Genomic DNA, 57,671 nt, shown 5'->3' with positions numbered 1-57,671 from the left:
TTTAGTAGGACCTAAGCATAAAATTGAAGCGGTTGCGCAAGAATGTGAGGTAAATTTAGCTAATTACCAGCTTGTTGATGTAGAACATAGCCATGAGGCGGCCGCAAAAGCTGTAGAAATGGCCAGTAAAGGAGAAGTATATTCTTTAATGAAAGGGTCGCTACATACTGATGAAATAATGTCCGTAGTAGTAAGAGAATTACGGACAGAAAGGCGGATGAGCCATGCTTTTCTTATGTCAGTAGCAACGTTTTATAAGCCATTTATTATTACTGACGCTGCGATTAATATCCATCCCAGCTTAGAAGAAAAGAAAGATATCATCCAAAATGCTGTTGATCTCATGCAAGCTTTGCAGCTGCATGAAGAAGAGATTAAAGTTGCTGTATTATCTGCTGTTGAAACAGTGACTTCTGCTATCCCAGCCACTTTAGATGCTGCTGCTTTATCGAAGATGGCAGATAGAGGCCAAATTAAGAATGCTATAGTTGATGGTCCCCTGGCATTTGATAATGCTATATCATTGTATGCTGCTGAAGCAAAAGGCATTGCCTCAAGAGTATCAGGCAATGCCGATATTTTGATGGTCCCAGACCTGGAATCAGGTAATATGTTAGCTAAGCAATTAAAGTATTTAGGTAATGCGCTTATGGCGGGTATAGTGCTTGGAGCGCGCGTACCAGTAATCTTAACGAGTCGTGCAGATCCTATGGATATGCGGGTAATTTCTTGTGTACTGGCTTCTTTCCTTTATAATTTTAAAACTAAAATACTTAAGTAGCAAGGGTTTATGCAAGAAGTAATATTAACAGTTAATGCTGGTTCATCGACTTTAAAAATTGCTATATTTGCTGTTCATGGCAAAATAATTGGTGATTTTCTTTATAAAATTTTATTAGAAGTATTAGATAATAAATTATTATTTCATGTAAATAATGGAGAGAACTCGTATCAAGTGGATACCAAACCGGTAGAAAATGATATAATGAGTTTAATGATTAATAGCTTTGAGAGCTGGTGGGATGAACGAAAAGAAGATTTGAATTTGCGTGCTATAGGACACCGGATTGTCCACGGGGGAGTGATGTTTACTAAGCCAGTAGTAGTGGATCAGCAAGTGATTGACCAACTAATTAGTCTAATACCGTTAGATCCCTTGCATTTACCATATAACCTTCAAGCATTAAATTTATTTCAAGAAAAATATGCCACACAAAAACATATAGTCTGTTTTGATACTGCTTTTCATACTTCCCAATCGCGTTTAGCTAAGTCCTTTGGCTCGCCTAAAGAGTTTTATGAGGAAGGAGTATATCGCTATGGATTTCATGGCTTATCTTACCAATGGATAACTCAAAATTTTAGTAAGCTAATAGGACAAAAATTGCCGCAGCGTACTATAATAGGGCATTTAGGCAACGGTGCTAGTATGTGCGCGCTCTATGAGGGTCAAAGTATCGCCACTAGTATGGGGTTTAGTGTGATAGAAGGTTTAATGATGGGAACGCGCTGTGGCTCTATTGATCCTGGGGTGATATTATATCTTTAAAATAATAAAAAAATGTCTCCTAAGCAAATAGAAACATTATTATATCGTCAATCAGGATTATTTGGTGTTTCAGGAGAAAGTGCAGATATACGGACCCTATTATCAATTAATGATCCAGATGCGAAATTTGCTATAGATCTGTTTATTTATAGAATACAATTAGAAATTGGCAAATTGTGTGCTGCACTGAAAGGTTTAGATTGTTTAATTTTGACTGCTGGGATTGGAGAAAATTCAGCAATAATTCGTCATTTAATTATGACAGAATTAGAGTGGCTTGGAGTAAAAATAGATGAGCAAAAAAATCGCGAAAATCAGTATGGTATTAGTAGAGAAGATAGTAAAGTTCAAGTATTTATTATTCCTACTAATGAAGAAGGGGTAATCGCGCAAGATGTTGTGGAGGTGTTATATGCTAACTAATATATACTCTAGGAATTGCAAGAATTGAGCTCTATCGTGTCTAAAGTTCTCGAGGGTGCTGCTCACGTACTTATATGTACTGCTTGCGCTCTGAGGGCTTTGGCTACTGCCTAGTGCTTCTTAAAGTTGATTCTATCGCACTCAACTCTTCGGGGACGAGTAGTATATGAAACGATCAGTTTAGAAGAGCGCTACTATCAGATTCAGAATCTGAATCATCAATGGATTATATATTAATATTTTAGGTTTTGTAAGGAGACAAAATTTTTTGTGACCTTGTTGCGATCAAGTCTTATAGTTGGTTTTTTTACTCTATTGTCTAGAATATTTGGTCTTGGCAGAGAATTATTTATTGCTTCATTATTTGGGGTGGGCAGTATAGCTGACAGTGTGAATGTAGCGTTTAAATTGCCTAATTTATTCAGGAGACTTTTTGGAGAAGGCGCATTATCGGTAGTGTTCGTTCCTATTTTTAACTCTAAACTTTTGGAGGCGCCTGCGGCAGCACGCTATTTTACTGGCACAATTTTTACTATATTGTTATTTACCTTAACCATAATAGTAATATTAATGCAGCTATTCATGCCTTCATTAATGTTGATTATTGCGCCGGGGTTTTATGAAGATTTAGAAAAATTTAATTTAACAGTTACTTTATGCCGTATTACTGTGCCATATCTGATTTTTATCTCAATCACTGCTTTGTTAGGAGGGATTTTAAATTCACTAAAAAGGTTTGCAGCTTTTGCCTTTTCACCAATTATTCTCAGTTTATCTGTTATATTAATTACCGTATTATTGGAGAAACATGTAGAAGCGCCGATATCAGTTAGTATATCGTTATTAGTAGCAGGAATATTACAAGTGATATTTATGTTTTATTGTGTTATTAAAGTAGGGCTATCTTTTTCATTAATATTTGCTCCGTTTGATAAAGATGTGAAAAAATTTTTATATAATATGGGGCCGGCAACTGTTAGTTCTGGAGTTCAGCAACTGAACATATTCATATCGCAATCAATAGCTAGTTTTATTGAAGGCGCTATTTCAATATTATCGTACGCCGATAGAATATATCAGTTTCCCTTATCAATAATAGGGGTCACTTTTGGTACGATATTATTACCAGAATTATCCCAATCCTACCACCAAAATAATATAGCAAGGATCACTAAGATTCAAAATAATGCTATTAAAATAGGATTGTTGTTATCTTTACCGGCTACCTTCGGTATTATGGTATTATCGCAACCTATTATTCATATAATATATGAGAGGGGCGCCTTTACTGGGTCAGATACAGTTAAGACCGCACAAGCTATTTCGGTTTTTGCTTTAGGGTTACCAGCATTTATTTTTACTAAAATTTTAATGCCTATTTTTTATGCTAACCAGAACACTAAAACTCCTTTAAAAACTACCGCATACTCTCTTCTGCTTAATACCATATTAAATATTATATTAATGATACCATTTGGGCATATCGGCATTGCCCTTGGCTCTTCTATAGCTGCTTGGTATAATGTCTATTTATTATATATATATACCAAGGAATATAGACATTTTTCTCTTGACACAAAGCTATGTTTTTTCGTGTTTAAAACCTTACTAGCTTGCATAATCATGATATTAGTCATTTTATTAATTAAATATTATTGTTTCATATATTATTTTTCTAACTCACTGGCGATTAAATCATTTATGTTAGCGGTCACTATATTATCGGGTATGGTAGTATATTTTGCAGTAATTTATTATTTTAAGCTTTATCCGTGATAATCAAATAATTTATAATTTAATACGGGCGCCATCTAATTATCAAGATTTCTTAAAGACTGTTGCAATATTGACAATGTTAATAGATCATCTAGGCTATTATTTCTTCACAGAATATCAAAGCATGCGATGTGTTGGGTGTTTTAGTATGCCGATTTTTTGTTTTTTTGTTGGTTATAATTTTGACAATATTCCAAGAACTCGTGTGTTAATAATAGGCCTGTGTCTCTATCTTTTTACAATTATATTATTTAAATCGCATAAAATAGTGTGAAAATATCGAAACTTTAAAAAAAAGATAAAACCTGTAAAGAGTAAGCTGATCTTTTGTTGACAATTAGTAAGAAAAAGTTTAGCATGGCACTTGAGTTTAATAATTAACTCTTTAATAGTAGTGAAAGCCTTGTAAATATTAATTATCTGGTTGAATTTCTACGAAGAGTTTCACGTTAAGTTCAGATAAATAAACTCTATACTAAAAGGTTTTTATGACTACTAAAGTAGGTAAGGTTAAATGGTATAATCCAACCAAAGGTTTTGGTTTTATTGAGCCAGATGATGGAGGAAATGATATTTTCGTCCATGTAACAGCTTTAGAACGTGCTGGGATCTCTACCTTAAATGAAGGGCAGCGTGTTGGTTTTGAACTAGAAGAAAGCAAGGGAAAAATTTCTGCTGTTAACCTGCAATTAATAAAATAATATTTATTTTACAACTGCAATCAACTACTCAAAATTTATGAGTGGTTATTAAACTAGTGAATTTTGGGTAGTATCATCTTTCTCATGCCCCAGTTATTATCTCTGTGGTTCAATATTTTACTATAAACAATTGTAATTTTTCATTTGTAGTGATGTAAGCAATATAGAACAACACGCAGAGGGCTAGTCTTAGGATATATATAAAAAAACACTTTGTTTACTAAGTGCATTCAATGCATATTAATATTAAAAAGTTTATTTATATACGTCCCTTCTTTAGTGTACTTAAATGGTCAGTTTACTTGTTATCTTGATTACTGAGGCGAATTAACTTTGAAAATCAGGAATAAGGACTAAGTACAGAAAATGTCTATAAGGCTGCATATAGCTTGGGAGCACTGTAAAATTGGCACTATTAGATTGAAATACTAATTTACAATATGTACTACTTTCACTTCTCTAGCCTTGCTATTTAATGTGTTGTTCTTGAAGTTGCTTCTATCGTCTACCAACTATTCCTTTATGCGCAGTGTACATGCTAAGTTCCTGATATTTTTAAATGTCCTCTATGGAGATAATAATAGTAATTAAAGTTGGTCTGCTATATTATATTTATCCTGTTATTTTGAACTATATTAGAAACATATTATGCATAGAAGAAAATTGGAATATAACAATAGCAATTTTTGTTAAATTGGGCTGGCTGCAGGTAATTCAGCAAAAAACCTAATAGATTTACTATAGAAATTTGTTTTTAATTTAAGATAACAATATTGGATTTATAATGAAAAATTTTAATTTACCCGACGAAATACTATTCTCATTAGAGAAAATGAAGATAACATCCCCAACCGACATTCAAAAAGAAGCGATACCAGTTGCTATGCAAGGTGAAGATATTTTAGCATCTAGTCAAACTGGATCTGGTAAAACCCTTGCCTATTTGTTGCCTATAGTTACTTCCTATCTTAATGCTAAAACTATGTCATTAGTTCTAGTGCCTACCAGAGAATTAGCTACCCAAGTGCGTGACACTCTTACTAAAGTAACTACTAAAATTAATCTTCCCACTGCAGTTCTAATAGGTGGGCAGCCTATGTATAAACAATTTGCGCAATTACGCGCTAATCCTAAAGTGATCATTGGAACGCCGGGGCGTATAATCGATCATTTGTTACGGGGTACTTTAAAATTAGATACTACTCAGCTTGTAGTACTTGATGAAATGGATAGAATGCTTGACATGGGAATGAAGGAACAATTAGAAGAGATTAATAAATATATATCGACAAAAAGACAGGTTCTGATGTTTTCTGCAACTATGCCCAAACATATTATTGAATTGTCTAAAAAATATGTAGTTAATCCTAAACGTATTACTATTGGTTCTACTACTAAAGCGGCAGCTCAAATTACTCAAGAAACTTTACGGGTTAATGATAAAGAAAAATTTACCGAATTAGTCAAGCAATTAAAGGATAGGAGTGGTTCTATAATTATTTTTGTTAAAACTAAACGTGGGGCTGAACAGCTTGCAAAAATGTTAAAAATTGAAGATCATAAGGCGGAAGCGATACATGGAGATTTATCCCAAGGTAGGCGCGAAAGAGTGATTTCGTCATTTCGTTCTTCTAGACATAGAATTATGGTAGCAACCGATGTTGCAGCTCGGGGATTAGATATTCCGCATACTCAGCATGTGATCAATTATGATTTACCTATGTGTCCCGAAGATTACTTGCATCGAATAGGTAGAACGGGCAGAGCGGGAGTAGCAGGCTCTGCTTTATCGTTTATCTCGCCTGAAGATAATATTAGGTGGAAAGCTATTGATCGCTTAATAAATCAAGGCGAAACAACCTTAAGAAAAGATATGATGGGAGATAAAAGACGTAAAAGGGTCTTTAACAGCCCTAAAGTTGGTGAGGGAAAAAGAGGTTATTTTTCTTATAACAATAATCGTAATAACGATAAAAAACCATATGATTCGCGTCGTCGGCCTAGCAAAGTATCGTAGAGAAGTAATTAAACAATATATACAATAATTTATTAATAATAACCTCTGCTGAGGTTATTATTATACTAGACTTCTTACATAATTTTATTTTGGCTGGTAATTTGTGTGTCGATCTGATACTGCCAATCTACACGTACATTTAAGTATCGCATAAAGCATTAAAGTGCTGAATATAGTTTGTAGTTATAAGAATGCATATCTATCATGCTTTCTGTACGCCATCTTGTCTATAACCTTACTAATTTATGCTATATGGTGTGGGTCAAGGTACCGTGTCTCCTGTAAATTCCCTAGCAAAAGCGAATTTTGCCAGAACTCTACTGTACTGAACGAATTTATAAAAAATGCATAAAAAAGCTTGATTTTTTGAGAGATTTTGATAGTGTCCGGTCTAGCTTGTATATAACTTAAGATTACCGTAACAGTACATGCCCGCGTGATGGAATGGTAGACATAACGGACTTAAAATCCGTGGGGCGCAAGCCCTTGCCAGTTCAAGTCTGGCCGCGGGTACCATTTCTCTAATTTTGATAAGTTACGTATATGTTTATTCAAACTGAACTTACCCCTAACCCAAACGCAATAAAATTTCTGCCAAACTTACCTATTAGTCCTAACCATTCATTTCATTTTAATAGTATAGAGGAAGCATTAGATAAAAGTAGTTTGGTAGTTGAGCTATTTGGAATTAATTATATCAAATCTATCTTTTTAGGGCAGGACTTTATTACTGTAACTAAAGAAGAAAAGGGCGAGTGGTTGACCTTAAAACCTGAGATATTAATGGTTATAATGGATTATTTGACCTCAGGATTAGCTGTTTTTGATAGGCAAAGTAATGAGGGAAAGGTAAGGAATGATGCAGAATTATCGGAAATTGAAAAACAAATTATAGAAATTATTGACTCGCGAGTACGTCCTTCTGTTGCTATGGATGGAGGGGACATAATATATCGAGGCTTTGAAGCGGGGATAGTGAAATTAGAATTGCGAGGTGCATGCTCCGGTTGTCCTAGTGCTACTATTACTTTAAAAAATGGAATTGAATCTATGTTAAAGCATTTTATTCCTGAGGTAGAAGCCGTGGAGGCGGTAGATTAGTTTGATAGATAGTTATAGGGGAGAAAAAATTGTTCTTATTTGCAGATGATTAAGTATCCTGTCCATTTTAGAAGGAAAATATGTCAAGATTAGCTATAGTTACTGGCAGTACAAGAGGAATAGGTAAAGCTATTTCGATCGCCCTAAGAAATAAAGGGTTCACTGTTGTAGCAAATTTTTGTAATAATCAGCAGTCAGCTAAAGAGTTAAGTGATAATTTTGCTATTACGGTTAAGCAATGGGATATAAAAGATTATACTGCGTGTTGTAAGGCGGTTGAGGAAATTGAAAAGGAATTTGGACGTTGTGTTAGTGTATTAGTAAATAATGCATGCATTACTAGAGACGTAATGTTACATAAAATGTTAGCGAAAGAATGGCAAGAAGTTATTGATATTAATTTAAGTTCGTGCTTTAACATGTGCAACGCCGTAATTAACCAAATGAGACAGCAGAATTACGGGCGAATTGTTAATATTAGTTCCATTAATGCTCTTATGGGGCAAGTGGGACAAACTAATTATTCTGCGTCTAAAGCTGGTATTATAGGTTTTACTAAAGCGTTAGCTAAAGAATCAGCTTTAAAAAATATCACGGTGAATTGTATAGCGCCTGGCTATATTATGACAGAGATGGTTAACAAAGTACCAGCGCCAGTTGTAGAGCAAATAATGCAGGCTATTCCAATGAAAAGGTTTGGTAAGCCAGAAGAAATAGCAAGAGCTGTAGAGTTTTTAGTAGATGAGGATGCGGGTTTTATTACTGGGGAAACCTTATCGATTAATGGTGGGCATAATATGTTGTAAATATTGATGGGAATCAAATATACTCAATGGATTTTTCTAGTGCAACCTAACCGGACACTAGAAATTTTCATCGAGTAGATACACGTTAGTAGACTATTTGTCACTTAGTATAGTAGCGTTTCGCAAGAAGTCTATCGTCTATTGTAACGAAGATAAATAAAAGACTATCGCTGCAGCGTTAGAGACGTTTAAGCTGTCTATCTGGTTAGAAATTGCAATCTTGGTGAGAGAATCACATGTTTTTTTTACCAAGCGTCTGATTCCTTTGTCTTCAGAGCCAAGCACTATTACTACTTTTCCGGTAAGTATTTTGGGGTGCAAGAATTGTGTTGCGTTGCTATCAAGGCCGACAATCCAAAAATTTTGTTTTTTTAAATATTCTAGCGCCCACCGTAGGTTAGTGACTTTAATAATTTGTACTAATTCTAGAACACCAGAAGCTGTTTTTGCTATAGTAGCATTTTCATTGGGGGTATTATCTGTTGGTAATATTATAGCCGTAATATTAAAAGAAGCAGCACTGCGAATAATTGCTCCGATATTTTGGGGGTCGGTTACTTGATCTAGCACTGCAATTTTACAATTAGGATCAGTCGTATTAATATCTACAATATTGTTTAAAAATATAGTTTTAACATAGGCAGCTATTCCTTGATGATTTTGATTTAACCCAAACAGGCGCGTGAAAGAATCCATTTTGGTAATTTCGCATGGGAATTTAGAGAGTAAATTGTTATTTGAGGAGAAAATTTCTTCGGTACATAAAATATTTTGAATATGACGTTTGGGGTTTTTAAGAGCTGCTAATACAGTATGTTTTCCATATATATAATAAAAATCTTTGGGATGTTTAGGGTTATTTGTCATCTTATTCAAACCTAGAATAATTAATTCTTGACACAAACTACTATTTATTATAGAAAGTTACAACTGATAAACGTTCTGGGTATGTAATATTTAAGTATTAGCCTATTTAGGATCTATAAGATAAATAAAAAGAACCGATATTAAAGAATGCTTGGGGATACAGTAGTGAAATTTGTTAGAATGAGAGTAGGGATTCTACTACAATCTACCGTTTTACTAAAACTGTTATATTTGAATGATGCTGGAGAGTGAATTAAAAATCAGGAGTTAAGAAGCTTTAGGAGAACTAAAAATACATAAGTACGTAAGTTCTGATGTTTTAAAAAACAATTCGTAGGATATCTCAAGAGTTTATTGTATTTTTCTTCATAGAACTTAAATTAACTCAGCAAAAATAAGCAAGGGATTTTATTAGCTGTTTGCGCTAGTTATGCTGTGCTTTACGTTTTATTGAACTATTTAATACTTGCGTAAATTCTTCGGAGGAATGGCCGAGTGGTCAATGGCAGCAGACTGTAAATCTGCCCGCGAAGCGTACGAAGGTTCGAATCCTTCTTCCTCCACCACATTGGTTAGGTGAAATACGCGGGTGTAGCTCAATGGTAGAGCCCCAGCCTTCCAAGCTGGTTGCGTGGGTTCGATTCCCATCACCCGCTCCAAGAGTGTAGTAATAGTTGTTGGAAATTGGGTAAACTTGTATTGTTAATTTTGTATTAAACCTTAAATTGTGGAGAAAATAAATTATGGGCAAGATAAAATTTGAGAGGATAAAACCTCATTGTAATATAGGCACTATAGGTCACGTAGATCACGGTAAGACCTCTTTAACAGCTGCTATCACTATAGTGCTGGCAGAAGAAGGAGGGGCAAAAGCTACTAAATATGATGAGATTGATGCAGCGCCTGAGGAAAAAGAAAGGGGTATTACCATTTCAACAGCTCATGTGGAATATCAAACTGCCAAAAGACATTATGCTCACGTAGATTGTCCGGGCCATGCCGATTATGTAAAAAATATGATTACTGGGGCGGCGCAAATGGATGGGGCTATATTAGTAGTATCTGCTGCGGACGGTCCGATGCCTCAAACTAGAGAGCATATTTTGCTTGCAAAACAAGTAGGTGTCCCTACTATGGTGGTGTTCTTGAATAAAGTCGATATGGTTGATGATCCAGATTTGCTGGAACTGGTCGAAATGGAAGTAAGAGAGTTGCTATCTCAGTATGGTTTTGATGGGGATGCAATACCAGTGGTTAAAGGGTCAGCTTTACAAGCTTTAGAAGGTAAGGCAGAGGGAAAGGCAGCTATTAAGTCTCTAATGGAGGCAGTTGATGAGTTTATCCCGCAGCCTACAAGGTACACGGATCGTCCTTTCTTAATGCCTATAGAAGATGTATTTTCTATTTCTGGTAGGGGTACAGTAGTGACTGGTAGAATTGAGAAGGGCATAATAAAAGTAGGAGAAGAGGTGGAAATTGTGGGTATAAAAGATACTCAAAAGACTACCTGTACTGGTGTAGAAATGTTTAAAAAGTTATTGGATCAAGGTGAAGCAGGCGATAATGTAGGGATATTATTACGTGGAACTAAGAGAGAAGAAGTATGCAGAGGGCAGGTGTTAGCTAAGCCTGGTAGTATAACTCCGCATACTGAGTGTGAAGCTGAAGTGTATGTATTAACTACAAAAGAAGGAGGACGGCATACGGCTTTTACCACTAATTATCGTCCTCAATTCTACTTTAGGACTACCGATGTTACGGGCGAAATTACTTTGTTAGAAGGTAAAGAAATGATTATGCCAGGTGATAATGCGAAATTAAAAGTGACATTGATTCATCCTGTAGCTATGGAAGAGGGGGTACGTTTCGCTATTCGTGAAGGAGGTCGAACTGTAGGGGCTGGAGTAGTAGTAAAGGTGTTAAAATAAGTGAAAACATTGTCTCTTTATCTAGACTGGATATTTATTGTTTAGAGAGAAGCTATGCTTGTTATTACTAGAATCTTTGTAGGTGTTTTTATTGGATACTTGCAAGGGGCTGTGAAGTAGGTTTTATAATCATAGCTGAACGAGTATCAGTAAAATATATGAGATGTAACATATAAAAAATAATTGGTTACTGAAGATTTTATAATAAAAGTATGTTATAGCCCTTTATATTAGGGCAATATGAACTCCTATGATAATAATAAAGTCATTTCGGAATATAGTGGTATATAAATCAATGATAATCTTTGATTGGAAAACGTGGTTTAATAGCCCTGCTGTTTATAAAAAGGTTAATTAATGAAGAATAATCAAAAAATTAAGATTCGTCTCAAGTCTTTTGACCATCGTGCTTTGGAATATGGTACTAAAGAAATAGTTAGTGCGGTGAAGAGAACAGGAGCTGATATTATTGGCCCGATCCCGCTGCCACGAACAATTGAACGATTTACTGTCAATAGGTCTCCGCATGTAAATAAAAAATCACGGGAACAATTTGAAATTAGAATACAAAAAAGGCTTGTAATAATAAGTTATCCGACTCCGCAGACTGTTGATGCTTTGAAAAAAGTTGATTTACCTGCGGGTGTGGATGTTGAGATTAAGTTAGAGAGTGTTGAGTAATGAGAACCGGGTTAATTGCTAAAAAAATTGGTATGACTTTGATCTTTAATGATCAAGGTGAAAAAATGGCGGTAACTTTTTTACAGGTTGAAAATTGTCAAGTAATTGGCCATAGAACAGATGAAAAAGAAGGTTACGATGCTTTGATTATTGGTGTTAAAGATCAAAAGCTTTCTAAAGTCACAAAGTCACTAAAGCAGGTCTTTGCTAATATTCAAGTCACGCCTAAAGTTAAAGTAAAAGAATTTAGAATTTCTAAAGATTGTTTTATTACAGTAGGGGCTGAATTATACGTAGATCATTTTGTCGCTGGGCAGTTCGTAGACGTTGTAGGTACTACTATAGGCAAGGGCTTTGCGGGTGGCATGAAAAGGCATAATTTTAGAGGACTAGAAGCCTCCCATGGGGTTTCAATATCTCACCGTTCTCATGGCTCTACTGGAGGCAGGCAAGATCCTGGTAAAGTGTTTAAGGGTAAGAAGATGGCTGGCCATATGGGGTGTGTCAGAGCAACTGTGCAGAACTTAAAAGTAGTGAATACTAATAAAGAACAAGGAATTATTGTAGTAAGTGGTAATATTCCAGGTTCGAAAGGGTCTTATGTCTACATTCAAGATGCTGTTAAGAAAACTGTCGTAGGATAGAATAAAATATATGAAAGCCGAGTTAATAAATCTTGCAAATCAAGCGGTTGGAGAAATTAATTTAGATGATTCAATCTTTGCATTAGAGTATATTAGAGAAGATATTATTAAGCTGGTTATTGATTGGCAACTGCTTAAAAATATGTCTGGTACTCATCAGACAAAGACTGTATCAGAGGTATCTGGTACTACAAAAAAACCTTTCAAACAGAAAGGAACAGGTAACGCCAGGCAAGGGTCCCTCAGATCCGCTCAAATGAGAGGAGGGGGAATTTCTCATGGACCTGTTGTAAGAAGTCATGCGATAAAGTTACCTAAGAAGGTAAGAAAGCTGGGTTTAAGATATGCATTGTCAGGGAAATTGGCTGCAGGAAAACTATTAGTTTTAGACAGCTTAAAATTAGAGCAGTCTAAAACTTCCCATCTGCGGAAGTTGTTAAATAATTTTAATGGTAAAAGTTATTTTATTGTGAGTGGGGATGATATTGATCCAAATTTTGCATTGGCAGTAAAAAATATTCCTAATGTTATAGCGGTACCCCAGATAGGAGCCAATGTATACGATATAATACGCCATGATTATATTTTATTATCTAAAGAGGCGGTAGAAGCCTTTGAGAAGAGGTTAAGGTGAATACATATAAATATTATGATTTAATTAGAGCGCCTATTGTAACTGAGAAGTCAACTATTTTATCTGAGAAAAATAAATTTACTTTTCATGTTTCACATAAGGCACAAAAAGCTACTATTAAGATAGCGATTGAAAAAATTTTCCAGGTTAAGGTGAAAAAAATTAATATCATGAATGTCAAAGGTAAGAATAAAAGGTTTAAGGGGGTTCAGGGTAAACAGATTGATAAAAAGAAAGCAATTATAACCTTGGAAAAAGGTTACCTTATTGATTTTACTGGAGGAGTTAAGTAAATGGCTTTAAAAACATTTAACCCAATTACACCATCTCTCAGGGAATTAGTGCAAGTTGATAAGTCGAATCTTTGGAAAGGTGATCCCCATAAAGGTCTAACTCAGGGGTTAAGTAAGACAGGTGGTAGGAATAACTTTGGTAGGATTACTTCTTGGCATAGAGGAGGAGGACATAAGAGACTTTACCGCATAATTGACTTTAAAAGAAACAAGCTAGATATGTTTGCTACTGTTGAAAGAATAGAGTATGACCCTAATAGGACCGCGTTTATTGCATTGATTAAGTTTGATGATGATGTTTATTCATATATTTTAGCCCCGCAAAAGCTTATAGTTGGAGATAGGGTAATATCAAGTAGCGAGGCTGATATAAAAATTGGCAATTGTTTGCCATTAAAATATATACCGGTTGGTACAACTTTGCATAATGTGGAAATGAAAGTGGGGAAAGGGGGGCAGTTAGCAAGATCTGCTGGTACCTCGGTTGAATTAGTAGGAAAAGATTCGGGTTATGCGCAAATTAAGCTCCGTTCTGGAGAATTTAGGCTAGTTCCATTAGAGTGTAGAGCAACAGTAGGGGTAGTATCAAATCCAGATAAAAAAAATACTAATTTAGGGAAAGCTGGAAGAAATAGGTGGTTAGGCTGGAGACCTCATGTTCGTGGTGTTGCAATGAATCCAGTAGATCACCCGCATGGAGGAGGTGAAGGAAAAACATCTGGTGGACGTCATCCTGTGACTCCTTGGGGTTTTCCAACTAAAGGTAAGAAAACGCGTAAGAATAAACTGACAACGAAATTTATTATTAAGAGAAGGAAATAATTAGGTTATTATGGCACGTTCAGTTTGGAAAGGTCCTTTTGTGGATGGTTATTTAATAAAAAAAGTACAAAAATTAATTGATTCTGGTAAAACAGAAATGATTAAGACTTGGTCTCGTAGATCAACTATTTTACCATTTTTTGTTGGTATAACATTTTCTGTATATAATGGTAATAAATTTATCCCGGTATCAGTAAGTGAGGAAATGGTGGGCAGGAAACTGGGAGAGTTCTCTCCAACTAGGACTTTTCATGGCCATGGAGCAGATAAAAAAGTTAAGAGAAAATAAATATGGTGAAGGTGAATCAAAATTCTGCTATAGCAATTACGAAATCTCTTAGAGTAAGCCCAAGAAAATTAAATTTAGTGGCTACTTCTATTAGAAATATGAAGGCATCTGAAGCCTTGATACAACTTACATTTTCCCCTAAAAGAATTGCTAATGAGGTTAAAAAATGTCTCCAATCTGCTATTGCTAATGCGGAAAACAACTTTGGTTTAGATATTGATACTCTACATGTGACTTCTGCAACTGTAGGGAAAGGGTTAGTAATGAAAAGAGTTATGCCTAGAGCTAAAGGAAGAGCAACCAGAATTAATAAATTTTTTAGTAACTTGTATATTACAGTTACAGAAATTGAGGGGAAATAAAATATGGGGCAAAAAGTTAATCCACATGGTTTTAGGGTAGGTCCAACATTAATAAAAAGTTGGGATTCAGTATTATATGCTGAGAAACAATATAAAATTCTTTTTATTCAGGATTTAGAAATTAGAGAGTTAATTAATAAAAATTATTCTCAAGCCCAAGTTAGTAGAGTATTAATAGAGAGGCCTTCTAACAAAAGTGTTATAATTAATATATTTGCTAAGAACCCTAAAATTATTATTGGGAAAAGTGGTAATGATATTGATAAATTAAAAAAAGATATTCAAAAAATTACTAGTTTAGAAGAAATATATATTAATATACATGAAATCAAAAAACCTAATATAGATGCTGCGATTATTGCTAAGACAATTGCTATGCAACTTAAAAAAAGAGTGTCTTTTAGAAAAGCTATGAAAACTGCTATCCAGGCTTGCTTAAAACAAGGGGCTTTAGGAATTAAAGTAGCCTGTTCTGGTCGTTTGGCTGGAGCTGAGATAGCAAGAACTGAATGGTATAGAGAAGGGAGGGTCCCACTACATACTTTAAGAGCCGATATTGATTATTCAAAAGCCGAAGTTATAACAACTTATGGTGTAATAGGTGTAAAAGTATGGGTCTATAAAGGTGATCATGTTGAAAATAGAAAAAAATATAATTAATTTTTGAAGAAAAATAATGTTAGCTCCGAAAAAACAAAAATTTAGAAAAGCTCATAAAGGGAGAGTTTCATCGAAAGCTAAAGCGGGTACATTGTTAGCTTTTGGCGCTTTTGGATTGAAGTCTTTAGATGGTTTAAGAGTAACTGCTAGACAGATAGAAGCGGCTCGTAAAGCAGCTATTCGTTGTATGAAAAGACAGGGGAAGTTATGGATTAAAATTTTCCCAGATTTGCCTGTATCTAAAAAGCCGGCAGAAGTGAGAATGGGAAAAGGCAAAGGCAGTCCTGAATTTTTTGCAGTTAGAGTATCTCCTGGAAGAATAATGTTTGAAATTGAAGGGGTTACAGATGAAGTAGCAAATAGGGCATTAGAGCTTGCTAGTGCAAAATTGCCCGTGAGAACAAGGGTAGTGAGGCGATATGAATAATTCTGATTTATCTGCAAAAGAACTAATACATCATACTACTGACGAGCTGATCAAAAAGAGAATTCAATATAAGAAAGAATTTTTTAACCTAAGATTTCAGAGTACATTAGGTGAATTAAAGAATACTAGTAGATTTGCTGTGGTAAAAAAAATTATAGCCCGCATTAATACCGAGTTAAATATACGCTTAAAAACGGGAGAATAGAGAAATGCCAAGAAGAGTATTACAAGGTGTTGTTGTAAGTTCAAAAGCTGATAAAACAATTAAAGTGAAAGTAGAACGTAGATTTAAACACCCTATATATAAAAAAATTGTCAAAGTCTCTAAAAAATATGCGGCACATGATCCAGAGAATGTCTATAAAGAGGGAGATAAAGTTAGTATAGTAGAAAGCCGGCCTATTTCTAAAACTAAGACTTGGGTAGTGGTACGCGAAGAATAAAATTTATCTTTAACTGATGTTGGGAAAATTATTTTATTGCTAATTAAATTTGTGGTGGAAATTTGTTATGATTCAGATGGAAAGTGTCTTAAATGTTGCAGATAATTCTGGAGCAAAAAAGGTGAGATGTATTAAGGTGCTTGGTGGTTCTCATCATATGATAGCAAATCTGGGAGATGTGATTGTAGTGTCTATAGTTGAAGCATTCCCAGGTAAAAAAGTTAAAAGTGGTGATGTGCATAAGGCTTTAATTGTTAGGACAAAGACAGGAGTGAGAAGAGCTGATGGTAGTACTATTAAATTTGATACTAATGCTGTAGTATTATTAGATAAGCAGGGGGAACCTATGGGCACTAGAGTGTTTGGAACAGTGACGAGAGAATTAAGAGCAAAAAAATTTGTGAAAATTATGTCGCTTGCAGAGGAGGTATTGTAAATGATAAAGCTGAAAGTCCGAAAAGGTGATACAGTTGTTGTGATTACAGGAAAAAATAAAGGTAAAAAAGGTACTATATTAAAAATTTTCCCAAAAGAAAATAAAGCTATTATATCTGGGATAAATATTGTGCGTAAACATACTAAAGCGACACAAGCAAGTGAGGGGGGAATTATAGCCAAAGAATTACCTATACATATATCTAATATAGCTTATATTGATCCTAAGACAGGATCTAGCACTAAAATTGGTTTTAGAATTTTAGAAAATGGTGTTAAAGTAAGAATAGCAAAAAAATCTGGGGAAATGATTGATAGGGAAGGTAAATAATGTTACTGAGATTTAAAGAATTATATACGCAAGAAATTTTACCAAGTTTACAAAAAAAATTCATTTATAGTAATAAACATCAGCTACCTAAAATTGAAAAAATAGTTATTAATATGGGTGTTGGCGAAGCAGTAGCGGATTCTAAAGTAATTAATAATGCGATCAATGATTTAACGCTTATTTCTGGCCAAAAGCCTTTAGTAATAAAAGCAAAAAAGTCGATTGCTACTTTTAAGTTACGTGAAGGAATGAAAGTAGGATGTAAAGTTACTTTGCGGAAAGATAGAATGTATGATTTTTTGGAAAGATTAGTAATTGTTGCTTTGCCACGGGTTAAAGAATTTCGAGGGTTTTCAAGTAAAAGTTTTGATGGTAGGGGCAATTTTACTTTTGGGATAAAAGAGCAAATAGTTTTTCCCGAAATTAATTATGATAAGATAGACGTGATTCGTGGCATGGATATAACTATTGTGACAAGTGCTAAAACTAATGAAGAAGGAAAATTTCTACTTTCAAACTTTAACTTACCTTTTTATAATTAATAATTTAGAAGAAAGAGAATGGCTAAAATCAGTTCTATACAAAAGAATAATCGTCGGAAACAAATGGCACAACGCTTATATAGTAAACGTGTTGGGTTAAAAGAAAAAATTTATGATAAAGCTCTATCTTTAGAAGAAAGATTTTTAATAGTAATGCTTTTAGCGAAATTACCTCGAAATTCTGCTCCAAGTAGAATCAGAAATAGGTGTGAAATTACAGGGCGGCCAAGGGGAGTATATAATAAATTTGGCTTATCAAGAAATAAATTAAGAGAGCTTGGAAGTAAAGGTTTAGTGCCTGGCTTAATAAAAGCAAGTTGGTAAAATAATGGGTTTATTTATATGTCAATGACAGATAGTATTGCAGATATGTTGACTAGAATTAGAAATGGTCAAAAAAGTAAGTTAATGAGTGTCACGCTACCTTGTTCAAAAACGAAATGCGCTATTTTAAGGGTGCTGGAAGGGGAAGGTTATATAAAAGGATATGGAGTCTTTCAGGATAAAAATATAAGTCAAGTAGAGATATATTTAAAATATTCTATTAAAGGAAACCCCGCTATAGGTAAAATTGATAGAGTATCTAAGCCAGGCAAGCGAGTTTATTCGTCAATAGGTAAGTTAAAGGGGTATTATAACAATATGGGTATTTATGTTCTGTCTACTTCTAGAGGGGTATTATCTGATAGAGAGGCTCAAGAACAGAATGTGGGCGGTGAAATAATTTGTAAAGTGTTTTAAGGTATAAAAATGTCACGAGTTGGAAAATTACCGGTCTCTATACCTTCAGGGGTACAAGTGGAGTTGGATGGTCTGCAAGTAAATGTTACTGGGCCACTGGGAGCGTTAACTAAAACTTTTTCTGGAAGTATAGCAATTTCATTGCAAGATAATTTACTTTTTGTTAAACCATTAACGAATAGTAAAAAAGCAAGAAGCATGTGGGGTACTGCAAACAGAGTTATAAGTAATATGGTAAACGGAGTTAAAACAGGATTTACAGTAGAGCTTGAAGTAAATGGCATAGGTTATAAAGCTTGGGTAAAGGGTCAATATTTAAACTTAATGCTTGCTAAAAGTCATAACACTAAAATTGAAATACCTACTAATATTAAAGTGAATGTTCCTAAGCCTAATTCTATTATTTTAGAAAGCGCAGATAAAGAACAATTAGGCCAGTTTAAGGCGATTATTAAGAGACAACGGGAACCTGAGCCATATAAAGGTAAAGGTATAAAAAGTAAAGGGCAATATGTTCAAAGAAAAGAAGGAAAGAAAAATTAATATTTAAGAGTAAAATATGCGTAGCGCAAAATTAAAGTTTGACACACGAAAGCTTAGGGTTAGAAGCAAAATATCTCAAGTGTCCAGCAGAATTAGATTGTCTATTTTTAAATCAGGGAAACATATATATGCTCAAATTATAGATGATACGCAATCTCTTACAGTGATTTCGGCATCTACTTTAGAAAAAGAGATTAGACAACTCAAAAAATCAAACTGTAATATTAGTACTGCTATAAAAGTAGGAGAATTAATAGGAGAAAGAGCAGTACTTAAAGGTATAGAAGAAGTTGTTTTTGATAAAGGGGGCTATAAGTATCACGGGGTTGTTAAGGCGTTAGCTGAGGCAGCAAGAAACAAAATAAAATTTTAAGTTTAGGTTTTAAAATGGCTAAAGCTACAAAAAATATAAATGAAGCATTCTCAGAAACACTAGTAGACGTTAATAGAGTGACTAAAGTAGTAAAGGGAGGAAGAAAATTTTCTTTTTCTGCTTGTATGGTTACTGGAGATAAAGCAGGTAAAGTTGGGTACGGTCATGGAAAAGCAAAAGAAGTAACTGAAGCTAGAGCTAAAGCTACCCAAGAAGCAAAAAAAAATATAATTAAAGTCCCTCTTTATCAAGGTAGGACAATCCATCATGATGTGATTGGTAAAAGTGGAGCGGCAAAAGTTATTTTAAGAAAAGCTAAAGCGGGTACTGGGGTAATTGCTGGAGGAGCAATGAGAGCGATTTTTGATTCTTTAGGGATCCATGATATTGTAGCTAAATCTTTAGGTTCTAATAATGTATACGCAATGATTTTAGCTACTTTTCATGCTTTATCTCAACTTTCATCCCCTAAAAATATCGCTGAAAGAAGAGGAAAAAAAATTAATGAAATATCTACGAAAGTTGTAAAAGCTAGTGATGCAGGATAACTTAATCATGATTGAATTTTTGCCTGTATAGTATAGGGTAAATATAAGGAGAACTCTTATTATATTTATCCTAGCAAAGTAAGGTAAGCACAATATATCAAGCCATAGATAGAAAATGATACTGCTAAAAATTTAAAAATGTAGTAAAATGAAACTAAACCATTAGCTATAAAAATGTTTTATTATAATAATAGTGTTATTTTATAATGAGTTTGTAATTAAATAACAGTAAAGATTTAGGCGTAGGGATTTATGGATACCACTCAGCAAGCACAAGAATTACATAATACAAAAATTAAAATTACTCAGATTGGTAGTAAGATAGGACGTCAATATACTCAAGAACAAACTTTAATTGGCTTAGGGTTAAATAAAATGCATAAATTTGTTATTTTAGATAATACTAATTCTATTAAAGGTATGATCAACAAGGTACGACACTTGTTAAAAGTAGAAAATATAAATTTGAGTTTAGAAAATGAAGTTAAATGAATTATCTAATAATTTCGGAGCTAAAAAAGCAAAAAAAAGAGTAGGACGAGGTATTGGGAGTGGCATGGGTAAAACCTGTGGCAGAGGAGTTAAAGGACAAAAATCCAGATCCGGAGTGGCAATTAAAGGATTTGAAGGAGGACAAATGCCTATTATTAAAAGGTTGCCTAAGCGTGGCTTTAATTGTCCTAATTCTACAAAATATCAAGCGATAAATATTATAGATGTAGAGCTTTTATTATCTGCAGGAATCTTGAAAAGTGATGAAATAATCACAAAATCAAAGTTACTGGAAGTAGGTTTGATAAAAAAATCCGCTGTATTAGTCAAATTACTGTCAGACAGGAGTAGTGAATTTAATAGCCCTATCTCATTTAAATTAGATGCTTATTCAATAAATGCAAAGAAAATAATTGAACAAGCTGGCGGCCAAATATTGTAATATATGACTTTAAACTCCACACAAAAATCTAACCAGGATTTGATTAGTAGAATCATTTTTACTATTTTAGCGCTTGTAGTCTGTAGGATAGGGTCTTTTATTCCTATTGCAGGTATAGATTCAATAGCATTGCATGCAGTGGTGCAACAGAATCAGTCCGGAATATTAGGGATGTTTAATATGCTATCTGGTGGTTCCTTGGGTAGGATGTCAATTTTTGCCTTAGCAATTATGCCTTATATCACTGCTTCCATTATTATTCAATTAATGTCAATCGCCTATAAGCCTTTAGAGACCTTAAAGAAGGAAGGAGAATCCGGTAAGAGAAAAATTAACCAGCTTTCTAGATATTTAACAGTGGTATTAGCCTCTTTTCAAGCATATGGAGTTGCGATAAGTTTAGAGCATGCTGTAACTAATGTAGGTCCGGTAGTAATTATCCCGGGGTTAATTTTTAAAGTTACTACTGTAATTACTTTAGTTGTAGGAACAATGTTTCTTATGTGGCTTGGAGAACAAATTTCTGGGCGTGGCATTGGTAATGGATCTTCCTTAATTATATTTATAGGGATAGTTTCTGGAGTGCCTAGTGCTATTATCAATATGTTTGAATTATCCCGGAATGGAGGGCTGTCTTCTTTAGTAGTGATAGCTATTTGTTTAGGGGTTACGGTCATTGTAATGGTGATAATTTTTTTTGAAAAGGCACAAAGGAAAATTCTAGTACAATATCCTAAAAGGCAGGTGGGTAATAAAATTTATGGAGGCGATGCAACACACATGCCTCTCAAGCTTAATACGGCTGGGGTAATTCCTCCAATATTTGCGAGCTCAATTTTGCTATTCCCTATTACAATTGCTAATTTTTCTAGTAATAATTCAGAAACTATGAATTGGATAACTTTCCATCTAGGACATGGTAAGCCTTTGTATATACTTTTATATATTACATTGATAATGTTTTTTAGTTTTTTTTATACGGCAATAATTTTTAATTCTGAGGAAACTGCAAATAACTTAAAAAAATATGGTGCTTATATTCCGGGAAAAAGGCCAGGGAAAAATACATCGGAATATTTTGATTATTTGCTTACTAGATTAACAGTAATAGGAGCGATTTACTTGAGCTTTATTTGTGTAGTACCAGAAATGATCATGAATCAGTATGCCGTCTCTTTTTCTTTAGGAGGGACAAGTTTTCTAATTGTTGTCAATGTAGTATTAGATACATTTACCCAAATTCAATCTCATTTATTTAGTAGCAGATATGAAGGGTTAATTAAAAAGATGAAGCTAAAAAATTAATATAGCTGGTGGTATACTTCGCCCCTTTCAAGAATTGTTTTGTCGTTTTATAAAGAATATCGCTATGCTCATGTACTAGTATGTGACTTTCGCGCGTTTATCTCTGGTACATAAAATCCAATTTTTGAGTGCAAATGAGTATATCATCTGCACAGTTTTAATTAATTATTAGAATAGTTTTTTAAGTTGGCTGAAAAATTTAAATTTAACTTAAGATTTTGATAACATAAAGATATGTATTATTTTATCTCAAAAACGAGCTTAAAGTGATTATAGCACTTATGGGGCCTCCTGGTTCAGGGAAAGGAACTCAAGGGAAGTTGTTAGCAGAAAAATTAAATTTACCACATATATCTATTGGAGATATATTTAGAGAACTGGTAGAACAAGGGGATAATGAAAGTCAGTTATTACAATTTTATATGTCTAGAGGTAAGTTAGTACCTTCAGAATTAGTGAATAATATAGTCCAAAAGTTTGTATCGCAAAAAAAATATGAGAAGGGATATATTATAGATGGATATCCCCGAAATGTAGCACAAGCGAAATATTTTAATAATTTGGTAAAACAAGAAGTTAAAATATTATTTTTTATAATAGAGGAACAAACAATTATAAAAAGAATTCTAGGGAGATTTAGCTGTGTAAATTGTGGTCAGATCTACAATAAATTTTTTATTAAGCTGAAAATTGAGAATGTTTGTGATGTTTGTGGGTCGAGTCAATTTATCCATAGAAAAGACGATGATGAAAGTACAATTAAACAAAGAATAGCAGAATATCAGATAGAGACCAATCCCTTGGTTGATTATTATAAAAATAATCAACAGTTATATAGTATTAATGCTAATAAAAACCGGGAAGATATAGAACTTGCTATAGACAAGTTGTTAAAAATAATTTGACTTTATAGTATATTTTTATATTATTTCGTTTTAGTAGTTATAGAAAATTTGGAGATTATTTGTGGCAAGGATAGCAAGTGTTAATATTCCCGTGAACAAGAGAGTAGTAATAAGTTTAACTTATATCTATGGACTTGGTTCTTCTGCTGCAGCAGCCATATGCCGGGAAGCGGGAATATCAGCAAGTAAAAGAGTAAAAGAGTTAACAGATCCAGAGCTGATTATTTTGCGGAACATGATTGAAAAAGAATATAAGGTTGAAGGTGACTTACGAAGGGAAGTGAACCTTAATATTAAAAGAAAAAAGGATATTAGATGTTATCAAGGGCTTAGACATATAAGAAAGTTGCCAGTCCGTGGTCAAAATACTCATTCTAATGCGCGTACAAGAAAGGGAAAAGCAGTGGCAATTGCTGGTAAGAAAAAAGTTACAAAGTAATATGGTATAATAATGAGTCAGGTTAGCAGTAAAATTAAGAAAAAGAAGAAAAATATTACTCTTGGAGTTGTACATATCAAAACAACTTTTAATAATACCATTGTCACTTTTACAGATGTACAAGGGAATGCTATAGCTTTCTCTACTGCAGGTACTAATGGCTTTAAAGGTGCTAGGAAAGCTACCCCTTATGCTGCTCAAGTCACTGTAGATAAAGCATCAGAGCTAGCAAAAGAGCATGGTATGAAAACTGTGTCAATTAGAGTGCAAGGGGCCGGTGCTCAAAGAGAATCTGCTATGAGAGCAGTTTTTAGCCAAAATTTTATAGTGACATTAATTCTCGATGTATCACCAGTCCCACATAATGGCGTTAGAGCGCCAAAAAGAAGAAGAGTATAGAAGTTCAATAGGTAAGAAATGTTATCGTTAAATAAAAACTGGAACTCCCTAATTAAGCCTTCCAAAATAGTGTATGAAAACCCAGCTGGAAATAATTATATGGCAAAAGTAATTGTCGAGCCTTTGGAAAGAGGTTTTGGGTTGACAGTAGGGAATGCCATGAGAAGAATTTTACTCTCCTCTCTTCAAGGTGCTGCTATAACCTCAATTAAAATACCAGGAGTTGTGCATGAATTTTCTGCTATACCTGGAGTAAAAGAAGATTTAGTTGATGTAGTATTAAATCTTAAGTCTGTAGTGATTAAAATGCATACTGCAGGGAAGAGAACAGTAAGGTTAAATGCTACTGGTCCATGTATAGTAACTGCCAGCATGATAACAGCAAGTCATGAGGTAGAGATATTATCATCAGACCATGTGATTTGTACTTTGGCCAAAGGGGCGCAGCTTGAAATGGAGTTAGGGTGTGAAACAGGCAAAGGATATGTACCAGCTGTGCCCACTGAGGATACTAGCTCTGCAATAGAAGTAATACCAATAGATGCTTTATTTAGTCCGGTAAAACAAGTAACTTATAAGATAGAAAATACCCGGGTAGGACAGGTTACGGATTATGATAAATTAATTATGACTGTTGAAACTAATGGAAGTATTTCTCCGGAGATGTCTATCGCACTTGCGGCTAGAATTTTGCAAGATCAATTACAGCTCTTTATTACATTTGAAGAACAAGTAGAAGATAAACAAGATAAGTTAGAGGAATTATCGTTTAATCCCGCAATGTTAAAAAAGGTTGCTGAACTAGAACTGTCGGTTAGGTCTCAAAATTGTTTGCAAAATGCTAATATAATTTATATAGGTGATTTGGTTATTAAAACGGAAGCAGAAATGCTAAAAACGCCAAATTTTGGTAGAAAATCGCTAAATGAGATTAAAGATATATTAGTAGGATTTGGGTTAAAATTTGGTATGGATATATCAGGATGGCCGCCAGAAAATATACAAGAGCTATCTAAGCGTTATGAAGACCCATATTAATTAAGGTAGAAACATGCGACATAAAATTAAGGGAAGAAAGCTTAATAGAACAAGTAGTCATAGAAAGGCTATGTTTGCTAATATGGCGGTAGCGCTTGTAATGAATGAGCAAATTAAAACCACATTACCTAAAGCAAAGGAATTTAGACCTTACATTGAAAGGTTAATTACTAAAGCAAAAAAGTCTGATTTAGCTACGAGGAGAGGAATTCTTTCTCAGATCAAAGATCACGTTGCTACTGAGAAGTTACTAAACGTTTTAGGAAAGAGATATAATGCACGACCTGGAGGGTATACTCGAATAATAAAAGCAGGGTTTCGTTATGGTGATATGGCTGCTGTTGCCTATATTGAATTTGTTGAGAGAGATGTAAATAGTAAAGGGTGTATGGCGCCTAAAAAGACTGATAAACAACATGAAGAATAAAATTATGAATTTATTATAGGGCAATAACTTATATGGCTAATCATTCGGCGGCAAGAAAGGCAATTAGGCAAACAATCAAAAAGACTTTGGTTAATAAAAGTAGAGCGAGTAAAATTAAGACATATATTAAGAAAGTGTTACAAGAAATTGTTAAAGGTTCTGAAGAAACCGCAAAATCTGCTTTGATAATTGCTCAATCTGAAATTATGAAAGGAGTAACTAAAAAAATTGTTAAATTAAATACTGCTTCACGGACTATTAGTAGATTAGCTCAGAAGATAAAAAATATGTAGCATAAACTGCTTATCCTAAAATTAATAATAACAATTTATTATTAACCAAAGTGATTGATTTTTATGTCGCTTTTGATAAGGTTGTTCTTAACAGGTAAGAGTGGAGATGATATTAGATCAGTAGGATACAAACACGGTAATATACAAAAAAGCATAATAGCACACTTAGAGATACATATAGTGTCAGCCTTAATGATTTATGCTATACGCTTCAGTATGTGAGTACTCAAAATCCCGATACAATAAAAAAACAACTCTTGACAGTCCAAGAGTATGCTCAGGTCGCTCTCCATAAATAAGAAAGAGTTTCTTGTTCTGACCAACCCATACATATAATGATACAATATTATCATCAATTCCCACTTCATAATCAAATATCAACTCCTCTTCTCCTCTTCTCCTATTTTGTTTATATCTTCTTGGCATTGCCTAAGTACAGTTGACATATTGAGAATATATTGCTAAGCTCTATACTAGAAAAGCAATAAGAAATAGTAATGTCAGGAGCATGGAAGGAATGTAAGCAATGTCAATCTGAAGAGAGAGTGAAGAAATAGACTTCTTTCGAAACTCTACTTGAGAGGGTAATTTGTACGCCGAATCTAGGCTCAAATCCTCACATACATTTAAGTATAGCTTAGATCAGTAGGATACAAACAAGGTAACATACCAAAAGCATAATAGATATGCGCACTTGGAGATACATATAGTGTCAGCACCTTAACGATTTATGCCATACGCTGCGGTTTGAAGCGAGGAGCCTTCTGCAAATTCCCTACCAGAAGCGAGCTCTAAAAGAAGTCTAATGGTTTACAAGATAGAGTACAAAGATAAAAATATAAAGCTTGTATAGCTTAGATCGTTAGATCTAAGCTATATTTACTATTAGTTAGCATTTAGGTTTGAGCTCTATAATATCAAATATGTATGTACCGAATGATTATGAGGTTTATAGTAAGTATAAAATAAGTGCAAAGCATATAATTGATAAAGCTGAAACTTGCTTAGTTGCAGCCAAAAATTCATCTTATAGAGATAACTTAGCAAGATAAAATAGAAAAACTAAAAATACTCTAAATACATTATAATGTTAGAGCTTTCTCTTTATATCTTATTATTCTTTAAACCCTTTACTTATCTTATCAATTGTTTTTAGGCAATGCCTAATTTTTTAATGCATTTTAGTTGAATTTTTAGTTTTATTTAGCTATGTTGATTCCGCAAGTTTTTCATCTGAATAATCAGTGAGTAATTATAGAATAGTTTACAGAAGTGCAGTGTATCTAGTAAGAAAATTACTTGATATAGTATTAATATAAGGTTAGTATGTCGATTAATTATTGGCGCAGTTAAGAAGGATTCGTTATTGGCTTATTGATCTGTCTTATCATGGTTTTCTAACTTGCCTCTAACATATGGTTTCTCAATAAATCACTTCTAGTTCTTGTGAGCTAGAAAATATATTTTGTTGGAAATAGTGAGAACTAAATTATTAGAAACCTTATATCGATTCTCATAGTACCCCACAGATTTTACAGGAGGGTTAAAATAATAAATTGAATAAGTGACTGAGAGTCACTAATCTCCGCTGAGAAACAAGCAACAGGAGGTATTAATGGACTCTCAATCACTATACCAAATATTATACATATTTTTAGATTGGCACCCAGCACGAATTAAAACATTTGCAGAATTAATTTGTGCAGTAGTAAAAGCTAAAACTGTGAGAATCAAAGAATTAGCACTGTATGTCGCTTCTAAAGGCAATTTGCATGCCAAGATTGTTAAAGTTGAGCGTTTGCTTTTAGAACAAAATATGTGCTTTATAAGTTTAGGGAAAATTATTGTTAAATTGCTCTGTCTAACAGGTAAAATTAGCCTTGCCATAGATAGAACCAGCTGGCAATTTGGTATTAAAAATTTGAATTTTTTTGTTGCAACTATCGTTTATGGTAATATTTCAATTCCTATAGCATGGTTGTTACTTGATAAAAAAGGCAACTCTTCTACTAATGAAAGAAAGAAATTGATTGAGCAAATTTTAACAATTATACCTAAGGAAATGATAGAGCTTATCCTTGCCGATCGGGAATTTGTTGGTGAGGAATGGTTGCAATATATGGGTGGAATCCAAAAATTACCTTTTGCTATCAGGCTAAGAAAAAGTGAGAAGGTCAAGCATTTCAACGGTGGCAAGATGAAGTTGAATAAATGTTTTGCCGATATGCAAATGGGTGACACTAAAACTATAGAAAGCAAAATTTACAATGGTATGGCAATTAAAATAACTTGTTTGCAATTAGAAAGAGAGCAACTATTTATTGCTAGTAATGTGCTTATTGGTGAATGTGCTTTGCTAGCATATAAGCAGAGGTGGAGCATTGAGCGACCTTTTCTGTCTCTCAAGTCATCTGGATTTAATATTGAAGATACCCACATTACAGATCAAAAAAAGCTGGAAAAACTATTTGCAATAGTATCTTTATCCTTAGCTATTTGCGTGCTTGCTGGTGACATTAAGAACAAAATTTATCCTATAAAGATCAAAAAACATGGTCGTAAATTATACTCATTATTTACTTACGGATTTGATTGGATAAAAGATTATTTTTATAACTCGTTAAGTGATACCCCTGCTATGTTGTTTTCATTACTACGAAAACACATTATGCATGCCTTTCAACTTCAACAATAAGTGTGGGGTACTATGATAAAGCACATATTTTGTTCTAAAAGCAAACGCTCAACTTTAACAATCTTGGCATGCAAATTGCCTTTAGAAGCGACATACAGTGCTAATTCTTTGATTCTCACAGTTTTAGCTTTTACTACTGCACAAATTAATTCTGCAAATGTTTTAATTCGTGCTGGGTGCCAATCTAAAAATATGTATAATATTTGGTATAGTGATTGAGAGTCCATTAATACCTCCTGTTGCTTGTTTCTCAGCGGAGATTAGTGACTCTCAGTCACTTATTCAATTTATTATTTTAACCCTCCTGTAAAATCTGTGGGGTACTATGATCTTTTACTAACAAAGAATAGTTTAAAAATTTCTAATAAAATAAAATTATAATTTACAATTTCATTAAGTATCTGTAGGATTGCAATAATTATATAATAGTTAAAAAATTTTAAATACCTTTTAGCATCAGTAAAAATAAATATATTAAGTAGCAATTACCGTCCTAGTAGATACGTTTTTTCATAGTAAGTTAGTAATTGTATCCTGTTATTAAATGAGCTTATTAGTATATGACATAAATATTTGCTTTTGTTAATAATGTATATATTAAAAATATTTAATCATTCATTAAGGAGTTAGAATGGCAAGAAAAAATGACTATATACAAAAAATTGATCAATTCATTGGAGAAAAAATTTATTCCCTGCGCCTTGCTAAAGGGTTATCCCGTCAGCAGCTTGCGGATGTAATAGAGGTAACTCATCAACAATTACAAAAATATGAAAAAGGGGTTAATAGAATATCGATAGGGCGGTTGGTGCTTATTGCTAAGGCGTTAGATAAAACTATTGATTATTTTTATGAAGGATTAGAAGGAGCCAATAATATAGAACCAGTATTAACTCAACATCAGCGTATGTGCATTGAAGTATCAAGAAATTTTATGAAAATTCGTAATCCTGAGCACCAGCAAGCTGTGAATGCTCTAATCAGATCTCTTATTAAAGAAACAACCATATGAGATTGTGAAGAGATTATACACCCCGCATGTGTTTGAATAACATGGCAGTAATATGCAAAAATCAAGGTATTCTTTCGATAAAAGAGTTTTTGTATAATCTTTCTAGCAATTTAGTTACTCAAACTTGGTACTGCTTATATGTTTTGTGTAAGTCAATCGCCTTGTCTTCGTGTCGGTTGAAAATCCTGAGAGTTACCTTTAGGTTATGCATGAAGCCTTAATCTGTTTGTTGTAATGTTGAGCAGATATATCTGAGCTTCCCTCCACCCTAACTAGTTTCCACGAGAACGTTGTCTTTAGTTGTATATTAAAATTTTAATATACAACTAACAGAAATTAATATTATTGTCAAACAATAATATTAATTTTGTGTTAATCCAGTTAATTTTTACTAAAATAATTACGATAAACTATAATTATATTTTTAAATCACCAACTAATAAATATTTTATTCTCGCTGAACTCATTTATTGCAGGAGCTATTATAAAAAACCTGGCTTCTTATAATTTTTGTAGTATAATTAAGCTCGTTTTTATATATGATATTAATAATGAAAGCTATTTACACAATTTTATTAATTGTTTGTTCGTCATTTAATACTTTAGCGGCAGAGGATATCACGGGAAGAAGCTTAAAATTTGCTCCCTATAATGATATAGATAGATTAGAGGCGCTGGAAAGAGAAAATCAACATTTATTAGGTAGAATAGAAATAGCAGAGCATAATATTGCCAAATTAGAGGCAAGTTTAAACTTACTACAACAGGGATCTGCTGTGCTGCCTAGCGTAGGGGGAAAGAATCTTAAGGAAGAACTTCTGACCGATATCTTTGAGCTGACTACTGAGCCCTCGGTAATAAGAGAGAATAAGAAGAGTAAGAGTAGCACAAATAATTCTCAAAACAATATAGCTAAAGATAAAGAGCTATATGATTTAGCCCTAGCATCATTTAAAGAGAATAAATTAGTGGAAGCGGAGAAAAAATTTGCTGAATTTTTAAAAAATTTTCCAAGTAGCCCTTTAGTAAGTAATGCTTATTTCTGGTACGGTGAAACTTTTGCTAAACGTAATATCTTTGATAAGGCAGCTGTAAATTATTTGAAAGGTTATAAACAAGATCCTAAAGGAGCAAAAGCTTCTGATTCCCTGCTGAAACTAGCATTATCTCTAGGGTCCCTTAATAAACACCAACAAGCTTGCGCTATTCTCAATAAACTTGAAGTTGAATTTCCTAGTAGAGCAATGACCTCAGTGACCAGAACTAAAGAGGCTCAAACTAAATTCGGCTGTAAAAATTGAGTAGTAGGTTTCTTGTGAACATTTCTATGTAATGAGTAGATTTTATAGGTATGTTCGCTTGCAGAACTGCAGCGCACTAGGGTTGTACCTGAGGATTCGAGAATGAAAATAACGGCGAATGGACCATTACATAGAAATGTTCACAAGAAACCTAAATTATAACTGCAAAATTATTAAAGGTGAGACTTATTAATCTAAGAACTTATGCTGTGAGTAACAAGGTAAATTAACAATGACAGATATTTTAGAAGAGATTTTAAATGATCATAAAGAGCAAAAAAGGTTGTATTATTTTAGAAAACTTCTTCCTATAGTAATAGTTTTTGTAGTCATCACTGTAATAATAATGGGGATAAATAATTGGTATAATGATAAAGCAATAAGAAATAATCAAGAAATGGGAGACATTTTAGTTAAAAATATGGCTAGTACTAATGGAGAATTAACTATTAAAACATTAGAGCAGCTAGTGGCTATGAGTAATAATAAAATTCAAGAATTAGCAGTTATTGAACAAATTGGCTTGGAGATAAAACGTAATAATTGGCCACAAGTTGATAATTTATTACATAATGCGATCAATAATAAACATTATGATGAATTAACTACCGCCTATGCCCGCTTAATTTGGATAAGCTTAAATATAGATAAAATATCTTTATCGGACATACATATTAAAGAACTTGAAGAACACTTAAATTACTTTAATAACATTGATAAGCCATTTTATGGAACAGCTAACCTGTTGAAAGCACATTGGTATATTAAAAGAGGTGCGGAAGGGTTAGCGGTTAATATTTTGACTAGTCTCATTTCATTAGAGGAACTAACCTTAAGTATAAAAGAGCAAGCTAACGCTTTGCTTGCTCTCTTGACAACAATAAAATAAAAATATAAGCATGAAAAAACAACTATTAGCCGCTTTTTGCCTAATCTTTATTTTAGGTTCTTGTGGTATTGGATCTCAAAAGACTAAAAATATTACAGAATTAACTCCTAAGTTAATAGTAGAAGATGATGAGGTGATTAAAGTAGATCCCTTGATCAATGACTTTACTCCAAAAATGTTGCAGGGCAAAGAATATGTTATTGCTACACATCAAATAATAGCAGAGCCAATATTGTACCAAGATGTTATCTATAATATTGATAAAAGAGGGAATGTTTCTGCTTTTTCTAATAAGAGTAAAGCTATTATTTGGTCGTATAATATAAGCATTAATAAGAATGATCATTATTCAGGAGGCGGCCTCCTATACCATAATGGCAAATTATATGTCACTTATGGGTCAAGGTTTTTAGTAGTGTTAGATAGTGCTTCAGGGCACGAAATAATAAGAAAGGAGTTGCCGGATATAATTAGGATAAAACCAATATTAATTGATGGCATTAATATTTTAGTGCAAACAATAAGTAATCAAATATTAGTGATGAATATAGAAAACTTAAATTTTGTTTGGCAACATGAAAATATGTTTGAAACATTATCTTCAAGTTATCATGTGGCTCCTATAGTGCAGAATGGGCATATAATAGTAAGCTATAATTCGGGAGAAATTGTAGTATTAAATCGTCAGGGTAAGGTATTGTGGACCCGTAATATATCTCTAGATCAGGGGGCGGGGGTACCAAATTTTGAGGCTTCTTCTATCATATGTAAGCCTGTAGTGCACAATTCATCACTATATATAGCAAGCAGTAGTGGTAAGTTAATGAAGTTAAATATTATAGATGGGAAAATCCTATGGCATACTAAAGCAGAAGATATTCAGTCAATATCATTAACAGGTAATACCTTATTCATTACTAATAATGCTGGGCAAGTAGGAGCAGTTAGTACTGAGACAGGTAAAATTAAATTTGTCGCAAGCTTAATTTCGCCAAATACAAAAAAACTTAAAGCGTCTTTATTTTTGGCTCCGATTATTAGTAAATTTGGTAATGGTTGGCAATTAAATGTCATATCTAATAAGGGAGAATTATATAGTTTTCAGTCAGATAATGAGAATAATTTAGTAGCATATCCACAAATTGACAAAATTGCTAAAAATATTGGATATTATGGTAAAACAATGGAAGGGAATATGTATTTCATCACTGACCGAAAGATTATTTTTGTAAATTTACTACCAGAATAAAGCTAATAGGAGATGTTGCCCTAGATTTCTGCTCGCAAAATTTTTTAGTAGACTTTTTGAACAGATTTTTACCGAAAATATAGGTGAATTTTGCAAGTCAATAGTCCACCTATTTCAAAAAATTTGCCTATATTTGCAGGCACAACATGCCAAAACAGGACCTAAAAATTTTGCGAGCAGAACCTAGAATATAATATATACATTTAGCTTGACAAATCGCTGTATATAATGCTATTTAAGTATACGCCAGTAGCTAATTGGTGTAGATAAAAACTAAATTTGTAATTAATAAAGTTATTTAACGTGAAAACTTATTCTGCAAAGCCATCAGAGATTCAGAAGCGGTGGTGGATTATCGATGCTACAGATCTTGTATTAGGTAGACTTGCTAGTGAAGTAGCTAAAATCTTGCGTGGTAAACATAAGCCTTCGTATACTCCTCATTTAGATTGCGGAGACTATATAATAATAGTGAATGCGAAACGTATTTATTTGAGTGGCAACAAGTCGAATCTTAAAGATGGTAAAATTTATTATCGACATACTAGTTTTCCAGGAGGAATTAAAGAAACTACTGCCGGAAAAACTTTAATGAGTAAACATCCGGAACGCGTTGTAAAGCTTGCAGTCAAAAGAATGATTACTAGAAATGTACTGGGTTCTAAGCAAATGGGGAACCTATATGTTTATGCCGGCGCTGACCATCCACATCAGGGCCAACAACCAGAATTTTATGATTTTGCCAGCAAAAACCCTAAGAATAAAAGTAATAAATCATGACAACATTGAAAATCCAAAACACTGCCCCTAGAAACGCTAACATAATGTCAGATAAACTAGTAAAAAGCAAAAAATCACTATTAATTAGCAATAAAGTTTATAGTACTGGAAGAAGGAAAAATGCAATAGCTCGGGTTTGGATCCAAAGTGGCAATGGTCAGGTTATAGTCAATAAAAAAAATGTGGAACAATATTTTAGTCGTGAGACTCACATTAAAACATTATTACAACCTTTTGTTATTACCAAGACTTCTGGACAATATGATATAATATGTACTGTTAAAGGGGGTGGCATATCAGGGCAAATGGGAGCGGTATTGCATGGGATTGCTAGAGCACTTAACAAGATTGCTCCTGAATTTCATGCACTTTTACACAAAGCCGGTCTTTTGACTCGTGATTCACGGGTAGTAGAACGTAAAAAATATGGTAAACATAAAGCTCGTAAAAGCACCCAATTTTCTAAACGTTAAAAGTTTATAGAGTGTAAGTTATACTCATTTGATTTTCAAATTGGATTTTATTTGACAGTGGCAGTGGTGCGTAAGTAAGCTACTAATACATGATTGTAACTAACTCCTTTCTATAATCGAATTCTTTTAGAGCTTGCTTCTGGTAGGGAATTTGAAGAAGGCTAAGGGGGAGCTTCAACCTGCAACGCACTTAAATGTATGTGAGGATTTGAGCCTAGATGCGATGTACAAATTACCATCTCGAGTAGCGTTTCGAAAGAAGCCTAATGAAAAAATTCTTGAAAGGCGAAGAGTATATATCTATATTCAAAAACCTTACAATTTGTAACAAAAAAACAAAAACAAGTTACTTTAATTTTCCTACATTATATAGTATGGCGGGGTAGCTCAGTTGGTTAGAGCAGCGGAATCATAATCCGCATGTCGGGGGTTCAAGTCCCTCTCTCGCTACCACAAATGACTTAACAAACTAAATTACTTGGGGTATAGGTCGCCCACATTTCAACATTGCTTTACTAATGTTGCAAATTTTTGCCATAGAAAGAGGAGAACAGGGCGGTTCAGTTTGGGCGTTGAATTTCCTAGCCTGGCAAGAATGCTTGTTATTTACCATGCATTTTTTATAATAATTGGTAAGCTATATGGTCTAATAATGACCAAATCAAATCGGATGCAATAATTTTGATACTTTGGATTAGAATATAAAAATATATTCACAGATTTCTTTATTCTCACCTGTTGCTGAGGTGATAACACCCTATAGTCAAGGGAATTCCTTGCTTTAACTTCAATAAAAATAAGTTGTTGTCCTCGTAGAGCGATAATATCAATTTCTCCTACATAATATCTTTTACGGTGATATAAAATTTGATAAAATTGCAATTTATAAATAATAATTGTTATATACTCCGCTATTAAGCCAAGGGTAAATTTTTTCACTATATTCTTCTTCAAATTTTTTCCACAGAACTTATAGCCTGTGGTATTTAGCTGGTGACCTTTGATTTGGCAGGATTTTTGTGTGCTCACGTATTCTTTATACTGCTTTCGCAACTCACCTTTAAATTCAAGTGCCACCAGCTAAATCCGCAGGCTATAATTAATTTAATAATATCCTGATTATTTTCTCTTCTAGTTGGGCATATTTTAGTTTGGGCCCTAAGTAATTATTACTAACTATTACAACACTATAGGGGGCGTTGTTTTTATCAAATACATACCCTATCAAGGAAGAAATGCCAGACATCGTACCAGTTTTAGCGAAAATATTTACTCCCTGAAAACGGTTACTTAAAGTACCTACTTCTCCTGGTCTTGCTAACATTAACTTAATGATTTCGAAGTTTGGGTCCTGATAAATCTTCGTTAAGAACTCATCAAATTGCATTGGGGTGAACATATTATACCTGGATAGTCCTGAACCATCAACTACTCGTGTCTCATTTAAATTGATCGCAAAATTTTGCAGTACATATTGTTTTAATAACATTCCTGCCCTTGGCCAATCATTTATCCCATATATATCAGCGAATTCAGCAAATAAGTAATCGGTAATATAGTCATTTGAAGTTTTTAAAGCCTCACTAGCAACTTGATAAAAGTTTTTCTCATTTCGAGCAATTAGTTGAGCTATTCCCGGCTTGTTACTATATAAAATTTCCCCCTTTATTTTAATATTATTGTTCATAGTACCCCACACTTATTGTTGAAGTTGAAAGGCATGCATAATGTGTTTTCGTAGTAATGAAAACAACATAGCAGGGGTATCACTTAACGAGTTATAAAAATAATCTTTTATCCAATCAAATCCGTAAGTAAATAATGAGTATAATTTACGACCATGTTTTTTGATCTTTATAGGATAAATTTTGTTCTTAATGTCACCAGCAAGCACGCAAATAGCTAAGGATAAAGATACTATTGCAAATAGTTTTTCCAGCTTTTTTTGATCTGTAATGTGGGTATCTTCAATATTAAATCCAGATGACTTGAGAGACAGAAAAGGTCGCTCAATGCTCCACCTCTGCTTATATGCTAGCAAAGCACATTCACCAATAAGCACATTACTAGCAATAAATAGTTGCTCTCTTTCTAATTGCAAACAAGTTATTTTAATTGCCATACCATTGTAAATTTTGCTTTCTATAGTTTTAGTGTCACCCATTTGCATATCGGCAAAACATTTATTCAACTTCATCTTGCCACCGTTGAAATGCTTGACCTTCTCACTTTTTCTTAGCCTGATAGCAAAAGGTAATTTTTGGATTCCACCCATATATTGCAACCATTCCTCACCAACAAATTCCCGATCGGCAAGGATAAGCTCTATCATTTCCTTAGGTATAATTGTTAAAATTTGCTCAATCAATTTCTTTCTTTCATTAGTAGAAGAGTTGCCTTTTTTATCAAGTAACAACCATGCTATAGGAATTGAAATATTACCATAAACGATAGTTGCAACAAAAAAATTCAAATTTTTAATACCAAATTGCCAGCTGGTTCTATCTATGGCAAGGCTAATTTTACCTGTTAGACAGAGCAATTTAACAATAATTTTCCCTAAACTTATAAAGCACATATTTTGTTCTAAAAGCAAACGCTCAACTTTAACAATCTTGGCATGCAAATTGCCTTTAGAAGCGACATACAGTGCTAATTCTTTGATTCTCACAGTTTTAGCTTTTACTACTGCACAAATTAATTCTGCAAATGTTTTAATTCGTGCTGGGTGCCAATCTAAAAATATGTATAATATTTGGTATAGTGATTGAGAGTCCATTAATACCTCCTGTTGCTTGTTTCTCAGCGGAGATTAGTGACTCTCAGTCACTTATTCAATTTATTATTTTAACCCTCCTGTAAAATCTGTGGGGTACTATGAACAATTTTATACACTATTGATTCTTTATTATCGATATATATTTTACTTTTTATCTGTTCATTTGGACGTAACTGCAATCTTATACAGTTCTGATTAATATGTACTTTAGTAATCAGGGCACCGTAACAATATTTTGCATCTTCTATCATCTTACTTTCCATAACAGGGGGAAGAGAAAAAGTAGAATTGACAATGTAAAAATTTTGTATGGTATTATGCGATTTTGATTTAAGAGTTTTGAGCATATTATCAAGGTCTACAGTAGAAAAACTAGGATCATTAATGTCTAAATAATAATCATTCCCTTTTTGCCAAATCTTACTAGTAAAATGATAATCGTTACTGAAATATTGTCTTAAAGAAGCTAGAGTGATAAATTTGAGTGCACTAGCAAAATTATAGTAACTATTCGCATTGCGTTCATACACTACTTTGCCGGTTGATAAATTTCTAATTTTGATCCCTATATTAATATTAGGATCAACTTGGCGGATTTCTTGTTCAATTGCTTGTTTATAATGATTATCATAAGCATGCGCGCTACTATAAGTTATTAAATATAACATTAGAAGAGGAAATATTTTTTGCATAAGTTTAATTTAGTTAATTATTTAAATGAAATTAAACTGTTTAACGTCAAAAATAAAGCTTTTATATTGAATATATCATATGGGTAGATAAAGTAAAAAATGAAGTGTCGTTATTCTACTACAAGGATTTTTCCCACATAGCCTAGAGACTACAGACTATAGCATCAAATATATGCTCTTCTCTTTTTTCTTCTGCCTATTTCTTCAAATATAGAAGCGAGGCATCACCATAGCTAAAAAAACGCATTTTATGCTCTATTGCATATTGATAGATATTAACTGCTTCCTGAGATCCAACAAATGCACACACTAAAATGAATAAAGTTGATTTAGGTAAGTGAAAATTAGTAAGCAATAGATCAACGATCTGAAATTTAAAGCCGGGCTTAATGAAAATTTCTGTTTCGAATCCCCCATCTTGTACTTGTTCATCGATTGCAGCACTTTCTAAAGCTCTAAGAGCGGTGCTACCCACTGCAATAATTCGGCGATGCTCTTTTTTTGCTTTATTAATTATATTGGCAGTAGCGCGATTAATATGATAATATTCACCATGCATCATATGTTGATCAATATCCTCAGTTTTAATCGGTAAAAACGTTCCAGCTCCTACGTGCAAAGTAATAAACACAATCTCTACCCCCTTGCGCTTAATTAAATGCAATAACTGAGTAGAAAAATGCAAGCCAGCAGTTGGCGCTGCTACTGCACCGGGATGTTTATTATATACCGTTTGGTATCTAATATTATCCTCTATTAAATTTTCTGGTCTTTTGATATAGGGCGGTAAAGGAATTTGTCCATATTTCTCAAGAAATTCAAACACCGAAATATTAGACAGTTCAAATTTAACTTCTACCTGTCCAAAGTTTAGTTTGTGCAATATAATAATATTATTGCCATCAAAATCAAATTGATCTCTTTCTTTCAGCTTTTTGGCAGGCTTAGTAAAGCCATGACATTTATTGGGTCCTATTTGCTTATTTAAATATAATTCTATTCTTCTTCCTTCTTTATCTAGTAGTAACTTAGCATTAATTACTTTACTATCATTAAATACCATAACATCGCCAGGTAGTAAATAATCTATGATAGTATAGAATTTGCACTGCACTAACGGATTATTTAGATTTGCTATTAGTAGACTAGAATTGTCGCGTTTTGGTTCTGGTTCTTGAGCTATTAGAGTATGAGGCAGAGTAAAATCAAAGTTTGAGAGAATCATATTAATTATCTAAATTATCCAGGGTACTTGTTTCTAAACCTGGACATTCTTGCTTCTCTAATTCTTCTTCACTACTTTCAGCAATTAAAGAGGCAGAAACTACTTTCTCTCCTGGTTCAGTTTTAAACAATATCACTCCACTAGTATTACGTCCTGTGATACGCACAGATTCAAGCTTACATCTAATTAGCTTACCGTTATTAGTAATTAACATTAATTCATCCGTGATCGCAACAGGCATTACTGCGACCACTAAGCCAGTTTTATTGGATATGTCCATATTCACTACCCCACTACCACCTCGGTTGGTAATACGATACTCATATGCCGAACTTCTTTTCCCAAAGCCATTTTCTGTAATAGTTAAAATAAACTCTTCCGCAGTAGCCATGACTAAAATCTGCTCTTTACTTAAATTTCCTACAGAGTCTTCCGAAGAAAATGCTTTATTAGCAGCTATCTCTCGCCGCGTTTCTAGCGAGATGGATAAATAGCTCTCTCTTTCTTCTAAATTTACCAATATTCCTTTTAATATTGTCATAGAAATGACATAATCTGACTCTCCTAGTTTCATACCTCTGACTCCATCAGAGGTACGACTTTTAAATACTCTCACTGAGCTAGCAGGGAATCTGATAGCTTTGCCAAGTTTAGTAGCAAGTAACACATGATCCTCATCCCGGCAAACTTTTACATCGATTAAACGGTCATTATCGTCCAGCCTAATCGCAATCTTACCATTTGCCTGGATACGTTTGAAGTCTGATAAATCATTCCTTCTAATATTGCCCTGGCTAGTAGCAAAAATAATATTTAAAGTATCCCATTCATCCTGATTTTCAGGTAAGGGCATAATATTACTAATATGTTCTCCGTCTTTTAAAGGTAAAATATTCACTATCGGTCTACCTTTACTTTGTGGATTACCAAGAGGTAATTTATATAATTTTAAGCTATATACCTGCCCAATATTAGAAAAGAACAACATAGGAGTATGAGTGCTTCCAACAAAGACCTGGGTAGTAATATCCTCATCTCGCATTGATAGGCCCGACCTACCTTTACCTCCACGTTTTTGCGCTCTATAGGTAGTAAGAGGTACGCGTTTAATATAGCCCCCTAACGTAACAGTTACTACCATTTCTTCACGCTGAATCAGATCTTCAATATCTTGTTCAAAATCTCCTATTTCAATGCTAGTAAGGCGTGGGGTGGCAAATTCTTCTTTAACTTTAATTAATTCAGATTTTAAGATTTCTAGTAATTTATTGCGTGATCCTAAAATTTCTAGATAGTGGGTGATTTCTTGTGCTAATTCTGATAAATCCTTTTCTAATTTATTTTTTTCCATGGCAGTTAAACGTTGGAGACGCATTTCTAGTATTGCTTTTGCCTGGCTTTCAGTAAAATAACATCTACCATCTATAGTATGCATAGCTTTGTCATCAACTAGTTTAATGAAACTCATGATATTTGAAGCATCCCAAGTTTTTTGCATTATTTGTTCTTTAGCACTGACAGGATCAGAAGAGGATTTAATAATTCTAATAATTTCATCGATGTTACTAACGGCAATTGTTAAACCGAGCAAGATATGTGCTTTATCTCGTGCCTTATTTAATAAATAAATTGTTCGGCGCGTAATTACTATTTCTCGAAAACTAACAAAAGCGGCCAATACTTCTTTCAAATTCATGACCTTTGGTAGCCCATCTTTTAAAGCTAACATAATGACTCCAAAGCTAGTTTGTAGCTGTGTGTAAGAGTATATTTGGTTTAGCACTACCTCAGCTACTGCATCTTTCTTGATTTCTATTACGACTCGGACGCCGGCTTTGTTTGATTCATCTCGTAAATCACTAATACCTTCAATACGTTTTTCTTTGACTAATTCTGCAATTTTTTCTACTAACTTGGCTTTATTAACCATATATGGAATTTCAGTAATAATAATCGCTTGTCTATTACTAGAAATTTCTTCAATTTCAGTACGTCCCCTAGTGAGAATGCTACCTCTACCAGTTAAGTAAGCTGATCTAATACCGTTGGTACCAAGTATAACTCCCCCTGTGGGGAAGTCGGGACCTTTTACTACCGAAAGGAGTTCTAATAATTCTACATCATTATTATCAACATATAAGCAACAAGCATCAATAATCTCCCCGAGATTGTGGGGGGGGATATTAGTAGCCATCCCTACTGCTATACCATTCGACCCATTAACTAAAAGATTAGGAAACATTGAAGGTAAAACCGTTGGTTCTTGCTCTGACCCATCATAGTTAGGAGTAAAATCGACAGTTTGTTGATCAATATCTTCAACTAACTTATGGGCAATTTTAGCTAATCTTGATTCGGTATACCTCATAGCAGCTGCCGGATCACCATCCATTGACCCAAAATTACCTTGCCCATCGACCAGCATTAGTCTTAAAGAGAAATCTTGTGCCATTCGGACTAACGAATCATATATTGCTGCATCACCATGCGGATGATATTTGCTCATTACGTCTCCGACAATCCTAGCTGATTTGCGGTAGGGCTTATTAAAATGGTATGAGGCTTCATACATTGCATAAAGTATTCTACGGTGCACTGGCTTTAAACCATCGCGGACATCTGGAATCGCTCTACTCACTATGACACTCATAGCATAATCCAAGTAAGAACCCTTCATCTCCTCTTCAATGCTGATTGGTATTAAGTTTTGTTGTACTAAATTGGTCACGATAGAACCTATAGGTTTAAATTTTTAAGAGCTATAAATATTTTAAATTATAATGCAAAAAGCAATATAAACTAGTGGGAAAAGCGCTTATTTTCAAGCAAGATAATCATTTTACATGGCTATATAATTAACAAGTTCTTGACAAGATTAGTTGGGTTGGGTAGAGGAAATTTGAAATAATAAAGAAGCCTGTTCATGAAGTAAATCAAAAAATTGTTCGCTAGGTTGCGTAAAGGATTTTTATAGCTTGATTTGCACTCAATGGATTTCAAGAGTTGGATTTAATTTTATCTGCAAAGTAGCAGAAATTTTTTGAAATAGGTATATTATTCATAAGGTTCCGGCTTTGATAAATTGATATTCATATTTTGAAAATTATAAACTAAAAATGCCTAATATAGCAATGTTTAATTTGAATTCATTAGCAGAATAGTTCCCTTTTAGTTATATACTTATTTGCGTATCTGAATTGTTTTTTCATTTTATCGGAAGATTCGCGCGTCTATTGCTGGCAAATAAAATTAAGGTTCTTGAGGTCAAATGAGTATAAGACCTTAATCATTTATGATTTTTCAATATCTTGCTCAATAACAGGCGGATAAAACCAGATACCAAGCACTGCTAATAATAAGAAAATATTAAGTAATAAATTCCATTCACTCATTGATAGTGCCATAAACTTAACCGTTGCTCGGCTGCAAGTAGCAATAGGCTGACTGTAAAACATTTCTCTAATATCGTTTATAGATAAATGTTTGGGAATGTGTATTAAAGTAGAACAAAGTGCGCTCGGTTGAAATAGTCCTCTTTCGACTCCACTATGGTAGCCTGCTAAAATACAAGCCCCTAAGAGATTGAGCACAATAAAAAACAACCCATATTTACTGATTTTTTTGATTATTAACGCTACAAAAGAGATCTTAATGATAAATAAGTAAGGAAATCGCTGATATATACATAGGGGGCATGGGGTTACTCCCCCTATATATTCTATAACATAAGCAAAAGTTAGAGCTGAAATGCAGATAATGACTAAAAATAGATGTAAAACCTTAAAACTATCTTTACGAATCAAATTTACAATGGAAGTAATAGCCATAACTTTATTGCTTTATAGTATTGTTTTTAGAAAAGTCCCACATTCAAATATTATTATTAGGTTCACAGGGCCTTAGGACAGGGCCTAAGATAATTCACTAATAATGTTGATTATTGAGCTTGCTCAGGCTGTTTAGAGATGTGTATGGATAAAAAAATAACAGTTTGAAAAATGTTTAACTTTTCAAACTGCTTATTCTAGGTTGTCAACACAACCTAAGCCAATAGCCTTAAATTTTATTATCCATGTTCTCCCAGTTTTGCGATACTTCCTCCGCTACTCCATTGACAGTATCAATTATTTTTGCTGAAGCATCATAAGCCATATTGGCAAAATCTTTTGCATTATTAATTGAAGTTTCGCAAGCGAATTTAAAATATTTTTGCTGAAAGTCTCTTATTTGATTTAAGTTTCCAGAAGACATGGCTTCTTTGGCTGAATTGAGCATATTCATAGTGCCAGTTTGGAAAGCTTCTGAATTTTTTTGTATCATAGATTGTAACGATTCTGCGGCAATCTGGCTGGTAGTGGACATTATTTTGGCGCTTTTGCTGATAGTCTCAGACATAGAAGTGAAATCCATAGCGGGTAAGTTAGTGAGTGAGTTGATATAGAATTCTGGGTTCATAAAATTTTTCATCATCTCTAGCAAGTGTGTTGTATTTTTATCAATCATTGTAGTTCCCCTAAATTTAAGTGAGTTTAACCTAAAGTTAATTATCCTATATTTGTTATAATAATATAAATTAATTTAAGAATAATTATTTTTATTAAATAAGCTGAAGCTAAATTAAGGTCCAATTTGCAGCAGGTTAAGTTATATCAATAATATAGATATGCTAGCACTTATAAAAATGTGAGTCAATAATTCTTAATTTCAAAAATTATAAATCTTTAATATTATTGCAATAATGATATTAACGTTACGTTAAGAATAAATAATAACGTAAATTACCCTATAAGAAAACATATATTGTAGGTTGGGTGAAGGAAATTAAATTGTTCACAGAGTTTAATTTAAATCATGTAATATACCCTGCTTCAATTCGTACACTCGATGCATTTTATATGCTAATTGATGGTTGTGGGTTACCATAATCATACCAGTATTTTTTTGTATTACCATTTTTAGAAATAAATCAAACACTTCACCGGCAGCAATAGGATCAAGGTTACCCGTAGGTTCGTCAGCCAGAATAATCGTGGGGCTATTCATTAGAGCTCTTGCAATCGCTACCTTTTGCTGTTGCCCTCCTGACAATTCGCCCGGCATATTATGTTGTTTTGAGCCTAAATCTAATTCTATTAGTAATTTTGCTGCTTCTTTAAGTGCGAGTTGATAATCACTACCTGCAATTAATTTTGGCATAGCAATATTTTCTAGCGCAGAGAAATCTTTCAATAAGTGATGGTGTTGATAAACAAATCCTATATGCTGCAGCCTGATTAAATCGATCTTATTTTGTAAGGAGCCATTAGAAATTATTTCTACCTTGCCGCTATCTGGGCTATCAAGCAGCCCAGCTATATGCAATAAGGTGGATTTACCACTACCTGAACTACCAATTATTGCTACAATCTCACCTTGTCTTATAGTTAGATTTATATCTTGCAATATCTGAATGTGAGTTTTACCTTGTCTATAACTCTTAGCAATATTTTTTAAGGTCAATACTGTTTTACTCATAGCGCAGGGCATCTACTGGATTTAACTTAGCAGCCTTATAAGCAGGATAAATAGTAGCGCAAAAGCATAATACTACTGAAATAGTGGAGACTAATAATATATCTTCTATTTTAACTTCTGAGGGTAAACTATATAAAAAATAAATAGCAGCTTCAAAAATTTTAGTACCCGTAATTGTTTCTAAAATATTTCTAATAGACTGGATATTATAAGAAAAACCTACTCCTAATAAAATGCCTAACCCTGTACCAATTAGGCCAATCAACATACCGTTACAAATAAAAATTAGCATAATTTGCTGAGTAGTAGCCCCCATAGTACGCAATATTGCAATATCTGATACTTTATCTTTAACTAACATAAATAAACTAGAAACGATATTAAAAGCAGCGACTATAATTATTAACGAAAGAATAGTAAACATCGCTACTCTCTCTACTGCTAAAGCTCTTAAAAATTGGACATGAGTTCTTTGCCAGCTATTAACTTTAAAATCAGTCCCTAGAAGTTTTTGTATTTCTAAGGCATATATTTCTGCATTTGCCGGTTGGATTGTAGTGATCTCGATTAAATTAATGTTCTGCTCAAAAGTTAAGAAGTTTTGAGCAGCGATAAGAGGCATTAAAATTGTTGCAGAATCGTAGTCATACATACCACTAGTAAAGATAGCGATAACTATAAATTCCTTTGATCTAGGCATATTGCCAAAAACGGTAGAAATTGAACTTGGAGAAATCAATTTGATTTTTCCTCCTACTTGCAGTCCTAAATTATAAGCAAGCTCAGCACCCACCGCTACTACGTCTTTACTTGTAAAATTATTAAAACTACCTGAATTAGTATTATGTAGAATTTCATTTTTATACTTTAGATCCCCTAAATCTACTCCTCTAATTATTACTCCACTATTCATCCGAGGGCCAAGCGCCAGGGCTTGACCCATTATTCCCGGAGTAATATGTTTGATGTAAGGTAAGGGAAGCAATTTGTCCTTAATTTCTTGATAGTTAGTAATAGAATAGCCTAAAGGATTAATAGTAATATCTCCACTGAGGCCTATAATATTTTTGGTTAATTCGTGGTGAAAACCGTTCATAACGGACATTACTACTATTAATGCCGCCACTCCTATAGTTACCCCTATCAAAGAAACACTAGAAATAATTGAAACAAATCGTTCATTTTTTTTCGCTCTAAAATAGCGCATTGCTAATTTGAGAATAAAATTATTGCTTATCATCTGTATTTTGAATGTTTCTATCCACTTTTCAGTTAAAAAGGGGAAGTCTTGCTAACCTAGGAATAAAGGAATATACCAATAATGACTAATGTCATACCTATTAGAGCAACTATTTGGGCGATAATTATTGGAGGTTGTTTGTGTAATATACCATATACCAACCAGCTTAAAGTAGCAATAATCACTACCAGGAAGCCATCAAGTGATAAATCTCCGGCACTTTTAGTAGTAAAAACTTTATATGCTTGAGCATAAAATAAATATTGCCCTAATATACCAGCAAACACCATATATTTATCGTATAAATCAAGCATTTGCTTTTTTTTCTCTTCTTTTTCTTGTTGTAACATATCAATCTTGTAATGCTTATAAGGGTTGGCGATAGGCACTAGATCCTAATGCAAATCATTTGAGTATATAGCACTTTATTCCTCTGGATTATCTACATGTTGTTTTTCGTAGACTTCATGTCTCTCCTGTGCTTCAATACACAGCGTGGCAACAGGCCTTGCTTCTAAACGCTTTAGCCCTATCGGTTCTCCCGTTTCTTCACAATAACCATACTCATGCTTTGCGATTCTCACTATAGCTTCATCAATTTTATCAATAAGTTTACGATATCTATCTCTGGTACGTAGCTCAATTGCGGTATCAGACTCAATGGAAGCCCGATCGTTAAGGTCAGGCTCGTTCCAGTTTTCTTCTTTAAGATGTAGGAGTGTTTCTCTGGATTCCTCTAATAAAGAATTCTTCCAAATAATGAGCTTTTGCCTAAAATATTCTAATTGATAAGAATTCATATATTCTTCATCATTTGAAGGTTTATAACCTGGGGGTAACATAATTTTAGGCACACTAACCTCATTGTTTAAGAAAATTTTTAAACAATATAACGTATAATCAAAAGCTAAGGCAAGAAGATTATATTATTCTTTTATCAGCTTTTGTTATTGGATGAGCAATATTATATACATTTTCTAAATGTTGCAAACTAATTTTAGTATAACGTTGTGTAGAAGATAAACTTGTATGGCCAAGTAATTCCTGAATAGAACGCATATCTGCACCATTTTCCAGTAAATGTGAAGCAAAACTATGCCTAAAAGCATGAGACGAAAGATGTTCAGGCAACCCATACATTTGACGTAATTTTATTAATTCACGATTAAATACTGGTGCCTGCAGCTTTCTACCTAATTGTCCTCTAAATATAGGGTCAGTATCCTTAATATTATATGGCAATTTACTTAAATAGTTTTCTATTAAATTCCGTGCGATTGGTAGCAAAGGGATTATTCGTTCTTTGTTACCTTTGCCTTGTATTTTGATAAAATCTAAGGTTCGTAAATGAGCTTTAGTTATTGATAAAGCTTCGGAAATCCTAAGACCTGTAGCGTATATCAAGACTAAAAGAGCTGTGTTTCTTACCTCTATCCACTCGCAAGAGGCAAACATGACAATATGCCTTATAGATAAGGAAGAATCCTCTTTAGACAAAGCCTTAGGGAGTGTTTGAGATTTTTTAGGGTGTTTAATCGAAATAATAGCATGACAAGCGATAATATTGACTTTTTCTAAATATTTATAAAAATTCTTGACTGCTGATAGGCTTCTAGAATTAGAAGCGGCAACATATTGAAGCTGGTGTCTTTTAGCAAGCCAACTACGTACTAGGCGTACATCCACAAGCTTTATAGAATTAATAGTAACAATTTCAGCATTATATTGGTTTATAAAATCTAAAAAATTTAATAAATCATTTGTATAAGAGATAATAGTATGTTCTGAATAATTTTTTTGCAGTTTTAAATATTGTTTCCACTTATTAATTAATTCTAATATTTCTGGTGTTATTGTTTGAATCATAATTTTGTTGATCAATAAAATAAGGAAAGATGTATTTTCAAATTCCAAAATGCATCTTATCACATTAGCATCAATATAAGAAATTATTCTTGCACTAAGTTTTGAATCATAAAGCTATCTCCCTGGTGTATCTCCCTTATGTTTAGGCTTTGTCGTCATAAGCCCAGTAGGTTTTGGAGGTATTGGTGGGGGTAAGGCTTTAGTTTGACCTTGAGATAAATCTGGGTTTATGGCGAAATGATGGTTGTGCAATGTTTGCGTAGCTTCTTGAGTAGTTGAGTTGGTATGAAGAATAGTACGCAGGTTATTACTGAATGGTGTAGGTGGGCCTATATTAGCTGCTGTGATTTTTGTCTTACTTGATTTACTCAATGTTTTTTGATCTTTTTTAGTGACTTGGGCGGAGCCAGAAAAAGCAGAGGCAACGTTTTCTACAATTTCTTCTATATTTTTTATTTCATTATCGTGAAACAAGAAATTGGTAATTTTTGATCTAATAGTTTTACTATCTTTCAGTTGCTTTGACAAAGTAACAATTATATCATTTTGCTTTTTAAGCAAAGTCTCAACTGGTATTTTTTTCGATAATACATCACTCAGTTGCTTTGTATCCATGTCTTCAGTATTAAGATTTGTATTAGAATCTTGTAGAGATTTATTTATTATAAGCTGAGATAGTGGTGCAGCTAGTGGCTTCATAATGGCAGTAGTAAGTTCATCTCCAGTACGCTGATATGGCATCTCTTCCCTACTTTGCATAGGCTTTGCTAATTTAGCAATGTTTTGTTGTATTAATGAGTTAATAGGAGATTGTTTTGACATTGCTCCATTGCGATTAGTAACGCAGAGTTGTTGAATAGAGGCCTGTTGCAACTCTGATAGTGTGTTATAAAATTCAGTTTCTTCTATAAGACTAGATATGAGCAGAAAACTTATACTTTCCACCATATGTTTGTTTAATTGTGTCTCTTCTGTAACGTCTCGGGGTTTATAAAAATGTTCTTTAAGGGTAGAATAATGATCTAAGATTTCTAGTGGTATAGGTGACAATTGTGGGATATCTTCTAATTTTTCGAACTTAACTTTCATGCCTCTTTGTTCTGCTTCTAATACCAGTAGATCTTTAAAAATTTTCATCTCAGTTTTACGACACATAAATTTCTTGTCCTCTGGTTCGGATAAAGAATTAGCATTGCTCATGATTTTAGAATTGAATTGATGGAGTTGAGTGTGACTTAAATTTTCTCCTAACGATTTGACAAAGGCTTCTCTGATAGGCTGATAATTGTGATTAACAAAGTAATTCTGTATTGTTTTTAAATCATCTAAAGTTGTTTTGTTACAGGCTATTCGGCTAATAATTTCTTGCGTAATAGGCTCTTTATTGTTAGTTGCTGTTGGCATAGCTTCCTCTCTATTATTCATATATCAAATTGTAACTTATTTGCAAAAAAATACAATTTATTTAATTAAAATTAATAATTATTATATATTTTAATATGATAGATTTCGGCATAATAATATGAGCATTATAATTGATATGTTGATATATGGTTTACCTTTATTACAAAGTTGGTAAGAAGTCTAATTACTATATTCTTTTACTTCCCAATACAAAAATTACTAAATATTTCGCCTAATATTTCTTCAACAGTAATCTTGCCTGTGACATTACTAAGACTTCTAATTGCCATTCTAATATCTTCTGTAGCCAGCACTAAGTCATTTTCAATATTAAAATTTTCTAAATATTCTAAAGCTTTCTCTATCTGGTGTCTTTGCCGCTGCCGAGTAATATGAGGTATTTCCGTTAAACCAGCTATATTATGCGCAATATTTTCAATCTTCTTTAATAGTGCATTTAACCCAATATTTTCTTTGATTGAAATCTGTAAAGGATCGTTATTAAAAGAAATTAATAGGGGTAGTAATAAATCTAGCTCCGTTTTATTAGCTAATAAATCAATTTTGTTGACTAATATTATAGTATTTTTATCTATTAGTTCTATAATACTATCCAATTCTTTAAGATATGAAGAGGAATTAATAAGCTTTATAGCATCAAGCATAATTATTTTGATATCCGCTATTTTGGCGGTATTAAGTGCTCGCTTAATTCCCTCCATCTCTATTAGATTTTTACTGGTTCTTATACCCGCGGTATCTTGCAATATAATTGGATACCCTCCTATGTCCAAGTGTCCCTCAATAACATCCCTGGTTGTTCCAGAAATATCTGATACAATAGCGACCTCTCTTTGCATCAAAAAATTTAGTAAACTAGATTTTCCTACATTGGGAGCCCCAAGAATAGTTAATTTGATACCACTGCGTAATAATTCTCCACGTCTGTGATCATTCAGATGTTTATTTATAGTGTGTTTAAGATCAAGAGTTAAGGATAAAACTTCCTCTAATACTTCTTGGGGTATTTCCTCATCAGGAAAATCAATATACGCTTCTAATAAGCTAATAATGGTCAATAAAGATTGCTTCCAGCTATTATAAAGTGCTTCTAGCTGCCCGCTAGATTGTTTTACAGCTTGCCTATGTTGCCAAATCGTTTCTGCCTCAATTAAATCTGCAATACCTTCTGCTGCAGTTAAATCAAATTTATTATTTAGAAATGCCCTCCTGGTAAATTCACCAGCCTCCGCCAGCCGAACTCCTTCAATATTTAATAATGCTTTGGTAAGCATGGTAGCAATAGCTATGCTGCCATGGGTATATATTTCTACCACATCTTCGCCAGTAAAGCTTGCTGGTGCCTGAAAATAGGCGACCATTGCATTATCAATTAATTCATGATTTGTGGGGCTTATAAGTTTTTTGCAATACATCACTCTAGGAGTAAATTCTGAATGATCAGATACTAGCAAATACTTCACAGCTGATAAGCTTTTGGGGCCAGAAAGCCGAAAAATTGCCACGCCAGCTTTACCAGGTTTAGAACTTTGGGCAAAAATAGTGTCCACTATAATTTATTCCTTTCAATTTCAGTTATTAACAAGTAATTTAACGAGCATTACTTTCTTAAAAAATATTTGGCAACTCGTATTATTTAATATAATATACTTAAGCAATTTTGCTTGAAGTGATTACTGGTTTTAAGCATATACTAAAAACAATATAAATATCAGATTTATGCAAAAGTTGAAGCTATCATGAATCTTTTGTGTTCATCCTAATAAAATATTATGGTATCAAAATATGACTTTTGAAAAGACATCTTTAGCTCTAAGCAAGCTTACTTGTCAAGTTCCTAATTATAAGCACGAAATTTTAATGCTCAGTAAACTAAAAACTACTGATGAGCTCTATAGTGAATTTGTACAAAAATTTCTAGAATATATACCTATAGATTATGAATTCAAGGATAGGCAACAATTATTTGGCAATTTAGCCGAGGATGCTTTTAAATTTTTTAAACAAAGAACCCCTAATACCAGAAAAATGCAGATAGTCAATAGTATCGTTGAAAATAACCCTGCTATTAATATTTTATTATTAAATGATAATAAACCGTTCATAATTGATTCAATTAATTGTTTGTTGATAAAACTTAATCTGAAAGCTAAATTTCTTCTCAATTCAGTCATATCAAACGTCCGGGATGAGAGGGGACAATTGCAGAAAATAATAAAACACGAGAAAGATAGCACTCATGTAGAATCGCTAGTTCATATCACTCTATTAGGCAATTTTGATCAACCTGCTATATTATCCCTACGTGCCTCTTTAAATATGATTTTAGATCAAGTAGATACCACTTATAATGTATGGCATATTATCTTAGACAAAATAGACTTAATTATCAAGGCTATCCAAAGTAAATCTCTATTATATACCACGAATCATTTGGCTGATCAGGAATCGCTGGATTTCTTAAATTGGTTAAAATACGATAATTTTACCTTTTTGGGTATGATTGATTTTGACTTAATTACTCAAAACTTCTTATCAGAAATTGGAGTCAATACAATTTGGGAAGATAATCAGGCAGAAATTATTAATATTATTAAACGTTCGACACATTCTTCTTATAGAGAACAATTAATAATTTTAGGTAAAACCAATATAATATCAAATGTACATAAAAATAATTTGGTAGATTATATTTTAATTAAAAATATCGATCAGAATGGCCAATATATTTCAGGTAGTATAATTTTCGGTTTGTATAGTATTACTGTATATTATCAACCAATTACCAATATTCCTATATTAAGGCAAAAATTACAATTTGTCTTAAATAAAGCGGCATTTCCTCCTAATGGATATAATATAAAAAAATTAAAGAATATAGTCCAAACTTTACCAAGAGATGCATTAATTCAGATAGATGAAAATGATTTATATTGTATGTGCCTAAATGTCTTGTCAGGATTAATGAGCAAGAAGCTAAAGTTATTTATTCAACAAGATTGGTCGGGAACATTTCTTAATATTATCATATTTCTCACCAGAGATCGTTTGACTCCAGAAATACATAGCTCAATAAATTCTTATTTATCTACTATATTTAAAGGTAAAATCTTAGAAGATTATATTACTGAAGTAGCCGAAAATTTCTCTTATTTATTTATTACGCTGCAAGTATCAAATATTAAACAAATTAGTTTTGAGTTTGAAACAATCGAGCAAGAATTAGATAGGATTTCTACTCGTTGGGAAGAGGATTTTGCGTATAAATTATCTAAGAAATTTGGGGAATATGAGGGGGGTATTAACTTTACTCTTTATCATACAATATTTTCCGCTGATTACCGAGAAAAATTTAATGGCCAAACCGGAGTATTAGATATTGAATATCTGAAAGAAGCTAGTCTTCATAATAAATCCATATTTAACTTGATTCCTATAGATAAAGAAAATTTTTGTTTAAAAATTTATAATCCTGCTGCTTCCGAGCTGGCCCTATCTGATTTATTGCCTCCTATAGAAAATTTGGGTTTTAAAGCAATAGATGAGCAAAGTTTTTTTATTAGAGAGGCAGGAGATATTAAAGAAAGTTGGATATATGAGTTTGCTCTTACTGCCCTGATTCCTATTGAAGAGAATATTCAGCTAGTGAAAAAAAACGTAGAAGAAGCCTTAGATAAGATGGCTACTGGAGTTTTGGCAAATGATTCTTTAAGTAAATTAATAGTATTATCTGGCTTTAATTGGTGGCAAGTTAAGTTAGTTAAGGCGTTAACGCGTTACTTACATCAAACAGGGTTTGCTTATGGTAAGGGCTATGTTCAATTAACGTTAACAAAACATTTCTTATATACCAAAATGCTGGTTGATTTATTTGAGGCAAAATTTGATCCTATAAATTATTCAGAGCCACAGGTCAAATCTATCAAAATTAATATGATTAACTATCTTAATAGTATTAATAGTAGTAGTGAAGATAAAGTTTTAAGAACGATGATTGATATTATTGATGCAATGGTAAGAACTAATTGTTATCAAGCTAGTCCTGATAGTGGAAAACTCACTAAAAATTATTTTTCTTTTAAGTTTGATTCTCATAAAATACCTAATCTACCATTGCCGATACCTTTAGCTGAAATATTTGTCTATGCTAATGATTTTGAAGGGATTCATTTGCGCGGAGGGAAAGTAGCACGTGGCGGTATTAGGTGGTCAGATAGAGGAGAAGATTATAGAACAGAAATATTAGGGTTAATGAAAGCGCAAATGACTAAAAACTCGGTTATTGTGCCTGTGGGATCAAAAGGTGGATTTTTCGTTAATTTTACTAATGATAATCTCACTGCCCAAGCCTATCTAGGTAAAGTTATAGAATGTTATCAAAACTTTCTACGTGGTTTACTGGATATTACTGATAATATAGTAGACAGTAAAATTGTTCATCCACAAGATACTATTATTTATGATCTTGAAGATCCATACCTAGTGGTGGCAGCTGATAAAGGTACCGCTACTTTTTCGGATTATGCTAATAGAGTAGCTGCTGAATATAATTTTTGGCTAGGAGATGCATTTGCTTCTGGGGGTTCAGCTGGCTATGATCATAAAAAAATGGCTATTACTGCTAAAGGGGCCTGGATTTCTGTAGCCAACCATTTTGACACCTTAAATATTAATGTCCAACAGGACCCTATTACTGTGGTTGGTATCGGCGATATGTCAGGTGATGTGTTTGGTAATGGAATGCTTCGTTCTAATAGTATAAAGCTTATTGCCGCATTTAATCATAAACATATATTCATTGATCCTAATCCTGATCCTATTATCAGTTTTAATGAGCGTAAACGCTTATTTGCTCTACCTGCTTCTAATTGGACGGATTATAATCAAGAGTTAATTTCAGTAGGTGGAGGGGTGTTTGAACGAAGCACTAAATCGATTACTTTATCACTTGAGGCTAGAACCTTATTAAAAATAGCTAAATATGAAATATCACCAGAAGAATTAATTAAAGCAATTTTACAAGTAGAAGTTGATTTGTTATGGAATGGGGGCATAGGGACTTATATAAAAGCTACCACAGAAAATAATTTAGAAATAGGTGATAAAGCAAATGATAATTTAAGGGTAAATGGTAATCAAATTAAAGCTAAAGTAATTGCTGAAGGAGGCAATATAGGAATATCGCAACAAGGACGAATAGAATATAGTCAGCATGGAGGTAAGATCAACACCGATTTTATTGATAATTCAGCAGGGGTTGATTGTTCTGATCATGAAGTCAATATAAAAATCGCTCTTAACCAAGCAGTTGCTTCGGGTAAAATTACTATCCCAGAACGCAATAAATACTTAGTAGAGATGACAGAACAGGTGGAAGAACTGGTATTAATTGATAACCAGCAACAAAATCAAGCCCTTAATATCATGCAATTATCTCCTGCCTTAAATATTGGGATCTTTAGCCAGTTTATTGATACTTTAGAAGAAGCCAATTTAATTGATAGGAAAATAGAATTTTTGCCAACTACCGAAGAACTGAATAAACGTGCTATTAATAAAGAAATTATGACCCGTCCAGAGCTTTGTGTTATACTCTCTTACAGTAAAAGTTCTACCTATCATGATTTAATGACTACTACCTTTTCCCAGGATAAATATTTTGAATCTTATCTAATAAATTATTTTCCTAAATTAATGCAAGATAAATTTCGCGACGAAATCTTGTCGCATCCTCTAAAACATGAAATTATCCGGACTGTAGTAACGAACAAAATTATAAACCAGCTAGGAGGGCCATCGCTTAATATTGTAAAACGTGAAACCGAAGCGCTGCTTTGTAATATTATACGTTCATATACTATTATTTGTGAGATCTTTGATTTAGATAATTTATGGAAAAGTGTTGAATTGCTGCCAAGAGAGATAGATTATAAGGTAAAAATTGAAATGTTTACCGAAATTGCTAAAATTATGCGTAGAGGTATTGCTTGGTTTGCAAAACATATAGCCACACCTATTAATATTAGTAATACTATAAATGAATTTTATAAGCCAGCTAGAGAATTAAGTACCGTAGTGGGTAGTTTGCTTCTAGGAGAAGCAAAAAGTAAATTTGATGAGAAATTGCAACAATATATTGCATATGGGGTTGGTAATGAGTTAGCTAACAAACTCTCCACTCTGGATAGCTTAGTATCGGTTTTTGATATAATTTATATTGCTAAAAAAACAAACAGTCAAAATATTGAAGTGGCTAATTTATATTTTGCTACTTCTACTAAATTTAGTATTGACTGGTTACGTAAAGTATGCGAACAACAAGCAGCTGATACTTATTGGGGGAGATTATCAGCGCAATCCTTGAAAGATGATTTATATGACAAACAACGACAATTATTAATAAAAATAATTAATAATTCCAAAATAAGTGTTGATTTAGACTCATGGATTGATAATAATAAACATTTTGTAAGTATTTTTTTGGATTTTGTCACATTAATAAAGGCCCACCAAAATACTGATTTAAATATGTTAATTCTAGCAAATAAGAGATTTGACACTTTTTTGCGTAAACTTGAGTAATATACTATGTCCTCTCCTCTTAAACATGCACGAATAGAATCTGGTAAAACTATCGAAGAAGTGGCAGCTTATTTAAAAATTAAAAAACAATATTTAATAGCGTTAGAAGAGGGAAACTTAGATCTAATACCAGCGGCAGTATACGTAAAAGGTTATCTTAAATTGTACTCGAATTATTTAAGGGTTCCCTTAATTCCCCCTGCAGATGAGGACGCACAAAAAGCAGAAACTGCTAAACAAGCTATTGTTCGTGATCAATATAATCAAATAATTTTGAAATATAAATGGAAAAAACACTTGATTATTATTTCCATTTTAGGATTAATAATAATTGCCATAATGTTTCATGCACTATCTTCGGCTGAATAAATATCACTAGGTTCTGTGAACATTTCTATGTAATGAATAGATTTATGTGCAATAGATTTCACGAGTTGTCTCTATATATGCGACCGAATTGTCGATAACTCCTTATCCAGAATTTCCAGAATTTACGTCAGGAGGAACATTTGTATACAGAATTAACGTAAATACAGAAAACAGATGTCGTTAGTCACCATAACATTAGGTAGCAAAACTTTTCAACTAGCATGTAGTAAGGGTTCAGAGCAAGAACTCACGATTCTTGGAATTAAATTAAATGAAAGGTTGGTGCAGATAAAAAAATCTAACCTGTCTGCCTCATTTGAACTGTTATTAGTAATGGCGGCTCTAAGCTTAGAAGAGGAAGTACAAGCCTTAACTACCCAAATGACTAATGCTAGTGGTGGTAAAATCCCACTTAAAGAAGAAGAACAATTTGCAGAAACTTTAAGTACTATAGCAAGCTATTTAGAAAATCTTGCAAAAAAGATAGGAAAATGATAGAATACTGGTAATTTAATGGGCTGCTTGGCACGTGAGCTTAATGTATTTACCCCAGGACGATAATTTTTATTATTAGGAAGCTGTCACTATTCTGCGACGATTATGCAGATACACCGCATCCACCTATACATACAAGTTCTTTGAGGATCTTGAGCAACGGCTATAGCGGTTCAACTTTATGCAGTTTCTCGTGTTATATTATATCCATAAAATTCTGACTAATAATAGATTTCAATCTATTACCTTAATATTATTTGGTTGTTTGCTTGCCTTATTATTAGTAACATATAATCCAGAAGATCCATCATTTAATGCTGTTACTGATAAATATCCTAGCAATTTATTAGGTTATTTTGGGTCTTATGTTGCAGATATTTTGTATCAAATTTTTGGCTTATCCTCCTTCTTGCTCCCAGTATGCTGCATTTTTTGGTCTTTAAGTCTATGGCGTTTGCAGAAGAGATGGCTCAGTATTAGGGTCATTATAATGATGGTATGTATTATCTCGTTATCTATTTTAGGAGCTAAGATTAAAACAAATTATTTACCAGCGGGGGGAGGGGGCACAATTGGCACTTTAATACACCCCTTAATTATGCAGTTAGATTTCCGCATTCCTTATTTATTATTTATTACTACCTGTATTTTCTTATTTTTATTAATAGAAATACCTTTTTCAATCCTGTGGCAACATCTATCTAAAATATGCAAATTAATACCATCTACACATATTATGCCTTTTCCTACATTGCCAGCAAGCGTACCACATGTATCAGCAAAGCATCAAGAAATAGCCCAAAAAACTTCTTTTATTAATCAAGCAGCCTCAATGCCCACTAACGCTGCTCTACTGCACAACAATGTTGAGATAAATTTACCTTACTCCAAACCAGCGCTACCTACTGCTAAGAAAACTGATATGATATCGCCTTTGCCACCGATAGAATTATTAAGACCAGCTAATATCCAAAGTATCAAAACAGAAACCGCTTCAGAGCTTCAGCAAAATTCTCAAATATTACTTACGGTTCTTGGAGATTTTGGAGTGAAGGGCCAAATTATCAATATTAGTCAAGGTCCTGTAGTAACATTATATGAATTTGAACCAGCAGCTGGTACCAAATCCTCTAGAGTGATTGGCTTATCTGAAGATATTGCTAGGTCTTTATCGGCAATCTCAACAAGAATAGCAGTAATACCTGGTCGAAATGTATTAGGGATCGAACTACCAAATAAGCAAAGAGCTTTCTTTTGCTTGCGAGAATTAATCGAGACACTTGAGTATCAAGATCATCATATTATGTTACCTTTAATTTTGGGTAAGGATCTAGCAGGGAAACCTTTTATTGCTGATCTTGCAAAAATGCCGCACTTATTAGTTGCAGGTACAACCGGTTCAGGTAAAT

65 protein-coding genes, 4 tRNA genes, 1 other RNA gene and 1 pseudogene (2 of these 71 running past the window's edge) are annotated in these 57,671 nt (G+C 33.3%); 53 read left to right on the top strand and 18 right to left on the bottom strand.

The annotated features are described in order from the left end of the window. The 9 genes and pseudogenes from ACFELV_RS01305 to ACFELV_RS01265 form a co-directional block, all read left to right on the top strand. Positions 1-781, top strand: the 3' portion of a protein-coding gene (locus tag ACFELV_RS01305) for a phosphate acetyltransferase (protein ID WP_375326417.1). Its footprint begins 248 nt before the window's first position; the window shows 781 of its 1,029 coding nt (coding positions 249-1,029); its start codon lies off the left edge, out of view; the stop codon is at positions 779-781. Positions 782-790: 9 nt separating this feature from the next. Beyond that, positions 791-1,972: pseudogene (locus tag ACFELV_RS01300) on the top strand (acetate/propionate family kinase). A gap of 270 nt (positions 1,973-2,242) precedes the next feature. Continuing rightward, positions 2,243-3,748, top strand: coding sequence for a murein biosynthesis integral membrane protein MurJ (gene murJ / locus ACFELV_RS01295; protein ID WP_375326416.1), 1,506 nt, complete (start codon positions 2,243-2,245; stop codon positions 3,746-3,748). Then, the gene (locus ACFELV_RS01290) at positions 3,726-4,022 is read left to right on the top strand and encodes a TraX family protein (protein WP_375327482.1); all 297 of its coding nucleotides are present in this window, start codon (positions 3,726-3,728) and stop codon (positions 4,020-4,022) included. The genes murJ and ACFELV_RS01290 overlap by 23 nt, the downstream gene beginning before the upstream one ends. Before the next feature lie 214 nt (positions 4,023-4,236). Further along, the gene (locus tag ACFELV_RS01285; protein ID WP_375326415.1) at positions 4,237-4,449 is read left to right on the top strand and encodes a cold-shock protein; all 213 of its coding nucleotides are present in this window, start codon (positions 4,237-4,239) and stop codon (positions 4,447-4,449) included. 784 nt (positions 4,450-5,233) lie between these two features. Continuing rightward, complete coding sequence (locus ACFELV_RS01280; RefSeq protein WP_375326414.1) at positions 5,234-6,466, top strand: DEAD/DEAH box helicase; 1,233 nt, start codon at positions 5,234-5,236, stop codon at positions 6,464-6,466. 430 nt (positions 6,467-6,896) lie between these two features. Beyond that, positions 6,897-6,982: transfer RNA gene (locus ACFELV_RS01275), tRNA-Leu, on the top strand. A gap of 27 nt (positions 6,983-7,009) precedes the next feature. Beyond that, positions 7,010-7,567 (top strand): NifU family protein, encoded by a 558-nt coding sequence (locus ACFELV_RS01270; protein ID WP_375326413.1) that lies wholly within the window; start codon positions 7,010-7,012, stop codon positions 7,565-7,567. An 80-nt stretch (positions 7,568-7,647) separates the two neighbouring features. After that, positions 7,648-8,373, top strand: coding sequence for an SDR family oxidoreductase (locus tag ACFELV_RS01265; protein ID WP_375326412.1), 726 nt, complete (start codon positions 7,648-7,650; stop codon positions 8,371-8,373). 138 nt (positions 8,374-8,511) lie between these two features. On the opposite strand, the gene rlmB is transcribed toward ACFELV_RS01265, so the two are convergent. Then, the gene (rlmB, locus tag ACFELV_RS01260; RefSeq protein ID WP_375326411.1) at positions 8,512-9,240 is read right to left on the bottom strand and encodes a 23S rRNA (guanosine(2251)-2'-O)-methyltransferase RlmB; all 729 of its coding nucleotides are present in this window, start codon (positions 9,238-9,240) and stop codon (positions 8,512-8,514) included. Between the two features lie 481 nt (positions 9,241-9,721). On the opposite strand from rlmB, the gene ACFELV_RS01255 reads away from it, so the two are divergent. The 31 genes from ACFELV_RS01255 to rpsT all read left to right on the top strand — a co-directional run bounded on the left by ACFELV_RS01255 (position 9,722) and on the right by rpsT (position 25,676). Continuing rightward, a tRNA-Tyr gene (locus ACFELV_RS01255) sits at positions 9,722-9,806 on the top strand. 19 nt (positions 9,807-9,825) lie between these two features. After that, positions 9,826-9,899, top strand: a tRNA-Gly gene (locus ACFELV_RS01250). A gap of 84 nt (positions 9,900-9,983) precedes the next feature. Beyond that, the gene (gene tuf, locus ACFELV_RS01245) at positions 9,984-11,168 is read left to right on the top strand and encodes an elongation factor Tu (RefSeq protein WP_375326410.1); all 1,185 of its coding nucleotides are present in this window, start codon (positions 9,984-9,986) and stop codon (positions 11,166-11,168) included. Between the two features lie 357 nt (positions 11,169-11,525). Continuing rightward, a complete protein-coding gene (gene rpsJ / locus ACFELV_RS01240) occupies positions 11,526-11,849 on the top strand; it encodes a 30S ribosomal protein S10 (protein ID WP_375326409.1) in 324 nt (107 codons plus the stop codon). Continuing rightward, the gene (rplC, locus tag ACFELV_RS01235) at positions 11,849-12,493 is read left to right on the top strand and encodes a 50S ribosomal protein L3 (RefSeq protein ID WP_375326408.1); all 645 of its coding nucleotides are present in this window, start codon (positions 11,849-11,851) and stop codon (positions 12,491-12,493) included. Before rpsJ ends, rplC begins: the two co-directional genes overlap by 1 nt. A gap of 10 nt (positions 12,494-12,503) precedes the next feature. Next, positions 12,504-13,127, top strand: a complete 624-nt coding sequence (gene rplD, locus ACFELV_RS01230; RefSeq protein WP_375326407.1) for a 50S ribosomal protein L4 — start codon at positions 12,504-12,506, stop codon at positions 13,125-13,127. Further along, the gene (rplW, locus tag ACFELV_RS01225; RefSeq protein WP_375326406.1) at positions 13,124-13,420 is read left to right on the top strand and encodes a 50S ribosomal protein L23; all 297 of its coding nucleotides are present in this window, start codon (positions 13,124-13,126) and stop codon (positions 13,418-13,420) included. Before rplD ends, rplW begins: the two co-directional genes overlap by 4 nt. Beyond that, positions 13,421-14,242 (top strand): 50S ribosomal protein L2, encoded by an 822-nt coding sequence (gene rplB, locus ACFELV_RS01220; RefSeq protein ID WP_375326405.1) that lies wholly within the window; start codon positions 13,421-13,423, stop codon positions 14,240-14,242. Between the two features lie 10 nt (positions 14,243-14,252). Beyond that, positions 14,253-14,531, top strand: coding sequence for a 30S ribosomal protein S19 (rpsS, locus tag ACFELV_RS01215; RefSeq protein ID WP_375326404.1), 279 nt, complete (start codon positions 14,253-14,255; stop codon positions 14,529-14,531). Between the two features lie 2 nt (positions 14,532-14,533). After that, positions 14,534-14,893, top strand: a complete 360-nt coding sequence (rplV, locus tag ACFELV_RS01210) for a 50S ribosomal protein L22 (RefSeq protein WP_375326403.1) — start codon at positions 14,534-14,536, stop codon at positions 14,891-14,893. Between the two features lie 3 nt (positions 14,894-14,896). After that, positions 14,897-15,553, top strand: a complete 657-nt coding sequence (gene rpsC / locus ACFELV_RS01205) for a 30S ribosomal protein S3 (RefSeq protein ID WP_375326402.1) — start codon at positions 14,897-14,899, stop codon at positions 15,551-15,553. A gap of 16 nt (positions 15,554-15,569) precedes the next feature. After that, positions 15,570-15,980, top strand: coding sequence for a 50S ribosomal protein L16 (rplP, locus tag ACFELV_RS01200; protein ID WP_375326401.1), 411 nt, complete (start codon positions 15,570-15,572; stop codon positions 15,978-15,980). Next, positions 15,973-16,185, top strand: a complete 213-nt coding sequence (rpmC, locus tag ACFELV_RS01195; RefSeq protein ID WP_375326400.1) for a 50S ribosomal protein L29 — start codon at positions 15,973-15,975, stop codon at positions 16,183-16,185. Before rplP ends, rpmC begins: the two co-directional genes overlap by 8 nt. Before the next feature lie 4 nt (positions 16,186-16,189). Further along, on the top strand, positions 16,190-16,423 hold the full coding sequence (gene rpsQ / locus ACFELV_RS01190) for a 30S ribosomal protein S17 (protein WP_375326399.1): 234 nt from the start codon (positions 16,190-16,192) through the stop codon (positions 16,421-16,423). A 67-nt stretch (positions 16,424-16,490) separates the two neighbouring features. Next, positions 16,491-16,859 (top strand): 50S ribosomal protein L14, encoded by a 369-nt coding sequence (gene rplN, locus ACFELV_RS01185; RefSeq protein ID WP_375326398.1) that lies wholly within the window; start codon positions 16,491-16,493, stop codon positions 16,857-16,859. Continuing rightward, complete coding sequence (gene rplX, locus ACFELV_RS01180) at positions 16,860-17,189, top strand: 50S ribosomal protein L24 (RefSeq protein WP_375326397.1); 330 nt, start codon at positions 16,860-16,862, stop codon at positions 17,187-17,189. After that, positions 17,189-17,731 (top strand): 50S ribosomal protein L5, encoded by a 543-nt coding sequence (gene rplE, locus ACFELV_RS01175; protein WP_375326396.1) that lies wholly within the window; start codon positions 17,189-17,191, stop codon positions 17,729-17,731. Before rplX ends, rplE begins: the two co-directional genes overlap by 1 nt. Before the next feature lie 18 nt (positions 17,732-17,749). Further along, positions 17,750-18,055, top strand: a complete 306-nt coding sequence (gene rpsN / locus ACFELV_RS01170) for a 30S ribosomal protein S14 (protein ID WP_375326395.1) — start codon at positions 17,750-17,752, stop codon at positions 18,053-18,055. An 18-nt stretch (positions 18,056-18,073) separates the two neighbouring features. Next, a complete protein-coding gene (gene rpsH, locus ACFELV_RS01165; RefSeq protein ID WP_375326394.1) occupies positions 18,074-18,472 on the top strand; it encodes a 30S ribosomal protein S8 in 399 nt (132 codons plus the stop codon). A 9-nt stretch (positions 18,473-18,481) separates the two neighbouring features. Further along, positions 18,482-19,015 (top strand): 50S ribosomal protein L6, encoded by a 534-nt coding sequence (rplF, locus tag ACFELV_RS01160; protein WP_375326393.1) that lies wholly within the window; start codon positions 18,482-18,484, stop codon positions 19,013-19,015. Positions 19,016-19,031: 16 nt separating this feature from the next. After that, entirely contained in the window at positions 19,032-19,388 is a 357-nt protein-coding gene (gene rplR, locus ACFELV_RS01155) for a 50S ribosomal protein L18 (RefSeq protein WP_375326392.1), read from the top strand. 14 nt (positions 19,389-19,402) lie between these two features. After that, positions 19,403-19,936, top strand: coding sequence for a 30S ribosomal protein S5 (rpsE, locus tag ACFELV_RS01150; protein WP_375326391.1), 534 nt, complete (start codon positions 19,403-19,405; stop codon positions 19,934-19,936). Between the two features lie 252 nt (positions 19,937-20,188). After that, positions 20,189-20,428, top strand: coding sequence for a 50S ribosomal protein L30 (gene rpmD / locus ACFELV_RS01145; RefSeq protein ID WP_375326390.1), 240 nt, complete (start codon positions 20,189-20,191; stop codon positions 20,426-20,428). Then, positions 20,415-20,870, top strand: coding sequence for a 50S ribosomal protein L15 (rplO, locus tag ACFELV_RS01140; RefSeq protein WP_375326389.1), 456 nt, complete (start codon positions 20,415-20,417; stop codon positions 20,868-20,870). The genes rpmD and rplO overlap by 14 nt, the downstream gene beginning before the upstream one ends. Before the next feature lie 3 nt (positions 20,871-20,873). After that, positions 20,874-22,175 carry a preprotein translocase subunit SecY gene (gene secY / locus ACFELV_RS01135; RefSeq protein WP_375326388.1) on the top strand — a complete coding sequence of 434 codons (1,302 nt, stop codon included), beginning with the start codon at positions 20,874-20,876 and terminating at the stop codon, positions 22,173-22,175. Between the two features lie 266 nt (positions 22,176-22,441). Beyond that, entirely contained in the window at positions 22,442-23,080 is a 639-nt protein-coding gene (locus tag ACFELV_RS01130; RefSeq protein WP_375326387.1) for an adenylate kinase, read from the top strand. A 61-nt stretch (positions 23,081-23,141) separates the two neighbouring features. Beyond that, positions 23,142-23,519, top strand: coding sequence for a 30S ribosomal protein S13 (gene rpsM, locus ACFELV_RS01125; protein ID WP_375326386.1), 378 nt, complete (start codon positions 23,142-23,144; stop codon positions 23,517-23,519). Between the two features lie 12 nt (positions 23,520-23,531). Beyond that, positions 23,532-23,918 carry a 30S ribosomal protein S11 gene (rpsK, locus tag ACFELV_RS01120; RefSeq protein WP_375326385.1) on the top strand — a complete coding sequence of 129 codons (387 nt, stop codon included), beginning with the start codon at positions 23,532-23,534 and terminating at the stop codon, positions 23,916-23,918. A gap of 18 nt (positions 23,919-23,936) precedes the next feature. Beyond that, on the top strand, positions 23,937-24,956 hold the full coding sequence (locus ACFELV_RS01115; protein ID WP_375326384.1) for a DNA-directed RNA polymerase subunit alpha: 1,020 nt from the start codon (positions 23,937-23,939) through the stop codon (positions 24,954-24,956). Positions 24,957-24,969: 13 nt separating this feature from the next. Next, on the top strand, positions 24,970-25,383 hold the full coding sequence (rplQ, locus tag ACFELV_RS01110) for a 50S ribosomal protein L17 (protein ID WP_375326383.1): 414 nt from the start codon (positions 24,970-24,972) through the stop codon (positions 25,381-25,383). 32 nt (positions 25,384-25,415) lie between these two features. Continuing rightward, the gene (gene rpsT, locus ACFELV_RS01105) at positions 25,416-25,676 is read left to right on the top strand and encodes a 30S ribosomal protein S20 (protein WP_375326382.1); all 261 of its coding nucleotides are present in this window, start codon (positions 25,416-25,418) and stop codon (positions 25,674-25,676) included. Between the two features lie 189 nt (positions 25,677-25,865). Here the strand turns inward: rpsT and ACFELV_RS01100 are convergent, their stop codons facing one another. Beyond that, positions 25,866-26,102: a hypothetical protein gene (locus ACFELV_RS01100; RefSeq protein WP_375326381.1), complete on the bottom strand. Its 237-nt coding sequence runs from the start codon at positions 26,100-26,102 to the stop codon at positions 25,866-25,868. A gap of 1,189 nt (positions 26,103-27,291) precedes the next feature. On the opposite strand from ACFELV_RS01100, the gene ACFELV_RS01095 reads away from it, so the two are divergent. Next, on the top strand, positions 27,292-28,371 hold the full coding sequence (locus tag ACFELV_RS01095; RefSeq protein ID WP_375326208.1) for an IS4 family transposase: 1,080 nt from the start codon (positions 27,292-27,294) through the stop codon (positions 28,369-28,371). On the opposite strand, the gene ACFELV_RS01090 is transcribed toward ACFELV_RS01095, so the two are convergent. Further along, positions 28,362-28,598, bottom strand: coding sequence for a hypothetical protein (locus ACFELV_RS01090; protein WP_375326287.1), 237 nt, complete (start codon positions 28,596-28,598; stop codon positions 28,362-28,364). The two genes, ACFELV_RS01095 and ACFELV_RS01090, sit on opposite strands and share 10 nt — an antisense overlap. 404 nt (positions 28,599-29,002) lie before the next feature. On the opposite strand from ACFELV_RS01090, the gene ACFELV_RS01085 reads away from it, so the two are divergent. The 7 genes from ACFELV_RS01085 to ACFELV_RS01055 all read left to right on the top strand — a co-directional run bounded on the left by ACFELV_RS01085 (position 29,003) and on the right by ACFELV_RS01055 (position 34,528). After that, a complete protein-coding gene (locus ACFELV_RS01085; protein ID WP_375326380.1) occupies positions 29,003-29,383 on the top strand; it encodes a helix-turn-helix domain-containing protein in 381 nt (126 codons plus the stop codon). Positions 29,384-29,934: 551 nt separating this feature from the next. After that, a complete protein-coding gene (gene ybgF, locus ACFELV_RS01080) occupies positions 29,935-30,684 on the top strand; it encodes a tol-pal system protein YbgF (protein WP_375326379.1) in 750 nt (249 codons plus the stop codon). A 232-nt stretch (positions 30,685-30,916) separates the two neighbouring features. After that, positions 30,917-31,573 (top strand): DUF2659 family protein, encoded by a 657-nt coding sequence (locus ACFELV_RS01075; protein ID WP_375326378.1) that lies wholly within the window; start codon positions 30,917-30,919, stop codon positions 31,571-31,573. A 10-nt stretch (positions 31,574-31,583) separates the two neighbouring features. Continuing rightward, positions 31,584-32,822, top strand: coding sequence for a PQQ-binding-like beta-propeller repeat protein (locus tag ACFELV_RS01070; protein ID WP_375326377.1), 1,239 nt, complete (start codon positions 31,584-31,586; stop codon positions 32,820-32,822). Positions 32,823-33,125: 303 nt separating this feature from the next. Then, positions 33,126-33,602: a 50S ribosomal protein L13 gene (rplM, locus tag ACFELV_RS01065; RefSeq protein WP_375326376.1), complete on the top strand. Its 477-nt coding sequence runs from the start codon at positions 33,126-33,128 to the stop codon at positions 33,600-33,602. Between the two features lie 44 nt (positions 33,603-33,646). Further along, positions 33,647-34,075: a 30S ribosomal protein S9 gene (rpsI, locus tag ACFELV_RS01060; RefSeq protein ID WP_375327481.1), complete on the top strand. Its 429-nt coding sequence runs from the start codon at positions 33,647-33,649 to the stop codon at positions 34,073-34,075. A 376-nt stretch (positions 34,076-34,451) separates the two neighbouring features. Further along, positions 34,452-34,528, top strand: a tRNA-Met gene (locus ACFELV_RS01055). Between the two features lie 153 nt (positions 34,529-34,681). On the opposite strand, the gene ACFELV_RS01050 is transcribed toward ACFELV_RS01055, so the two are convergent. The 15 genes from ACFELV_RS01050 to mnmE form a co-directional block, all read right to left on the bottom strand. Next, positions 34,682-35,014, bottom strand: coding sequence for a YraN family protein (locus ACFELV_RS01050; protein WP_375326375.1), 333 nt, complete (start codon positions 35,012-35,014; stop codon positions 34,682-34,684). A gap of 160 nt (positions 35,015-35,174) precedes the next feature. Next, the gene (locus ACFELV_RS01045; protein ID WP_375326374.1) at positions 35,175-35,762 is read right to left on the bottom strand and encodes a D-alanyl-D-alanine carboxypeptidase; all 588 of its coding nucleotides are present in this window, start codon (positions 35,760-35,762) and stop codon (positions 35,175-35,177) included. A 12-nt stretch (positions 35,763-35,774) separates the two neighbouring features. Beyond that, a complete protein-coding gene (locus ACFELV_RS01040) occupies positions 35,775-36,854 on the bottom strand; it encodes an IS4 family transposase (RefSeq protein ID WP_375326208.1) in 1,080 nt (359 codons plus the stop codon). A gap of 68 nt (positions 36,855-36,922) precedes the next feature. Beyond that, positions 36,923-37,546 carry a D-alanyl-D-alanine carboxypeptidase gene (locus ACFELV_RS01035; protein ID WP_375326373.1) on the bottom strand — a complete coding sequence of 208 codons (624 nt, stop codon included), beginning with the start codon at positions 37,544-37,546 and terminating at the stop codon, positions 36,923-36,925. Between the two features lie 196 nt (positions 37,547-37,742). Then, on the bottom strand, positions 37,743-38,771 hold the full coding sequence (gene queA / locus ACFELV_RS01030; RefSeq protein ID WP_375326372.1) for a tRNA preQ1(34) S-adenosylmethionine ribosyltransferase-isomerase QueA: 1,029 nt from the start codon (positions 38,769-38,771) through the stop codon (positions 37,743-37,745). Position 38,772: 1 nt separating this feature from the next. Beyond that, positions 38,773-41,499, bottom strand: a complete 2,727-nt coding sequence (gene gyrA / locus ACFELV_RS01025; RefSeq protein ID WP_375326371.1) for a DNA topoisomerase (ATP-hydrolyzing) subunit A — start codon at positions 41,497-41,499, stop codon at positions 38,773-38,775. A gap of 562 nt (positions 41,500-42,061) precedes the next feature. Then, positions 42,062-42,598 (bottom strand): disulfide bond formation protein B, encoded by a 537-nt coding sequence (locus tag ACFELV_RS01020; RefSeq protein ID WP_375326370.1) that lies wholly within the window; start codon positions 42,596-42,598, stop codon positions 42,062-42,064. A 229-nt stretch (positions 42,599-42,827) separates the two neighbouring features. Then, the gene (locus tag ACFELV_RS01015) at positions 42,828-43,274 is read right to left on the bottom strand and encodes a phasin family protein (protein WP_375326369.1); all 447 of its coding nucleotides are present in this window, start codon (positions 43,272-43,274) and stop codon (positions 42,828-42,830) included. Positions 43,275-43,610: 336 nt separating this feature from the next. Continuing rightward, positions 43,611-44,285, bottom strand: coding sequence for an ABC transporter ATP-binding protein (locus ACFELV_RS01010; RefSeq protein WP_375326368.1), 675 nt, complete (start codon positions 44,283-44,285; stop codon positions 43,611-43,613). Then, the gene (locus ACFELV_RS01005; RefSeq protein WP_375326367.1) at positions 44,278-45,525 is read right to left on the bottom strand and encodes a lipoprotein-releasing ABC transporter permease subunit; all 1,248 of its coding nucleotides are present in this window, start codon (positions 45,523-45,525) and stop codon (positions 44,278-44,280) included. Before ACFELV_RS01005 ends, ACFELV_RS01010 begins: the two co-directional genes overlap by 8 nt. 56 nt (positions 45,526-45,581) lie before the next feature. Beyond that, the gene (locus ACFELV_RS01000) at positions 45,582-45,875 is read right to left on the bottom strand and encodes a SemiSWEET family sugar transporter (protein ID WP_375326366.1); all 294 of its coding nucleotides are present in this window, start codon (positions 45,873-45,875) and stop codon (positions 45,582-45,584) included. Between the two features lie 75 nt (positions 45,876-45,950). Beyond that, positions 45,951-46,367: an RNA polymerase-binding protein DksA gene (gene dksA, locus ACFELV_RS00995; protein ID WP_375327480.1), complete on the bottom strand. Its 417-nt coding sequence runs from the start codon at positions 46,365-46,367 to the stop codon at positions 45,951-45,953. Between the two features lie 79 nt (positions 46,368-46,446). Next, positions 46,447-47,391: a tyrosine recombinase XerC gene (locus tag ACFELV_RS00990; RefSeq protein ID WP_375326365.1), complete on the bottom strand. Its 945-nt coding sequence runs from the start codon at positions 47,389-47,391 to the stop codon at positions 46,447-46,449. Between the two features lie 114 nt (positions 47,392-47,505). Further along, the gene (locus ACFELV_RS00985) at positions 47,506-48,816 is read right to left on the bottom strand and encodes a DUF5410 family protein (protein ID WP_375326364.1); all 1,311 of its coding nucleotides are present in this window, start codon (positions 48,814-48,816) and stop codon (positions 47,506-47,508) included. 176 nt (positions 48,817-48,992) lie between these two features. Continuing rightward, positions 48,993-50,366, bottom strand: coding sequence for a tRNA uridine-5-carboxymethylaminomethyl(34) synthesis GTPase MnmE (gene mnmE / locus ACFELV_RS00980; protein ID WP_375326363.1), 1,374 nt, complete (start codon positions 50,364-50,366; stop codon positions 48,993-48,995). 235 nt (positions 50,367-50,601) lie between these two features. Here mnmE and ACFELV_RS00975 point away from each other — a divergent pair, with 235 nt between their 5' ends. From ACFELV_RS00975 to ACFELV_RS00955, 5 genes are all read left to right on the top strand, one after another. Continuing rightward, a complete protein-coding gene (locus ACFELV_RS00975) occupies positions 50,602-55,398 on the top strand; it encodes an NAD-glutamate dehydrogenase (protein WP_375326362.1) in 4,797 nt (1,598 codons plus the stop codon). A 6-nt stretch (positions 55,399-55,404) separates the two neighbouring features. Further along, positions 55,405-55,767, top strand: coding sequence for a helix-turn-helix domain-containing protein (locus ACFELV_RS00970; protein ID WP_375326361.1), 363 nt, complete (start codon positions 55,405-55,407; stop codon positions 55,765-55,767). A 174-nt stretch (positions 55,768-55,941) separates the two neighbouring features. After that, positions 55,942-56,262 (top strand): cell division protein ZapA, encoded by a 321-nt coding sequence (locus ACFELV_RS00965; RefSeq protein WP_375326360.1) that lies wholly within the window; start codon positions 55,942-55,944, stop codon positions 56,260-56,262. Positions 56,263-56,279: 17 nt separating this feature from the next. Further along, a non-coding RNA gene (gene ssrS, locus ACFELV_RS00960) (6S RNA) lies at positions 56,280-56,441 on the top strand. Positions 56,442-56,455: 14 nt separating this feature from the next. Beyond that, on the top strand, positions 56,456-57,671 hold the 5' portion of the coding sequence (locus ACFELV_RS00955; RefSeq protein WP_375326359.1) for an FtsK/SpoIIIE family DNA translocase. The gene runs 1,013 nt beyond the window's last position; the window shows 1,216 of its 2,229 coding nt (coding positions 1-1,216); the start codon lies at positions 56,456-56,458; the stop codon falls past the right edge of the window.

This window comes from Candidatus Tisiphia endosymbiont of Nemotelus uliginosus (assembly GCF_964264835.1).
Lineage (GTDB): Bacteria > Pseudomonadota > Alphaproteobacteria > Rickettsiales > Rickettsiaceae > Tisiphia.
This window is presented reverse-complemented; position numbering and strand designations above follow the sequence as displayed.

Bases quoted from the DNA above. Each gene is read 5' to 3' on its own strand.
- ACFELV_RS01285 (WP_375326415.1), top strand. From the start codon at position 4,237: ATGACTACTAAAGTAGGTAAGGTTAAATGGTATAATCCAACCAAAGGT.
- ACFELV_RS01280 (WP_375326414.1), top strand. From the start codon at position 5,234: ATGAAAAATTTTAATTTACCCGACGAAATACTATTCTCATTAGAGAAA.
- ACFELV_RS01270 (WP_375326413.1), top strand. From the start codon at position 7,010: ATGTTTATTCAAACTGAACTTACCCCTAACCCAAACGCAATAAAATTT.
- ACFELV_RS01265 (WP_375326412.1), top strand. From the start codon at position 7,648: ATGTCAAGATTAGCTATAGTTACTGGCAGTACAAGAGGAATAGGTAAA.
- rlmB (WP_375326411.1), bottom strand. From the start codon at position 9,240: ATGACAAATAACCCTAAACATCCCAAAGATTTTTATTATATATATGGA.
- tuf (WP_375326410.1), top strand. From the start codon at position 9,984: ATGGGCAAGATAAAATTTGAGAGGATAAAACCTCATTGTAATATAGGC.
- rpsJ (WP_375326409.1), top strand. From the start codon at position 11,526: ATGAAGAATAATCAAAAAATTAAGATTCGTCTCAAGTCTTTTGACCAT.
- rplC (WP_375326408.1), top strand. From the start codon at position 11,849: ATGAGAACCGGGTTAATTGCTAAAAAAATTGGTATGACTTTGATCTTT.
- rplD (WP_375326407.1), top strand. From the start codon at position 12,504: ATGAAAGCCGAGTTAATAAATCTTGCAAATCAAGCGGTTGGAGAAATT.
- rplB (WP_375326405.1), top strand. From the start codon at position 13,421: ATGGCTTTAAAAACATTTAACCCAATTACACCATCTCTCAGGGAATTA.
- rpsS (WP_375326404.1), top strand. From the start codon at position 14,253: ATGGCACGTTCAGTTTGGAAAGGTCCTTTTGTGGATGGTTATTTAATA.
- rplV (WP_375326403.1), top strand. From the start codon at position 14,534: ATGGTGAAGGTGAATCAAAATTCTGCTATAGCAATTACGAAATCTCTT.
- rpsC (WP_375326402.1), top strand. From the start codon at position 14,897: ATGGGGCAAAAAGTTAATCCACATGGTTTTAGGGTAGGTCCAACATTA.
- rplP (WP_375326401.1), top strand. From the start codon at position 15,570: ATGTTAGCTCCGAAAAAACAAAAATTTAGAAAAGCTCATAAAGGGAGA.
- rpmC (WP_375326400.1), top strand. From the start codon at position 15,973: ATGAATAATTCTGATTTATCTGCAAAAGAACTAATACATCATACTACT.
- rpsQ (WP_375326399.1), top strand. From the start codon at position 16,190: ATGCCAAGAAGAGTATTACAAGGTGTTGTTGTAAGTTCAAAAGCTGAT.
- rplN (WP_375326398.1), top strand. From the start codon at position 16,491: ATGATTCAGATGGAAAGTGTCTTAAATGTTGCAGATAATTCTGGAGCA.
- rplX (WP_375326397.1), top strand. From the start codon at position 16,860: ATGATAAAGCTGAAAGTCCGAAAAGGTGATACAGTTGTTGTGATTACA.
- rplE (WP_375326396.1), top strand. From the start codon at position 17,189: ATGTTACTGAGATTTAAAGAATTATATACGCAAGAAATTTTACCAAGT.
- rpsN (WP_375326395.1), top strand. From the start codon at position 17,750: ATGGCTAAAATCAGTTCTATACAAAAGAATAATCGTCGGAAACAAATG.
- rpsH (WP_375326394.1), top strand. From the start codon at position 18,074: ATGTCAATGACAGATAGTATTGCAGATATGTTGACTAGAATTAGAAAT.
- rplF (WP_375326393.1), top strand. From the start codon at position 18,482: ATGTCACGAGTTGGAAAATTACCGGTCTCTATACCTTCAGGGGTACAA.
- rplR (WP_375326392.1), top strand. From the start codon at position 19,032: ATGCGTAGCGCAAAATTAAAGTTTGACACACGAAAGCTTAGGGTTAGA.
- rpsE (WP_375326391.1), top strand. From the start codon at position 19,403: ATGGCTAAAGCTACAAAAAATATAAATGAAGCATTCTCAGAAACACTA.
- rpmD (WP_375326390.1), top strand. From the start codon at position 20,189: ATGGATACCACTCAGCAAGCACAAGAATTACATAATACAAAAATTAAA.
- rplO (WP_375326389.1), top strand. From the start codon at position 20,415: ATGAAGTTAAATGAATTATCTAATAATTTCGGAGCTAAAAAAGCAAAA.
- secY (WP_375326388.1), top strand. From the start codon at position 20,874: ATGACTTTAAACTCCACACAAAAATCTAACCAGGATTTGATTAGTAGA.
- rpsK (WP_375326385.1), top strand. From the start codon at position 23,532: ATGAGTCAGGTTAGCAGTAAAATTAAGAAAAAGAAGAAAAATATTACT.
- ACFELV_RS01115 (WP_375326384.1), top strand. From the start codon at position 23,937: ATGTTATCGTTAAATAAAAACTGGAACTCCCTAATTAAGCCTTCCAAA.
- rplQ (WP_375326383.1), top strand. From the start codon at position 24,970: ATGCGACATAAAATTAAGGGAAGAAAGCTTAATAGAACAAGTAGTCAT.
- rpsT (WP_375326382.1), top strand. From the start codon at position 25,416: ATGGCTAATCATTCGGCGGCAAGAAAGGCAATTAGGCAAACAATCAAA.
- ACFELV_RS01100 (WP_375326381.1), bottom strand. From the start codon at position 26,102: ATGCCAAGAAGATATAAACAAAATAGGAGAAGAGGAGAAGAGGAGTTG.
- ACFELV_RS01095 (WP_375326208.1), top strand. From the start codon at position 27,292: ATGGACTCTCAATCACTATACCAAATATTATACATATTTTTAGATTGG.
- ACFELV_RS01090 (WP_375326287.1), bottom strand. From the start codon at position 28,598: ATGGACTCTCAATCACTATACCAAATATTATACATATTTTTAGATTGG.
- ACFELV_RS01085 (WP_375326380.1), top strand. From the start codon at position 29,003: ATGGCAAGAAAAAATGACTATATACAAAAAATTGATCAATTCATTGGA.
- ybgF (WP_375326379.1), top strand. From the start codon at position 29,935: ATGAAAGCTATTTACACAATTTTATTAATTGTTTGTTCGTCATTTAAT.
- ACFELV_RS01075 (WP_375326378.1), top strand. From the start codon at position 30,917: ATGACAGATATTTTAGAAGAGATTTTAAATGATCATAAAGAGCAAAAA.
- ACFELV_RS01070 (WP_375326377.1), top strand. From the start codon at position 31,584: ATGAAAAAACAACTATTAGCCGCTTTTTGCCTAATCTTTATTTTAGGT.
- rpsI (WP_375327481.1), top strand. From the start codon at position 33,647: ATGTCAGATAAACTAGTAAAAAGCAAAAAATCACTATTAATTAGCAAT.
- ACFELV_RS01045 (WP_375326374.1), bottom strand. From the start codon at position 35,762: ATGAACAATAATATTAAAATAAAGGGGGAAATTTTATATAGTAACAAG.
- ACFELV_RS01040 (WP_375326208.1), bottom strand. From the start codon at position 36,854: ATGGACTCTCAATCACTATACCAAATATTATACATATTTTTAGATTGG.
- ACFELV_RS01035 (WP_375326373.1), bottom strand. From the start codon at position 37,546: ATGCAAAAAATATTTCCTCTTCTAATGTTATATTTAATAACTTATAGT.
- queA (WP_375326372.1), bottom strand. From the start codon at position 38,771: ATGATTCTCTCAAACTTTGATTTTACTCTGCCTCATACTCTAATAGCT.
- ACFELV_RS01020 (WP_375326370.1), bottom strand. From the start codon at position 42,598: ATGGCTATTACTTCCATTGTAAATTTGATTCGTAAAGATAGTTTTAAG.
- ACFELV_RS01015 (WP_375326369.1), bottom strand. From the start codon at position 43,274: ATGATTGATAAAAATACAACACACTTGCTAGAGATGATGAAAAATTTT.
- ACFELV_RS01010 (WP_375326368.1), bottom strand. From the start codon at position 44,285: ATGAGTAAAACAGTATTGACCTTAAAAAATATTGCTAAGAGTTATAGA.
- ACFELV_RS01005 (WP_375326367.1), bottom strand. From the start codon at position 45,525: ATGATAAGCAATAATTTTATTCTCAAATTAGCAATGCGCTATTTTAGA.
- ACFELV_RS01000 (WP_375326366.1), bottom strand. From the start codon at position 45,875: ATGTTACAACAAGAAAAAGAAGAGAAAAAAAAGCAAATGCTTGATTTA.
- dksA (WP_375327480.1), bottom strand. From the start codon at position 46,367: ATGTTACCCCCAGGTTATAAACCTTCAAATGATGAAGAATATATGAAT.
- ACFELV_RS00990 (WP_375326365.1), bottom strand. From the start codon at position 47,391: ATGATTCAAACAATAACACCAGAAATATTAGAATTAATTAATAAGTGG.
- ACFELV_RS00985 (WP_375326364.1), bottom strand. From the start codon at position 48,816: ATGAATAATAGAGAGGAAGCTATGCCAACAGCAACTAACAATAAAGAG.
- ACFELV_RS00975 (WP_375326362.1), top strand. From the start codon at position 50,602: ATGACTTTTGAAAAGACATCTTTAGCTCTAAGCAAGCTTACTTGTCAA.
- ACFELV_RS00970 (WP_375326361.1), top strand. From the start codon at position 55,405: ATGTCCTCTCCTCTTAAACATGCACGAATAGAATCTGGTAAAACTATC.
- ACFELV_RS00965 (WP_375326360.1), top strand. From the start codon at position 55,942: ATGTCGTTAGTCACCATAACATTAGGTAGCAAAACTTTTCAACTAGCA.